Origin of the sequence: Streptomyces sp. H27-C3 (assembly GCF_030063415.1) — a bacterium.
Taxonomy (GTDB): domain Bacteria; phylum Actinomycetota; class Actinomycetes; order Streptomycetales; family Streptomycetaceae; genus Streptomyces.
Map to the genome: position 1 here is coordinate 1 of NZ_JASITA010000053.1, position 43,451 is coordinate 43,451.

Annotated in this window: 43 protein-coding genes and 8 pseudogenes; 23 read left to right on the forward strand and 28 right to left on the reverse strand. The window is 68.5% G+C overall.

The genetic code is table 11. The annotated features are described in order from the left end of the window. Positions 1-95 precede the first annotated feature (95 nt). The 3 genes from QMK30_RS34100 to QMK30_RS34110 form a co-directional block, all read right to left on the reverse strand. Positions 96-827, reverse strand: a complete 732-nt coding sequence (locus QMK30_RS34100; RefSeq protein WP_283522220.1) for a right-handed parallel beta-helix repeat-containing protein — start codon at positions 825-827, stop codon at positions 96-98. A 333-nt stretch (positions 828-1,160) separates the two neighbouring features. Beyond that, a complete protein-coding gene (locus QMK30_RS34105; protein ID WP_283522221.1) occupies positions 1,161-2,015 on the reverse strand; it encodes an NmrA family NAD(P)-binding protein in 855 nt (284 codons plus the stop codon). Then, positions 2,015-2,437 carry a nuclear transport factor 2 family protein gene (locus tag QMK30_RS34110; protein WP_283522222.1) on the reverse strand — a complete coding sequence of 141 codons (423 nt, stop codon included), beginning with the start codon at positions 2,435-2,437 and terminating at the stop codon, positions 2,015-2,017. Before QMK30_RS34110 ends, QMK30_RS34105 begins: the two co-directional genes overlap by 1 nt. A 91-nt stretch (positions 2,438-2,528) precedes the next feature. Here QMK30_RS34110 and QMK30_RS34115 point away from each other — a divergent pair, with 91 nt between their 5' ends. Continuing rightward, positions 2,529-3,122 (forward strand): TetR/AcrR family transcriptional regulator, encoded by a 594-nt coding sequence (locus tag QMK30_RS34115; RefSeq protein WP_283522223.1) that lies wholly within the window; start codon positions 2,529-2,531, stop codon positions 3,120-3,122. A 129-nt stretch (positions 3,123-3,251) separates the two neighbouring features. Next, positions 3,252-3,590, forward strand: a complete 339-nt coding sequence (locus tag QMK30_RS34120; protein WP_283522224.1) for a hypothetical protein — start codon at positions 3,252-3,254, stop codon at positions 3,588-3,590. A gap of 84 nt (positions 3,591-3,674) precedes the next feature. Here QMK30_RS34120 and QMK30_RS34125 read toward each other — a convergent pair whose 3' ends face one another. Next, positions 3,675-3,938: a hypothetical protein gene (locus tag QMK30_RS34125; protein WP_283522225.1), complete on the reverse strand. Its 264-nt coding sequence runs from the start codon at positions 3,936-3,938 to the stop codon at positions 3,675-3,677. Between the two features lie 383 nt (positions 3,939-4,321). On the opposite strand from QMK30_RS34125, the pseudogene QMK30_RS34130 reads away from it, so the two are divergent. Beyond that, positions 4,322-4,795, forward strand: a pseudogene (locus QMK30_RS34130) (P-loop NTPase family protein); the annotation flags it as partial. A gap of 217 nt (positions 4,796-5,012) precedes the next feature. Here QMK30_RS34130 and QMK30_RS34135 read toward each other — a convergent pair. Continuing rightward, positions 5,013-6,182 (reverse strand): amidase domain-containing protein, encoded by a 1,170-nt coding sequence (locus QMK30_RS34135; protein WP_283522226.1) that lies wholly within the window; start codon positions 6,180-6,182, stop codon positions 5,013-5,015. A gap of 480 nt (positions 6,183-6,662) precedes the next feature. Between QMK30_RS34135 and QMK30_RS34140 the strand changes: the two genes are divergently transcribed. Next, on the forward strand, positions 6,663-7,334 hold the full coding sequence (locus QMK30_RS34140) for a formylglycine-generating enzyme family protein (protein ID WP_283522227.1): 672 nt from the start codon (positions 6,663-6,665) through the stop codon (positions 7,332-7,334). A gap of 68 nt (positions 7,335-7,402) precedes the next feature. On the opposite strand, the gene QMK30_RS34145 is transcribed toward QMK30_RS34140, so the two are convergent. The 7 genes and pseudogenes from QMK30_RS34145 to QMK30_RS38595 form a co-directional block, all read right to left on the reverse strand. Further along, positions 7,403-7,738: an SgcJ/EcaC family oxidoreductase gene (locus QMK30_RS34145; protein ID WP_283522257.1), complete on the reverse strand. Its 336-nt coding sequence runs from the start codon at positions 7,736-7,738 to the stop codon at positions 7,403-7,405. Between the two features lie 200 nt (positions 7,739-7,938). After that, positions 7,939-8,430: pseudogene (locus QMK30_RS34150) on the reverse strand (amidase family protein); the annotation flags it as partial. Between the two features lie 174 nt (positions 8,431-8,604). Further along, positions 8,605-8,872, reverse strand: a pseudogene (locus tag QMK30_RS34155) (BRCT domain-containing protein); the annotation flags it as partial. A 148-nt stretch (positions 8,873-9,020) separates the two neighbouring features. Beyond that, positions 9,021-9,215: a hypothetical protein gene (locus QMK30_RS34160; RefSeq protein WP_283522260.1), complete on the reverse strand. Its 195-nt coding sequence runs from the start codon at positions 9,213-9,215 to the stop codon at positions 9,021-9,023. Between the two features lie 215 nt (positions 9,216-9,430). Further along, entirely contained in the window at positions 9,431-9,922 is a 492-nt protein-coding gene (locus tag QMK30_RS38585) for a M1 family aminopeptidase (RefSeq protein ID WP_349362143.1), read from the reverse strand. Next, positions 9,922-9,987: pseudogene (locus QMK30_RS38590) on the reverse strand (hypothetical protein); the annotation flags it as partial. The gene QMK30_RS38585 and the pseudogene QMK30_RS38590, both read right to left, overlap by 1 nt. Before the next feature lie 45 nt (positions 9,988-10,032). Next, complete coding sequence (locus tag QMK30_RS38595) at positions 10,033-10,596, reverse strand: alpha/beta fold hydrolase (RefSeq protein WP_349362141.1); 564 nt, start codon at positions 10,594-10,596, stop codon at positions 10,033-10,035. A gap of 45 nt (positions 10,597-10,641) precedes the next feature. Here QMK30_RS38595 and QMK30_RS34175 point away from each other — a divergent pair, with 45 nt between their 5' ends. Then, the gene (locus QMK30_RS34175) at positions 10,642-10,932 is read left to right on the forward strand and encodes a hypothetical protein (protein WP_283522228.1); all 291 of its coding nucleotides are present in this window, start codon (positions 10,642-10,644) and stop codon (positions 10,930-10,932) included. 228 nt (positions 10,933-11,160) lie between these two features. Here QMK30_RS34175 and cynR read toward each other — a convergent pair whose 3' ends face one another. Continuing rightward, the gene (cynR, locus tag QMK30_RS34180) at positions 11,161-12,066 is read right to left on the reverse strand and encodes a transcriptional regulator CynR (protein WP_283522229.1); all 906 of its coding nucleotides are present in this window, start codon (positions 12,064-12,066) and stop codon (positions 11,161-11,163) included. A 125-nt stretch (positions 12,067-12,191) separates the two neighbouring features. On the opposite strand from cynR, the gene QMK30_RS34185 reads away from it, so the two are divergent. From QMK30_RS34185 to QMK30_RS34205, 5 genes are all read left to right on the forward strand, one after another. Continuing rightward, positions 12,192-12,794 carry a carbonic anhydrase gene (locus tag QMK30_RS34185; protein ID WP_283522230.1) on the forward strand — a complete coding sequence of 201 codons (603 nt, stop codon included), beginning with the start codon at positions 12,192-12,194 and terminating at the stop codon, positions 12,792-12,794. A gap of 97 nt (positions 12,795-12,891) precedes the next feature. Next, on the forward strand, positions 12,892-13,362 hold the full coding sequence (gene cynS, locus QMK30_RS34190) for a cyanase (RefSeq protein WP_283522231.1): 471 nt from the start codon (positions 12,892-12,894) through the stop codon (positions 13,360-13,362). A gap of 395 nt (positions 13,363-13,757) precedes the next feature. Continuing rightward, positions 13,758-14,480, forward strand: a complete 723-nt coding sequence (locus QMK30_RS34195) for a hypothetical protein (RefSeq protein WP_283522232.1) — start codon at positions 13,758-13,760, stop codon at positions 14,478-14,480. Positions 14,481-16,648: 2,168 nt separating this feature from the next. Continuing rightward, positions 16,649-18,094, forward strand: a complete 1,446-nt coding sequence (locus tag QMK30_RS34200; protein ID WP_283522233.1) for a glyceraldehyde-3-phosphate dehydrogenase — start codon at positions 16,649-16,651, stop codon at positions 18,092-18,094. 230 nt (positions 18,095-18,324) lie between these two features. Beyond that, positions 18,325-18,612, forward strand: a complete 288-nt coding sequence (locus tag QMK30_RS34205; RefSeq protein WP_283522234.1) for a hypothetical protein — start codon at positions 18,325-18,327, stop codon at positions 18,610-18,612. A gap of 95 nt (positions 18,613-18,707) precedes the next feature. Here QMK30_RS34205 and QMK30_RS34210 read toward each other — a convergent pair whose 3' ends face one another. Continuing rightward, entirely contained in the window at positions 18,708-19,610 is a 903-nt protein-coding gene (locus QMK30_RS34210; protein WP_349362142.1) for an NAD(P)-dependent oxidoreductase, read from the reverse strand. 79 nt (positions 19,611-19,689) lie between these two features. Between QMK30_RS34210 and QMK30_RS34215 the strand changes: the two are divergent. Next, positions 19,690-19,857 (forward strand): annotated as a pseudogene (locus tag QMK30_RS34215) (MerR family transcriptional regulator); the annotation flags it as partial. Positions 19,858-20,038: 181 nt separating this feature from the next. After that, positions 20,039-20,485: pseudogene (locus tag QMK30_RS34220) on the forward strand (alpha/beta fold hydrolase); the annotation flags it as partial. 70 nt (positions 20,486-20,555) lie between these two features. Here the strand turns inward: QMK30_RS34220 and QMK30_RS34225 are convergent. From QMK30_RS34225 to QMK30_RS34235, 3 genes are all read right to left on the reverse strand, one after another. Continuing rightward, positions 20,556-21,221, reverse strand: a complete 666-nt coding sequence (locus QMK30_RS34225; protein WP_283522236.1) for a TOPRIM nucleotidyl transferase/hydrolase domain-containing protein — start codon at positions 21,219-21,221, stop codon at positions 20,556-20,558. 187 nt (positions 21,222-21,408) lie between these two features. Continuing rightward, a complete protein-coding gene (locus QMK30_RS34230) occupies positions 21,409-21,795 on the reverse strand; it encodes a type II toxin-antitoxin system death-on-curing family toxin (RefSeq protein WP_283522237.1) in 387 nt (128 codons plus the stop codon). Beyond that, entirely contained in the window at positions 21,792-21,929 is a 138-nt protein-coding gene (locus tag QMK30_RS34235; protein ID WP_283522238.1) for a hypothetical protein, read from the reverse strand. Before QMK30_RS34235 ends, QMK30_RS34230 begins: the two co-directional genes overlap by 4 nt. A gap of 37 nt (positions 21,930-21,966) precedes the next feature. Here QMK30_RS34235 and QMK30_RS34240 point away from each other — a divergent pair, with 37 nt between their 5' ends. Continuing rightward, complete coding sequence (locus QMK30_RS34240) at positions 21,967-22,752, forward strand: saccharopine dehydrogenase family protein (protein WP_283522239.1); 786 nt, start codon at positions 21,967-21,969, stop codon at positions 22,750-22,752. A 108-nt stretch (positions 22,753-22,860) separates the two neighbouring features. On the opposite strand, the gene QMK30_RS34245 is transcribed toward QMK30_RS34240, so the two are convergent. The 3 genes from QMK30_RS34245 to QMK30_RS34255 form a co-directional block, all read right to left on the reverse strand. After that, positions 22,861-23,322 carry a DUF3592 domain-containing protein gene (locus tag QMK30_RS34245; protein WP_283522240.1) on the reverse strand — a complete coding sequence of 154 codons (462 nt, stop codon included), beginning with the start codon at positions 23,320-23,322 and terminating at the stop codon, positions 22,861-22,863. Positions 23,323-23,444: 122 nt separating this feature from the next. Then, entirely contained in the window at positions 23,445-23,735 is a 291-nt protein-coding gene (locus QMK30_RS34250) for a hypothetical protein (RefSeq protein ID WP_283522241.1), read from the reverse strand. A gap of 111 nt (positions 23,736-23,846) precedes the next feature. Continuing rightward, on the reverse strand, positions 23,847-24,725 hold the full coding sequence (locus QMK30_RS34255) for an alpha/beta fold hydrolase (RefSeq protein WP_283522242.1): 879 nt from the start codon (positions 24,723-24,725) through the stop codon (positions 23,847-23,849). Positions 24,726-24,839: 114 nt separating this feature from the next. Here QMK30_RS34255 and QMK30_RS34260 point away from each other — a divergent pair, with 114 nt between their 5' ends. Both QMK30_RS34260 and QMK30_RS34265 read left to right on the forward strand, forming a co-directional pair. Then, the gene (locus QMK30_RS34260) at positions 24,840-26,810 is read left to right on the forward strand and encodes an AfsR/SARP family transcriptional regulator (RefSeq protein WP_283522243.1); all 1,971 of its coding nucleotides are present in this window, start codon (positions 24,840-24,842) and stop codon (positions 26,808-26,810) included. Positions 26,811-27,193: 383 nt separating this feature from the next. After that, entirely contained in the window at positions 27,194-27,505 is a 312-nt protein-coding gene (locus tag QMK30_RS34265) for a hypothetical protein (RefSeq protein WP_283522244.1), read from the forward strand. Positions 27,506-27,895: 390 nt separating this feature from the next. On the opposite strand, the gene QMK30_RS34270 is transcribed toward QMK30_RS34265, so the two are convergent. Then, entirely contained in the window at positions 27,896-29,230 is a 1,335-nt protein-coding gene (locus tag QMK30_RS34270; protein WP_283522245.1) for a PP2C family protein-serine/threonine phosphatase, read from the reverse strand. Between the two features lie 399 nt (positions 29,231-29,629). Here QMK30_RS34270 and QMK30_RS34275 point away from each other — a divergent pair, with 399 nt between their 5' ends. Both QMK30_RS34275 and QMK30_RS34280 read left to right on the forward strand, forming a co-directional pair. Further along, the gene (locus tag QMK30_RS34275) at positions 29,630-29,785 is read left to right on the forward strand and encodes a hypothetical protein (RefSeq protein ID WP_283522246.1); all 156 of its coding nucleotides are present in this window, start codon (positions 29,630-29,632) and stop codon (positions 29,783-29,785) included. Positions 29,786-30,145: 360 nt separating this feature from the next. After that, positions 30,146-31,096 (forward strand): YihY/virulence factor BrkB family protein, encoded by a 951-nt coding sequence (locus tag QMK30_RS34280; RefSeq protein ID WP_283522247.1) that lies wholly within the window; start codon positions 30,146-30,148, stop codon positions 31,094-31,096. 786 nt (positions 31,097-31,882) lie between these two features. Here the strand turns inward: QMK30_RS34280 and QMK30_RS34285 are convergent. Next, positions 31,883-32,743, reverse strand: coding sequence for a hypothetical protein (locus tag QMK30_RS34285; protein ID WP_283522248.1), 861 nt, complete (start codon positions 32,741-32,743; stop codon positions 31,883-31,885). 89 nt (positions 32,744-32,832) lie between these two features. Between QMK30_RS34285 and QMK30_RS34290 the strand changes: the two are divergent. Continuing rightward, positions 32,833-33,033: pseudogene (locus tag QMK30_RS34290) on the forward strand (hypothetical protein); the annotation flags it as partial. Positions 33,034-33,671: 638 nt separating this feature from the next. Here the strand turns inward: QMK30_RS34290 and QMK30_RS34295 are convergent. Next, positions 33,672-33,854 (reverse strand): DUF3459 domain-containing protein, encoded by a 183-nt coding sequence (locus QMK30_RS34295; RefSeq protein WP_502963277.1) that lies wholly within the window; start codon positions 33,852-33,854, stop codon positions 33,672-33,674. A 197-nt stretch (positions 33,855-34,051) separates the two neighbouring features. Between QMK30_RS34295 and QMK30_RS34300 the strand changes: the two genes are divergently transcribed. Beyond that, positions 34,052-34,699 (forward strand): TetR/AcrR family transcriptional regulator, encoded by a 648-nt coding sequence (locus QMK30_RS34300; protein ID WP_283522249.1) that lies wholly within the window; start codon positions 34,052-34,054, stop codon positions 34,697-34,699. Positions 34,700-35,062: 363 nt separating this feature from the next. On the opposite strand, the gene QMK30_RS34305 is transcribed toward QMK30_RS34300, so the two are convergent. Further along, positions 35,063-36,265 carry an erythromycin esterase family protein gene (locus QMK30_RS34305; RefSeq protein WP_283522250.1) on the reverse strand — a complete coding sequence of 401 codons (1,203 nt, stop codon included), beginning with the start codon at positions 36,263-36,265 and terminating at the stop codon, positions 35,063-35,065. 58 nt (positions 36,266-36,323) lie between these two features. Here QMK30_RS34305 and QMK30_RS34310 point away from each other — a divergent pair, with 58 nt between their 5' ends. Then, a complete protein-coding gene (locus QMK30_RS34310; protein ID WP_283522251.1) occupies positions 36,324-37,055 on the forward strand; it encodes a TioE family transcriptional regulator in 732 nt (243 codons plus the stop codon). Positions 37,056-37,329: 274 nt separating this feature from the next. Continuing rightward, a pseudogene (locus QMK30_RS34315) lies at positions 37,330-37,515 on the forward strand (aromatic-ring hydroxylase C-terminal domain-containing protein); the annotation flags it as partial. A gap of 227 nt (positions 37,516-37,742) precedes the next feature. Here QMK30_RS34315 and QMK30_RS34320 read toward each other — a convergent pair. From QMK30_RS34320 to QMK30_RS34330, 3 genes are all read right to left on the reverse strand, one after another. After that, on the reverse strand, positions 37,743-39,710 hold the full coding sequence (locus tag QMK30_RS34320) for an ATP-binding cassette domain-containing protein (RefSeq protein WP_283522259.1): 1,968 nt from the start codon (positions 39,708-39,710) through the stop codon (positions 37,743-37,745). A 23-nt stretch (positions 39,711-39,733) separates the two neighbouring features. Further along, positions 39,734-39,940 carry a hypothetical protein gene (locus tag QMK30_RS34325; RefSeq protein ID WP_283522252.1) on the reverse strand — a complete coding sequence of 69 codons (207 nt, stop codon included), beginning with the start codon at positions 39,938-39,940 and terminating at the stop codon, positions 39,734-39,736. A 593-nt stretch (positions 39,941-40,533) separates the two neighbouring features. Next, positions 40,534-40,776, reverse strand: coding sequence for a hypothetical protein (locus tag QMK30_RS34330; protein ID WP_283522253.1), 243 nt, complete (start codon positions 40,774-40,776; stop codon positions 40,534-40,536). A 108-nt stretch (positions 40,777-40,884) separates the two neighbouring features. On the opposite strand from QMK30_RS34330, the gene QMK30_RS34335 reads away from it, so the two are divergent. Further along, complete coding sequence (locus QMK30_RS34335) at positions 40,885-41,049, forward strand: hypothetical protein (protein ID WP_283522254.1); 165 nt, start codon at positions 40,885-40,887, stop codon at positions 41,047-41,049. A gap of 705 nt (positions 41,050-41,754) precedes the next feature. Beyond that, on the forward strand, positions 41,755-41,961 hold the full coding sequence (locus tag QMK30_RS34340) for a superinfection immunity protein (RefSeq protein WP_283522255.1): 207 nt from the start codon (positions 41,755-41,757) through the stop codon (positions 41,959-41,961). Positions 41,962-42,064: 103 nt separating this feature from the next. Here QMK30_RS34340 and QMK30_RS34345 read toward each other — a convergent pair whose 3' ends face one another. Beyond that, a complete protein-coding gene (locus QMK30_RS34345) occupies positions 42,065-42,559 on the reverse strand; it encodes a hypothetical protein (protein ID WP_283522256.1) in 495 nt (164 codons plus the stop codon). Positions 42,560-43,451 lie beyond the last annotated feature (892 nt).

Sequence of the window (43,451 nt, forward strand, 5' to 3'; positions counted from 1 at the left end):
ATACATCCGCACCGCACGCTCACGCAACTCCAGCGAGTACTTTCTGGGGGCAGCCATGGCCGATGTTCCTCTCATGAGAACCATCTGACCCTCTGTCACCATCTTCCGCATCTCGGGGGAACCTCAGTGACGCACGGGCCGATCCGGTTGTTCTCGACCAGGATGCGATCCGAACGGTCCACTCCAACCGAGTTGCCGTGGCAGCCCCAGTTGGAGTTCGCCGACCCGAGATAGACACCCTCGCCGTACTGCGGCTTGACCAGTCCGGTGTGCTCGACAACGGAGTTACGGATCACCCCGTCGGCGGAGGAGCGGCGGAAGTGCACCCCTTCCTCCTCCACGTGATGCACGTAGAGCCCGTCCAGGCGGACATGGTGCGAGTTGTCCAGGACCACGCCCTTTTTGGAATCCTTGACGGTGAATCCGTTCAGGTTCCAGTACGGCGCCGAGTACAGCCACAGTCCGTAGCCGGAATCCCAGCCGGCTGTGGGCTCCGGGCAGGTAGGCGCCTCGCCGGAGGGGCCGTCGTTGACGAGCACGGCGCTGCGTGGTCCGGTGAGAGTGATGGGTCCGGCCGCCGTGCCTGCCTTCCGGGTGGTGAAGGCTCCCCGGTATTCACCGGGTGCCATCTTGATGGTCTGTCCCGGTGCTGCCTCTGCCAGTGCGTCGGCGAGCTCGGCGGAGGTGGACACATCGACCACTGGAGCGACCTTCGCGGGTACGTGGGGGCCGGTTGCATGCGCGGGCATCCCCAATGTGCCTGCCGCGACCAGTCCGACGAACGCGGTGAGCGCCGCTTTCGCGGTCGCAGATAGTGCTCTGGACATTGGGTTCTCCTAGTGCTGTTGGGCGGTGAGCCCGACCACTGGAAGGCGAAGTGCCGGATTTCGGGAGGTGTTGCCCGCGTAGAGGCAATCCCAGCCCCCCGGGAGCCGCGGCAGTAGCCGTTGCCGCCCTTGCCCGGGGGTGAACGGGTTCTGAGCCCCGTTCGCTGTCCTCATATGTGTTCAGCATCCCGTGGGATGAGTGTCGTGCACCTTTCGGAATCTCTCTAGCCCCGGGACGCGCCAAGTTAGGAAAGTTTCCTTACCGTCATGGGTGTGAACAGAGTGTCCGTGGAGGGCGTTTCCCGCTGTGAGCGTCCGCAGGCTGTGAAGAGGTTACGGAGCGGGCGTGCGCAACTCCTGTTCCGCGAAAGCGCGGAAGCTGCGCGGTGCGCGGCCGGTGAGGCGCTGGACGGTGTCGGTGGTGCGGTCCTCGGCGCCACCGGCGATGGTGTGGTCCATGTCGGCGAGCATGGCGGCGAACTGGACGGGGATGTCGACGGTCAGACGTTGGCGCATCTGCTCGTGGGTCAGCCGGTGGTGTGTGATGGTCCGGCCGGTGACCTGGGTGAGAGTGGCGGCGATGTCGTCGTAGCTCAGTGCTTGCGGCCCGGTGAGGATCAGGTCGGTGTTCGGAGCCCGTTCGTCGGTCAGCGCGCGCACGGCGACAGCGGCGATGTCGTCGGCATCCACGAAGCCAACGCGGCCCTCGCCGGTTGCCGTCCGGATGGTCCCGTCCGCTCGTGCGGTCTGGGCGTGCGCGTGGTCGCCGGTGAAGTTCTGCATGAACCATGAGGGCCGCAGAACCGCCCACTGGGAGAACAGTCCGGGCAGGGCCTGATGAACCTGCCCTACCGCAGGGCCGCCGACGGGGATCGCCGAAGAGCTGAGTAGCACAGCGCGGTGTACTCCTGCGGTGCGGGCCTGCCGGAGGAAGGGCAGCATGACTGCTGCCGGGTCCGAAGAGCCGATCGGCGGGATGAGATAGACCTGCTCCACGCCTTCGAGGGCGCCTTCGGAGGATGTGGGGTCGTCCCAGTCGAACCGTACGGCGCGCGCGCCGTCCATGGGCGTGGCTCGCCGGCTGGCGGCCTTGACGCGCCGTCCCGCGGCGGTCAGTTGGGCGGCGACTCGGCTGCCGGTGGTGCCGGTGGCGCCGATGACCAGGGTGAACTTCTGCGAGTCGTTCATCAGTTGCTTCCTGCGAAGTCGGTGGCGGGGTTCTCCAGGGCGAGCGGGTTCCAGTAGTCGCGGTAGCCGGTGATGCGGCCGTTCTTGACGGTGACGACGGCGATGTAGGACATGTCGAAGGGGCCGCCGGTCTCCACCAGCCGGCCCACGCCGCGCATCTCCACCACGATGGTCTCCGGGGTGACCGTCTGGTGAATCTCGACGTGCGGGAAATCGTGAAGGTCGATGTGGCCGGGGTAGCCGCGCATGTACTCGGCGACGGCCGCCTTGCCCTCCAGTCGCTGCGGCCGGCCTTCCGGTGCGAAGGGGAACTCGAGGATGCCGTCCTCGTCCCACAGGTCGACCCAGGCGGCGAGGTTCTTGTCCAGCAGCAGTTGCAGGCCGTGTAGGTACAGGTCTGCCGGTGCGGTGTTCGTGGTCATGGCGTGCTCCGTCCCGTAGAATACGGACCCGGGGTCCGCTTCGTGGCGTGAACGATACGGACCATGGGTCCGTTTGGCGAGGAGGGGTCGTATGCCGGAACGCAAGCCGCGCGCGGACGCCACGCGCAATCGAGAGGCCGTCCTCGCGGCCGCCGACAAGCTCTTTACCAGTCGCGAGAGCCCGGGGGTGGTCACTATGGCCGACATCGCGGCGGCAGCCGGTGTCGGCAAGGCGACGCTCTTCCGCGGATTCGGTGACCGCACTGGCCTGATCCAAGCGCTGTACGAGATGCGGCTCGCACCCATCAGGATCGCCGCCGAAGAAGGGGCGCCACCTCTGGGGCCCGCCACCCCGCCGCTCCAGCGCGTACCCGCTCTCCTTGACGCGGTCCTGTGCTTCAAGCTGGACAACCGTCACCTCGCCCTGGCGCTGGAGGGAACCGGCAGCGACAGCCCTTATGAGGCAGAGCACTACGAGCGGTGGCACGGCACGCTCCAGGCCGCGTTGGAGGGGATCCCCGGACTCACTCACAGCGATTTCATTGCGCATGCTCTGCTCGCCGCGACGCGCGCCGATCTCGTCGAACATCTCGTCGGCGCGAAGGGGATGACCCGCGAGCAGATGCGGGCGCACTTGGCGGCCCTCACCACCAGAGTCCTGGAATCCGGTGCGACACGGGATTGAGCAAGATGCGGGGTTGAACAGGGCGCGGGAGCGAAACAACTCGGCTGGCTGGGCTCGGCCGGGCTGTTCCAGGTGCTGTCACCCGGTCGGGACGAGGGGCGGGATGATTGGCGTGTGGATCTCATAGGCATGAGCGAGCGTGAGTACTGGGCCAACCTCGCCAAACGGCAGGGCATGTATCTCGAGCGGATTTCGCTCACCGCCGTGCAAGCGTATGTGGATGGATACGACGCTCATGCCCGGCGCTACGGCGGTCCAGGGCTTGATGGCTGGCGTGAGTGGCTGGTGGCCCGCCGCGGCCGCGACTGCAGCCACGTCTGGTGGGGCCTGGTTCGCCACATTGCTCTCCCGCACGGCTGGGACCATCGCCAGCTGACGCCGGGGCAGGAAGAGCGAGTTGTCCAAGTGCTCTTCGCGCTGCTCGATGAATTCCTCGCGGAGCGAGAGGCGGCGAGGGGCGTATTTTGACCCTCCCGTCCGGTAGCCGACACACCCATCCACCGGGTCAGCGCTCGGCGTCGGCGCTCTCCTGGAATTCGGTCGCCGCGCCGGTCATCGCGGCCACTCCGGGGAGTCATTGGCGAGTCGCACGGTGAACCAGCAGCGTGAGCACAGGTCGAGCCAGCGCGGCCCGGCCGTGGAGGAATTGACGATCACGGCGCAGACGGCCGGTGCGCCGCAACCGAGGCACGAATGGTCCTCGTCGCGGACCCGGTCGGTCAGCTCGCTCCCGCTCGCATCGGTCGGCGCGGCGGCGAGCAGCTCAGGCTCAGCGGCGATCAGCAGGAGAAGCCCGGTTGCGGATACGGCGTCCATCTACGGCTCCTCCGGGGCGGCCCGGGCGGGACGGAACCCCGGGGGACTGTCCCGTACGGGGGCGATGCGCAGCGGCTCATCGGTCACGGTTCTCCAATTCGACGGTCGCTGATCAGAACCTGGCGATCGGGGTGGCGAGGCGCTCCGGGCGCAGGTGGGAATCGTCTTCGTCGGCGACGTACCGGCATATTCAGTCTTCGCACTCCTCCAGCTTGTCAAACTCTGCGAGTGAGCAGTCCTGGAAGTGGTCGGCCACGCTCTCCTGCCACGGGCGGCGCGCGAACGGCGTCCTCGCCTCGCCCGACGGGGGCCGCGCACCGGTGGTCCGGCATCGCGGAACGGGGTATGGATGAGAAGTAAAGAAAGACGCGAATGGCCGGTTCGTGCACGTCCGGAGTGCGAGAGAGCACAACCTGCGGAATGTCGCCGTCGACGTCCCGCGGGACGCGATGGTGGCATTCACCGGGGTTTCCGGTTCCGGCAAGTCTCCTCTCGATTTCGGCACGCTCTACGCCGAGGCCCAGCGCCGACACTTCGAGTCCGTCGCACCGTACGCCCGCCGGCTGCTTCAACAGGTTGGTGCACCGCATGTCCAGGAGATCACCGGGCTGCCACCGGCAGTGGCCCTGCAGCAGCGCCGCGGGGCGCCCGGCGTACGGTCGACGGTCGGTACCCTCACCAGGCTGTCCAACCTGCTGCGGATGCTCTACTCGCGCGCCGGGACCTACCCGCCAGGGGCCCCACGACTGGAGGCCGAGGCATTCTCGCCCAATACCGTGGCCGGCGCCTGCCCGCGGTGCCACGGACTGGGGCTCGTCCACGACATCGCCGAGGACCTGCTCGTCCCGGACACGTCTGAGCATCGGTGACGGCGCATCGCGGCCTGGCCTGAACTGTGTGCTTCGGCCTGGCGCCTTCTGTGTGCCCCGGCTGTCCAGCTGAGGCGCGCGGAAGGCGTTCGGCGCTGGGGTGTACGGTCCCGAGGCCCGAATCCGTCAAGCGGCGCACGGCACTTGACGGATCCGGGCGTCCGGCCGGTGGCCGGCCTCCCGCGGGTGCGAGACCCGCGACCTGTCAGGTGCGGTAGGCGTAGTAGTTCGCCGTCGGGTAGGACGCGACGAGACTCGCTATCGACTTCCGGTAGGTGTTGTTGGAGTGGTACGTCACGTACGGCGTACCTGACCGGTTCCGGTACGAGACCAGCATGGTGTGGTCCTTCGACCCGTTCCGGTCGAAGTCCACCTGGAGTACGTCGCCGACACCCATCTCCCACACGTTGGAGAGGTTGGTCGTGCGCTTGCTGGAGAGGGCGAACCAGGACCACTCGTTGACGCCCACCCAGGAGAGGGTGTTACCGAGGGTCGGGTCGCTCCACCACTTGCGGTAGTCGTCCCAGGAGCCGGGCGCGTGCTTCCAGCCGCCCGCCTTCAGAGCCTGGCTGACGAAGTTGGTGCAGTCACCGCCGGCGCCGGCACCGTCGTACGACGGATAAGCGGGGTTGTAGTTGCTCCAGTACTTTTCCGCGTACGTCGCCATGGCCGCGTAGTTGTAGCCGTTGGGGTTCGTGGTCGGCTTCGCCGCCGGCACTCGCGAGGGCCGCGTGGTGGTGGCTCTGGTGGCGGCCGGAAGATCGTCGGCGGCGGTCGCCTTGACCATCGGCGCCTTCAGCGGTGCGTTGACCGCCGACAGGCCGGTGTCCGTTGAGCGTATGCCGGTCAGCGCCCATGTGCCGCCCGCCGCCTGGGCGAAGGTGAGCTCGTGATGCGCCTGGAACCCGGTCGTGCCGGGCTCGTTGCCACGTATCTTCTTGTACGTGAGCGTGGTGGTCTCGGTCACCCGGACCGTGGCCTTGGCGTCGCGCACCTTGGTGTTGTTCACTGTCACCTTGGTGTCGGCGGCGCTGTACGCCTCGCCCAGGTCGCGGAGCCGCTCCTTACGGTCACGCAACGAGGACTGGGCGCCGCCCTCCGACCGGAACAAACCCGGGGACAGGTGTACTTGGCGTTCCGCGGGCGGTGTCGACCGCCGCGTCTGCCGGTTGTCCAGCAGGGCCGTCGTACGGTCCGTCAGCACAGCATCCGTAAGCCGCCCGAAGGACTCGCGGGTGGCACGGTCGACCGTGCCACTGGCGGTCGGAGCGGCAGGCTCGTGCCATGAGGCACCCGCTGTGGCGGGCAGTACGACAGCTGCGGCTGCGACCGCCAACACGCTGCCGACAGTGGCCCTGAACGTCGATCTCTTCACGAAGGCTCTCCCCTTGTCACCCCGGTCTGCGCACGGACCGGGGGACGGAATCTTCGCATGAACTGATGCGATGTGAAGGGCTGGTGTGGGTTGCGGAATTGCCACAAGATGCCGGTGGGCCGATTCGGCGCGTCCTGGGCCGGGTGCTGTCGCGCCGGTCACGCGCCGTTCCATCGCCTCAACTCCCCGCACCCAGCGGGTGCCTGTGGCGGTGAGCGAGTCCTTCGGCTTCGGCGGCCACAATGCCGCACCGGTCCTCGGCGCGATGTAGCGCCGAAGTGCACGGCCGACCGACCCGGAATCGTGGTACCTCGGTCCGTCCTCCGGCCCCCCGGCAACGGCCGGTGGACGGAGGGCGGAGCGCGGAGGTCGGAGGTCGGACTGAGAACGTACAACTGGCGCGCGTACGGCTGCTGGGGGAGTCGGCGGAAGCCCTGCCGTACGGGCGTCCATATCAGGTCCCGGTAGGGTCGCCTCATTATGGACACTATTACAGCGACGATGATCGCCATCCCACCGGGGCAGGTGACCCTGTCGGACCGGCGCACACAGCGCAGTTGGTCGGTCGACCTCGCCCCCTACCAGCTGGCGGCGTTTCCTGTCACCCAGAAGCTGTACGCACAGGTCACCGGAGCGCGGTCGGCTACGGCCCATGGGGACGAGCTGCCCGTCGAGAACATTTCCTGGTGGGACGCGGTCCGCTTCTGCAACGCGCTGTCCGAGCGCGACGGGCTCGCGCTCGCCTACCACCTCCCTGCTGACGGTGAGAAGATCGAGTGGGATGCCACCGCCGACGGGTACCGGCTGCCGACCGAAGCCGAGTGGGAACACGCCTGTCGTGCCGGTACGACAGGACCGCACTACGGGCCGCTCGATGAGATCGCCTGGTACCGCGGAAACTCGGACGGGCGCATCCACAAGGTGGGTGGCAAGCAGGCCAACCCGTGGGGCCTGTACGACATGCTCGGCAACGTCTGGGACTGGTGCTGGGACACCTACGACGTCGAGGTCTACGGCGCCTACCGGGTCCTGCGTGGTGGTGGCTGGTTCGACGAGCACTGGAGCTGCCGGGCCTCGGCGCGGCGCCGCAGCCACCCCACCTTCCAGGTCGACGACGTAGGCTTCCGCGTCGCGCGTTCCGTTGTGCGCTGAGAATGTCGGCTGCCGGCTGTCTCCTTGAAGACACCGTGACTTTTTCGCGTGGCGCCGACGGCGGGCGCTCACTGGATCGGTGTTGTCTGAGCCAGGGCAATACGCCAGTCGTCGCCCTGGCGGACCATGACATAGGTCATGGCACCGGCCAGGGGCAGCTCAGCTGGGCCCTCCGTCCCGAAGCGTTCGTCGTGGACGGTCTTGGTCAGGCTCACGATGGCGACGTCAGGTGTGGCGAACCGGATGTCATTTACCTCCAGCTCGGTCCGGATGTCCCTGAGGGGCGAGGAGAGAGCCTCGGCCATGGCTGAAGCGAACGTCTCACGATCGTAGAGGCGCCGCCCGGCAAAGTTGATGAGTACCAGGTCCGAGGTGTGCAGTCCCGGCAGCACGTCCGGGTCGATCTGCGCCTCCTGGGTCGCGCGACGAGTTCGCGGATCCGCTTCTTGTCGGCGTCGATGGTGGGGTAAGTCGAGTCAGCGGTTTTCATGAGGAAAACCTAGAACCTCAAGTGGAGTTGAAGTCAACCGGCTGTGCTGATCCGGCTCGGCGCCCACCTGCTGGAGCGCCTGACGGCAAGGCCCTCGCATACGGGCGCGGGGGCTCAGCCGGTCCGGTCCATGGGCCTCGGCTCAACCGGTGTGAATACTCCGAGCCGGTCCTCGATCGCCTGCGCCGCGTCCAGGCACAGGTCCTCCCGGAACGCGCGCCCGACAAACTGCACCCCGGTGGGGAGCCCGTCGACCACCCCGGTCGGCACGGCCACACCGGGCACACCAACGAAGCTGGTCACGGTGCACAGACGCATTGCCGACCCGACCCGGTCCCTGCCTGCCCTGTCACGCGACTCCAGCCCCGGCTCGACCGGTGGCTCGGTGAAGATCTGGCCGAGCAACAGCGGTTATTCTTCGAGGAATTCGGCCCACGAGCGGCGGATGTTCATCCAGGTGCCCGTCAGCTTTATGAACTCGTCCGCGCTTGCGGGCGGGGTCCGCTCCATCGCCTTCTCGATATAGCGGTCCCCGCCTCTGCCGAGCAGCTTGCGCACCGCCGGCCAGGTCGGGGCGAACTCGGTCACCGTGATCCGGCCGTACGCCGCAGGAGGCGCAGGACGTCCTGCATGCGCACCTGAGCAGCCTCTGAGAGTGACCGACCCGGCCTCCTCGCACCGCCTGAAACATTCCGGGCGGCCTCTGACTCGCCGTGCATCGTGAGGGGCGCCGGCCTGCGTGCGTCGCCGCGTACGGTGTGTGCCCGCGTCCCCTCCGGGTCAGCCGGTCTGGTCGAGGAGGCTCTTCACCAGGTCGGCGAACTCGTCCGGGGTCACGATTCGGGTGCCCACCCGCTCGGCCTTCTCTCTCTTCGATCCCGAGCCCTCGCCTGCGACGAGCAGCGAGGTGCGCTTCGAGACGCTGGAGGACGACTTGCCGCCGGCCCGCTCGATGAGTTCGTTTCATCTGGTTGCGTGAGAGCTTTTCCAGCGGTCCGGTCATGGCACCTGTGACCACAACGGTCATCCCACCGAGCGTACCCGCGTCCGCAGCGCCCCCGCCCTCGGTGACCCCGTCCTCTCGGGCGGAGGTCCTGGCCCCCCGGTGCTTCCCGGCCGCTGTGCAAGGATCGTGCGGGTGGCGACCTGGGCCGTGCGGACGGGGGAGTGACGCTGGGGCAACCGGGGTCAGAGAGTCATTCCGTGCCGCCCGTCCCGAGGGGCCGCCGCCCCTCGGGGTGCTCAGCGCTGTGTGCGCGCGAGGTCTCCACGCCCCCCGGACTGGCATCGCCCGCCCGCTCCGCGACGGTCCGGCCCTGGGGAAACAGTTGCTCATGGTCACGGCTGACGGGGCGTGGCCCGGTGCCCAGCTCGCGGCGCTTGGTGCTCATTGACGCAGTCTGCCGCACTCGTGCGCGCGGCGCTCCGGTGGGGCGTTGGACGTACCGTCGCAGGTACGTGGGTACGTGCACCTGCCTGGCAGGGTTCCGGGCGGATCCGTGCCGTGTCTCTCTTGCGCGCCAAGTGGAGGGCGTTCAGAAAAGCAAGTTGGCCCCGGATCGATCCGGAGCCAACCGCAGGCTGCGTTCGGTGAGCCGGGTGGAGGTCAGAGGGTCGCGCTGACCTTTTCCTTCGGGGTGTTCACCTGGTCGCGTCGTGCGGCGGCGGGCTTCGGCGGAGTGACGGTCCAGTCCGGGCGGCCGGGCATCCGCGGCGTCTTCGTGCCGTACAGCCACTTGTTGAGGAATCCGGACAGGTCCTGGCCGGAGATCTCGGCGGCCACTGCGATGTAGTCCTGGGTGGAGGCACTGGAAGTGCGGTGCCGGTCAAGGAAAGCATGCTCGATCCGGCGGAAGACATCTTGGCCGACCAGGTTCCAGAGGGCGTAGAGGACCAGCGTGCCACCGGTGTATCGCTGGCCGTGGAAGGGGTCCGCCGTCGGGGATGCGACCGGGCCGGCGTCGATCCGCCACTGGTGGCCGCGGGAGTAGACGTCCTTCATCCGGGCTTCCATAGTGACCAGGCCGAGGTGATCGGTCCAGCCGCGCTCGTAGCGGTAGAGCAGGCCGTGTAGTCCGCGTGGCCCTCGTTGAGCCACAGGTCGGCCCAGCTGGCCGGTGAGGCGAGGTTGCCGAACCAGGTGTGGACCAGCTCGTGCATCATGTGTGAGCCGACCAAGTGTTCTTTCTGGAGCAGGTAGTTCGGTTTCTAGATGGTGAGCGTCTGCGTTTCCAGGCCCGTGAAGTCGAGGCGTCCGGGGCGTCGGTATTGGCGGGCAGGATGCCGTATGCCTCGAAGGGGTAACGGCCCAGGTGCTTTTCCAGTCAGGTGAGTTGATGGGGCGTCAGGGTGAGGGCGGGCTCCAGCGCGGCGGCTCTCGCGGTCGGTACGACGTCGCGCAGCCGCACCGCTCGGTCCCGGCCGCTCGACGATCTGGTAGTCGCCGACGGTGACTTGGATGACCTCGGTGGCGATCGGGTCGACCGAGCGGTACGTGACCGTGGTGGTGCCGTCGGTGATCGCTTCCAGGGCGGCGAACGCCGCCGGGAACCACAGCTCGTTCTTGCGCGGCAGCGCGAGCTCACGTCGTGTCTCCCCGGTGATCGCAATGCCGACAGCTCGGGTGCTCGGGCTGATCAGGGCGAGCTTGCTGACCTGTTCCGGGTAGCGGCCTGCGTACTGCGTGACGATGTTCGTGCCGGCGCAGTGGCCGAGCAGGTTCATCCGGCGGAGTCCGAGGTGTGCGCGCAGCGCCTCGATGTCGTCGACCAAGCGGTCGCAGCGCCGAGGTAGCGGGAGTCGGTGGGACCTCCCGGGATGCAGACGACAGAGGCCTTCCACGGCGCTGCCCGTTGCACCCCCTGCGTCCACGCCATCGCCCGTGGAAAGAAGCGCTTCACGCCGCAGAACGTCGACGAGCTGCGACGCCTCCTCGAAGAGGACCTGCGCCTGCATCGGGTTGAGTTGCCCGGCAGCTACCGGAAGGCCTACGACGAGATCAGCCGCGGCCTCGACGTCCCCTCGAACGTGACTGCCACCGCATCGGCATCTGTACGTCGCGCCCTCGCATGCCAGATCCAGCGCGACCGGCTCAGGGGCGACGCGTAAGCCCCGAGGGCACGGGTACGCCGGACAGTAGGTCGGCGGACCGCGAGCAAACGCCCGGACCGACGTCCACGTGCTTGCCGGAGTCGACGGACCGCAGGCAATCGCCGGGACCGACGTTCACGTGCTTTCCATCACCGGTACATCGAATCGGTGCTGCGTGGCTCGGACACGGGAAATCCTGCCAAGTTCCCCCGGTGGGGGCAGGTGTTGCCGCGCGGTCGGTGCTGCTCAGGCGAGGGTGTAGCCACGGGCGCGGATGAGGGTGTCGGTGAGTCGGGTGAAGGCGTGGGCGGCTGCGCTCTGGTACGCGTTCTCGCGACGGAGCAGGGCCACCGTGCGGGAGGGCATGGCCGGGGTCAGCGCGAGCGGGGTCAGGAGTGGATGGTCGTGGGTGACGGCGTCGGGCAGGACCGTGGCGAGATCGGTGCGCTGGACGAGCTCGGTGAGCGCCTGGAGCGAGTTGGCCTCCACCGCGATGTGCGGCCGTACCCGGTGGGCTGCGAGGTAGGCGTCGATGTGGGAGCGGGTGGCGAAGTCGGTGCTCAGCAGCGCCAGGGGACGTGTCGCCAGGTCGGACACGGGCAGTGGTTCACGCTTCCCCGCCTGCAGGGTGTGGGCGGCGACAACGAGGCCGAGGTGTTCGGTGAACAGCGGTGTCGCGGTGATGCCGGGCAGATGGGTTCCGTGGAAGGCGATCGCGAGGTCCAGGTCGTCGGCCAGCAGCCCTGCTTCGATGCGCTCCTGCGGCATCACCTGCACGTTCACCGCGATGCCCGGGTGGGCGGTGCGGAGGTCGGCCAGGAGCGGGCCCAGCAGGTACGCGGTGAAGGTGGGCGTCAGCGCGAGGCGCAGGCAGCCACGAGAGAGGTCGGCGACATCCTGGACGGCCCGCTGCGCCGCCGCCAGGTCACCCAGCGCGCGCCGGGCGTGGTGGACGTAGGTCTCGCCGGCGTCGGTGAGCCGTACGGTACGGCCGCTGCGGTCGAGCAGCTGCGCGCCCACCGTTCGCTCCAACTGCTTGATCTGGTGGGACAGGGTGGGTTGGGAGATCCGCAGGTCCTCGGCGGCGCGGGTGAAGCTGCCGTGCTCGGCGACGCCGAGGAGGTAGCGAAGGTGACGCAGTTCCAGAGCCATGACCACAACTATAGATGTGGTCGATAGTAGGCATGCCTAGCATGTCTTGGACTCTATAGGTACTGGTCATGCATGGTGGAAAACGTCAGCCCCACGGGGTGGATCCCAGCACATGGGGAGCGACCATGCACGACCTCTCCGAGGGCGTCGCGCGTTTCCAGCACGATGTCTTCCCCGCCAAGGCGGAGCTCTTCGCAGACCTGGCCGCCACACACCGGCCCACGACGCTTTTCATCAGCTGTTCCGATGCCCGGGTGGTGCCGGAACTGATCACCCAGAGCGAGCCGGGTGACCTGTTCGTCATCCGTACCGCAGGCAACCTCGTCCCCGCCTACACCCCCGGCCCGGACGGGGTGGCGGCGAGCATCGAGTACGCCGTCGCTGTCCTGGGCGTCACCGACATCGTGGTGTGCGGGCACTCCGCCTGCGGCGCGATGACCGCCCTGGCTGAACACCACGACCTCAGCGCCGCTCCGGCGATCGCCGACTGGCTCCGCCACGCCGACGCCGCCCTCGCTCGAACCACCGACCTTGCCGGTGGCCAGGACGTGCCCGCTCTGGTGCGGGAGAACGTGACGGCCCAACTGGCCAACCTGGCCACCCACCCCTCCGTGGCCCGTGCGCGCGCCACGAACGCGGTGACTCTGCACGGCTGGGTCTACGACATCCCCACCGGCACTGTCGAACAAATCGGTACCGCCGGCGGCCCGGTCGCGCTCGCGGCCTGACCGGTCCTCACCGTTTCCCGCCGTTTCCCGCCGTTCCCACCCGGCCGTTCCCCGCTCGGAGGACGGCACCCGCTTCCCGAAAAGGACGTTCTTCCTCATGGTGCACGCTCAGTTCAACTCCACCGTCCGTGAGCAGCTTGCCGTCGCCGCCGTCGAGGCCAAGGTGCGCAAGGATCTGTCCTGGCAGCAGATCGCCGATGTCACCGGCCTGTCCGTCGCCTTTGTCACCGCAGCCGTGCTCGGCCAGCATCCCCTGCCCGAGAACGCGGCGAAGGCCGTCGCCGAGCTCCTGAGCCTGGACGAGGACGCCTCGATGTGGCTGCAGACCATCCCCACCCGCGGCTCCATCAGCGGTGGCATTCCTACCGACCCGACGATCTACCGCTTCTACGAGATGCTCCAGGTCTACGGCACGACCCTCAAGGCTCTGGTCCACGAGCAGTTCGGCGACGGCATCATCTCCGCCATCAACTTCACACTCGATGTCACGAAGGTCGCCGACCCCGACGGTGGCGAGCGTGCCGTGATCATCCTGGACGGCAAGTACCTCCCCACCAAGCCCTTCTGACCCCGCTACCCACCTGATGAAACCCGGGTCGGCCGAACCGTCACGGCGTGGCCGTCCCACCCGTTTCCGGTGGTTGTGTCTCTGGAGTCCTTCTATGCTGCCTGCGTACAGGATGCGCAGCGTGGGGAGTGCGACGTGAGTGGCAACGGGGGCGGCGGAGCGTGGGGCCCGTATCCGGGACCGAGTGGGCCGCCGGGTAACGGCTGGCCTCCGCACCCCGGACCGTACGGCCCACCGCCTCCGCACCCCGGACCGCCTCCGCAGTGGCAAGGACCTCCCCAACCCTATCCGTACGGGCCGCAGGGGTGGCTGCCGCAGGGTGGGTGGCCCCCGGCTCCTCCTCCGCCCCCTCGGCCTCCGACGCGCCTCCGACGCGCGTGCGGCGGATCTGGCGGGTGAGCAACCCGATCGGGCTCGGCAGGCGCGCTTTCACCCCGTCGCGTGCGGGGCGGGTGGAGGACCTGGCGGTCCGCCGGATTCAGTTGATCCGTACGTTCGTCGGTTTCGCTGCGGTCATCTGGCTCGCGGTGTCCTACCAGTTGGTCTCCTCCGCCGACGGGCTGCTGGACGACCGCATGAACGAGGTGTGGAACAGCGTTCTGGTGATGGCGGTGACATTTCCGTTCGTCGTGGGGGTTTTCGTCGCCCTGTCGCGGCCGCTGAACCGACGTCTGTTCCTGCGGCGCGCCCTCAAGCCGGTGGGCGGGATGCTGACACTGTTCGGTTCGGTCTTCATGGTGGTGCTTCTGGCGATCGAGGACCTGAGAGAGGTGCGCGCCGATCTGCTTCCGCGGAACGAGTACGTCCAGCTCCTCGGACTCCTGTTTCTGCTCGTGTGGTGGCTGCCCTTCGTCCTCTACGGCGTCGTGATGTCCAGCGTGACCGTGTTCCGAACGGCGGACATTCACGAGCTGGTACCGCCGCTGCTGGCCACGGCGCTGGTGTGGGAGCTCGCGCTCATCGACCTGTTCGCCGGCTCCTACGAAGGAGTCCCGTTCGGCACCCGGCTGTTGTTCACCCTGGGCGCCCCGATCTCCGTCACCGCGGTCACCATGTGGGAAATCCGCCGCCTGCGCACCCGCCACGGCATCACCCTGCGCGGCGCCCTGCTGCGCTGATCCGGCTCGACTCCTCCCCTTTTGGAGAGGGGGGAGTCAAGCCTGGAATCGTGCCACTGCGGCTCTGACCTCGATGTCATAGGCGCCGTTGGCCTCCGCGCCGTGGAATTGGGGAACCTGGTGCATACTCCTCTGCCCCAGGGAAGTCCCCAGGCCTGAGTCTCCCCGGCTCGGCGTCCTCTCTTCCCGCCCCTCGGGGCCTGGGGAGGTTGCGTCGTCTCCGGGGGCCGACCGGTCCGCTTGCGCGGAGAGCCAGGACGGAACGGTCGCCGCGCAGTCGTTGGTCAGCATTGAGGAGGCGACGATGAGCCCGCTCACGGCGCTCACTCCCAACGTCCCGGTGAAGCGGCTCGATTTGATGAGAAGGCGCGGCCGACCACGGCCTTTTGCCCATGCGTGAGTGCGTTCGGCGGCAAGAGGTCTTTCGGCGACAGACCGCCGGGTCGCAGACACATCGTCCGGCGACCGTGCTGTGCCTGGTCTGCCCGCGGTCACGTCCGTTCCGACCGGGTGACTGACCGGCCCCTGCCAGGGGCCGGGGTGTGCGCCGGTGTTGTGGTCCTTGTCCCTGGATGATGGCGGGCATATGTCCTGCTCCGCCGCCACTTCGTTCGCAGGCTGCATCGTTGGTGGGTCCGCGCTACGTGCCCACAGCGGTTCCACCGCAACAGCTGTCCTTGCCGTATGCGGGGCCCACTCGGTTGAGGGAGGGCAGGCACCCGCCAATCCGGCTGTGCTCCCCTGCGGCGCGAGCGGCGGCCGGGACGCGAAGGCGCTCAGAAGGTCCATGGTCGCGTCCAGATCCGATGTGCGCGGGGAGCGCCCGAACCACGACGCACTACCTGCGTCTTCCTGTTCCTTTACCGCTTCCGGTAGACCCGGGACACCCTCGCGGAGCTCCGTGCGGGCAGCATCCAGGGAATCCAATACCTGCTGGAACGACTCCGTGATCGAAGAATCCGCTGTGGGCACCCAACGCGGAGCTTGCTGAGGTGCAGCACCGTCGACAGTCACCATCAATCCTCCTCAACCGACATTTCCGGAATATCCAGTAGTGGGCAGGCGGTGATCGTCCATCCATGGACGGACGATCATCAGAGCGGCAGAGTCCGGATTCCCGATCGGCCCCGCCCGAGCCGTTCGGATCCGGATGAGCTGCTGATCCATACGCACGGCAGGCGAAGTTGTCTCAAGTGGTTCTTGAGACCCGCAGCACAATTCGGCTCTCTCCGGCCCGCATCAGGTGCTGACCCTGACCGGCCTCCCCTCCCAGCCCCTGGGCACCGACATGGCCGGGGCAGTCCAACGCGCCCTCGCCGAACAGCCCCGCCGTTCGACGAGGATGAGGACCGTGCCAGGGAGGAGCGGGTGTACGAGCAGGCGCGTGCGGTGGCATCTACCCCTCCGTATGACGGGCCGGGTCTTCCAGGACCCCGCTGGTGTGGAACGTCCCCACGGCGGCGCCCTACCCGATGCCTCCGCTGAGGCGGCGTGCCTGACGTTCCCACAACTGGGGGTCGCGTCGGTGTGCCGCTCGTAGGCCTGGCGCCGGCCGTCCGGGATCAGGCGCAGACGTTCGTCGGGGAGAGGTCTGCTGTTGGCTGCGGCCCACGCAAGGATTTCCTCGAAGTCGTGGGCCGGAGAGCCCATGATCGCGTACTCGGGAAGGGTGTCTCCGGCCAGTAGCGGTGGCGCTCCTCGCGCGGCCCGAACACCCTGGAGGCGGATGCCCCAGCGGTACATGGGGTCGAGGAAGAGGACGCCGCCGTACTGGAACTGGATCTCCGCGCCGCGGACGGTGCCGGCCGCCCGGTCGGAGGGCCGTGCCCGGTCATGCCGATGATCGTGTACGCCTTCGGCCCGCGACTCCAGCCCTTTTCCGGAGCCCTCGGGCCTGGGCCCGGCCGGTGACCCGAGTCGAGAACCGCGAACGCGTACGAAGGCGACGGCCCGGCGTTCACTCCCGGGGTGACCGTGCGGGACCAGGGCCACCGCCCGGCCCACCAGCTGGGCGTCGGCCCCGCGAGGTTGTGCCGGATTGGGTAGCTCCACCGAGCTCCCCTCCGGCGCCGAAGCCGATCGCGGATCCCGTTCGGGCAGGACCGTTTCAATGATCAAAGCTACGTGGGGTTAGCATATGAGCGCCCCCTAGCTCGAAAGATAAGCCTGTGACTGTCAATGACGACTCGTTCACCAACTGGAAAAACCGCGAGGAGATCGCGGAGTCGATGATTCCGATCATCGGCAAGTTGCACCGGGAGCGGGATGTCACCGTTCTGCTCCACAGCCGCTCCTTGGTGAACAAGTCAGTGGTCAGCATCCTCAAGACCCACCGCTTCGCCCGGCAGATCACCGGGGTGGAACTCTCGGTCACCGAGACACTGCCGTTTGTGCAGGCACTCACCGCGCTCGATCTCGGCCCTTCCCAGATCGACATCGGCTTGCTCGCCGCGACGTACCGGACCGATGACCGCGGTCTCTCCGTGCAGGAGTTCACCGCCGGAGCCGTCGCCGGTGCGACGGGTGACAGCAAAATCGAGCAGCGCGAGTCGCGCGACGTCGTCCTCTACGGCTTCGGCCGCATCGGCCGCCTCCTCGCCCGTCTGCTCATCGAGAAGGCCGGCTCCGGCAACGGCCTGCGCCTGCGCGCCATCGTCGTCCGCAAGGGGGCCGGCCAGGACATCGTCAAGCGTGCCTCGCTGCTGCGCCGTGACTCCATCCATGGTCAGTTCCAGGGCACGATCACCGTCGACGAGGCGAACAGCAAGATCATCGCCAACGGCAACGAGATCAAGGTGATCTACTCCGACGACCCGACGGCGGTGGACTACACGGCGTACGGCATCAAGGACGCCATCCTCATCGACAACACCGGCAGGTGGCGCGACCGCGAGGGCCTGTCGAAGCACCTGCGCCCCGGCATCGCCAAGGTCGTTCTGACCGCACCGGGCAAGGGCGATGTCCCGAACATCGTCCATGGTGTCAACCACGACACCATCAAGCCGGACGAGCAGATCCTGTCCTGCGCGTCCTGCACCACCAATGCGATCGTCCCGCCGCTGAAGGCGATGGCGGACGAGTACGGCGTCCTGCGTGGCCATGTGGAGACCATCCACTCCTTCACCAACGACCAGAACCTGCTGGACAACTATCACGAGTCCGACCGCCGCGGCCGCTCGGCGCCCCTCAACATGGTTATCACCGAGACCGGTGCGGCCTCCGCCGTCGCCAAGGCGCTGCCGGACCTCAAGGCCAGGATCACCGGCAGTTCGATCCGCGTCCCGGTCCCGAACGTCTCGATCGCGATCCTCAACCTGCGGCTCGCACGCGAGACCACTCGTGAGGAGGTCCTCGACTACCTCCGCCATGTGTCGCTGGCCTCGCCGCTCAAGCGCCAGATCGACTTCATCAGCGCCCCCGACGCGGTCTCGAGCGACTTCATCGGCTCGCGCCACGCCTCGATCATCGACGCCGGCGCCACCAAGGTCGAGGGCGACGACGCGATCCTCTACCTCTGGTACGACAACGAGTTCGGCTACTCCAGCCAGGTCATCCGCGTTGTTCAGCACGTATCCGGGGTCGAGTACCCGACCTACCCGGCACCGGTGATCTGAGCCACGGCACCACCGCTCCCGTCCGCCGTCCTGCCCGCCCCGGGCAGGACGGCGGTCCGCATGAACAGAGGGCGTACGGGGTGTTCTCGGCGCGCGGGACTGTTTACACCACGCACGCCCGGGTGCGTCGGGCGAAGCCGCGCCGATCCGGTGTCAGCCGATCTTGGCGCCGTACACGTGCTCGGTCGGCGACCGTGCTGACGGGAAGTTCGGACCACTACGACGTGCGGGTGCGTCTCGATCGCCTCACCACATCCACCACCGGCGTGGACATCGAAGTCACCGGCCGCGGCCGGGATCCGGTCGACCTCGAAGGAGCTTCGGTGGAGGCGGTGATGGAGCGGATGGGCCACGCGATGCCGTCGCTGACTGCCGAGGCGCTCGGCGACGGGCGATTCCGGGCTCGCGGACAGTTTTTCCTGATGCCCGGCGAGTGGGAAGTCGGTGTGCGGCTGCGCACGGCGGGCCGCGCCGCGGAGCTCGCGACCGTATCAGTCGTGGTTCCTTCCGGCGCCTAGCGGTGGTCTGTCGAAGGTGGTTCGGGGCGGCAGTAGCCCTGACGACCGGACACCACAGAGCCACACGATCGGACGACCACGACCCGGACGTCGACTCACGCATCGCCCCCTGAGGGCTTGCGGAACTGCTCGATCATCGCTGCGTAACTGTTGCCGCCGTGACCGGCAGCAACAGCCCGGTCCGTCAGAGCCTTGAAGAACGTGGGGAGTTCGGCATTGACACCGAGGAACTCGCTTTCGTGGATGAGGTGTTCCATCGCGCCCAGATGGGTGTCGATGGTGGAATCGAGGGCCGGATACGCGCCGTCGTCGATCTGCTGCGCGTCGCCGGCCAGCCAGTCGGCCACGGTGCCGATCCCCTTCTGTGCGAGCGGGGCGAACGTCGCGGCGTCCACTCCCGCCGCGCCGAGCAAGGCGGCGCCCTGCAGGAAGCCGTTGAGAACGCTCCACATCAGGCCCAGCACGGCAACGTCGTGCAGTGACGACAGGCCGTGGTCGTCACCGAGGTACGTCGTGTCTGCCCCGAGGCTTCTCAGGGCCGACTCGTGCAGGTCGAAGGCCGACCGCGGCCCGCTGTAGAGGATGACGGCGTCCGCAGTGCCGATGGCCGGGGGGATGGCCAAGATCGCACCGTCGAGGTAGGTGCTGCCCTGCTGTGCCGCCCACTCGGCCGTCTCACGGGCCTGCGCCGAGGTGCCCGAGGTCAGGTTCACCACCACCCGGCCGTCGAGGGTGGCGCCCAGTGGATGGAGGAGCTTGTGCACGGCGTCGTAGTCCGTGACACAGACGACCACGAGTGGGCTGGCCGTGACGGCTTCGTCGGGTGAGCCGGCGAATCTCGCGCCCTGCGCGACCAGCTGTTCGGCCTTCGCTGCCGTGCGGTTCCACACGGTCGTGGGGTGCCCGGCGCGCAGGAACGCTCCGGCCAGAGCCTGGCCCATCAGGCCCAGGCCGATGACTGTCACGGGTGTGTGGTAGGCATCGTGATTCTGCATTATGCGTCCCCTCCAGGTGAGTCGGTGGTCATGGCAGAATCATCAACGTTCACACCGGTATGAAGGTCAAGGAGGAATGAGCCTGCTGATGGGGGAGTTGAGCCGGAGGACCGGAGTCCGCACGTATCAGCTGCGGTACTACGAGGCCCAGGGTCTGCTGGAGCCCGGCCGCGATGCCAGCGGCTACCGCGAGTATGCCGACGAGGCCGTCCTGACCGTGACTCAGATCAGGCATGTGCTGCCCGAAGGGCGTCAAAGGCCGTCTCTTGTACACAGCATTCTCTGGGTCGGTCCGGGCCGGCAGACAGCCCTGTTTGGCATGTCCGCCACATGCTTCCCCGCAGGCTCCCCGAAGAGGCGTTCGCCAGATGTAACTCTGGTGAAGATCGGTCATCCAACACCGCCAGCAGCAGAGCGCCTTGGTGTGGTTGCGCAACGGCTTGGCCGATCGGCTGCTCGCCGAGGGCATGGACGGCTATGTGGGCGACGTGATCGACAAGATGCTCGCCGCGTACAACGTCACAGCGATGCCGGAGGTGGCCGCGCGCGTCCTGGGGATGATGCGCGCCACCGACCCGCGTGCCACCGACCCGCGTGCCACCGACCCGCGCGGCGCCGCGGCCGCGCGGCGCGGACGGGCCGAACGTCCCGACTACCGGGACATCCTGGCTGCCGTCGAGGTACCGGTTCTCATCGTCGTCGGTACGGACGACATCTACGCCCCTGTCGCCGAAGCCGAGGCCATCCACGGCCTCATCCCGCACGCTGCCGTCGCCGTCATCGACCGGGCGGGGCACCTGCCGGGCGCCGAACGGCCCGAATGTTTCAACACCGCACTGTTGGACTTCCTCACCACGCAGGTCACTGCCCGGACCTGATCCGCGCCCGGTCCCGCCAGTAGGGGGCAGGCATCAAGGTGTCGGACTACGGGCGGCGCAAGGTGTCGGATCAGACGTGGGCGAGCAGGTGGTCCAAAGGACGCGGCAGGTGCGCGAGATCCAAGTCGTTGACGAGCGCGCGGGCGTAGTGGGCCTTCCGGCCGCTGATGGTTCCCATGAAACGCTGAAGTTGCTGCTCGACGGTTCTCTCCCGTTGCGCGGGTTGCCTCTGGAAGGTTCTAAAGGTCCGCAGGTCGCCTTGGTCGTCGAGCACATCTTGAACGCGGGCGGTACCCAGGGCTCGGATCAACTCGTCCTCAAGGTCCGCCTCGCACACATAGAAGCCGAGCAACTCCATATCGGCGCGGGTGAGATGAGAGCCGAGGCCGGCCCGCTCCAGGGCGCGCCGGAAGTGGTGCTCCTCCCCGACGTCGCACAGGCCCGCCAGTCCCACGTCGAGTCCTTCGGGGCCGACCAGGTTCAGGAATCTTCCGATGCTTGTGGCACCCCCGAGCGGTACGACCGCGATGCCCTCGGTGGCAAGGCTTCGTTGCTGGCGCTCAGCCAGCGCTTCGAGCGCCGCCTGGTCACTGACCCCTTCGACGAGTATGACCGTACGCAAGCCGGCGTCGGCGGCCAGTTCACGCGCGGCCGCGGCCGCGCTGGTCGCTGAGACACCCCGGCCGTCGGCCGCCCACTCGATAACCGCCGTCCGGAAGCGCCTCGTCTTTTCCATCGGCCCAGTGTCACACCTCACCCATTCGCCCAGCCGGAAACGGGGACGCAGCGCAGGCCGGCGATGCCCGGCATGGCGGGGCAAATCCTCACGTGATGTACGCGATTGAGGCGAACTCGCGGCTGGATGCCCGAAGGTTCACCAGGGTATGCAACTCGGCGCCCATCGCGGCGTCCTTGCGAATGCGTCAGTCGACAGCCCAGTCGCGGAGCCGGCGGGCGATGCGGGCGACGCCGAGAGCGCCGGACGCGGCATCGCGCACGAGCGCGACGGCGGCCTTGGGCGGATAGTCGACCTGCCGCCCGTTCAGGGCGAGGTAGGCCTCGGTCGAGTGCCAGGCGAAAGCCTCGTTCGAGTGCTCGAGGCAGGGCAGTTTCGCCAGCGTCTGCAGCAGGGCGGCAGCCTTGAGGTGGAGGGAGCCGTAGATGTCACGTCCCATCGCGCCCGCGTCGACCCGCGCCACGGCGGCGTACAGCGGTCCGAGGTCATCGACCTGGGGGTCGCCGTCCAGGAGCTCGGCGGCGTGCAGCAGGAAGGTGACATCGAGGCGGTGCGGCGGTTCGGGCCGGGTCACGCGGCCCGGCCCTGCTCCTGCTGCTCGATCTCGGCCCGCGCCTGCTGCTCGGCAGCCCGCTCTTCCGCGGCCGGACCGCTGCTGCCGGACTCGGCGGCGAACGTGGCTCCGCTGTCAGGCGCGGCGGCGGTCATCAACTGCGCAGGCCCCTTCACCGAGACCGCACCGCCCGTGGTCGATGCGGCGCTGCGCGCCGGCATTGCCTACCTGGACGTGGCCGCGGAGCAGGCCGTCGCCCTGGAGACGTTCCAGCGGCATGGCCGGCAAGCTCGCGAAGCCGGCGTGGTGGTCGCCCCGTCGATGGCGTTCTACGGCGGGCTGGGCAACCTGCTCGCCGGCGCGGTGATGGGCGACTGGCCGGCTGCGGACGACATCACGATCACGATCGCGATCGCACTCGACAGCTGGCAGCCGACAGAAGGCACCCGCAAGACCGTGCGGCGCAACGCGGGCCGGCATCTGGTCTTCACCGGCAACAGGCTCACCCCGCCAACCGGCCCGCCGCGGACCGAGACCTGGCAGTTCCCGCCCCCGCTGGGCGCCCAGGAGGTCACCGAACTGTCCACGGCCGACCAGGTCACCATCTCCCGCCACCTGCGGGTACCGGAGATCCGCGTCTACATCAACCAGACGCCCCTGCGCGATCTGAGCGATCCCGCGACGCCCCCGCCCACGGCGGTCGACGCCGACGGGCGCTCGACGCAGACCTTCCTCGTCGAGGTGGTCGCGCGCCGGGCCGGTGCGCAGCGCCGCGCGACAGCGTCCGGCCGGGACATCTACGCGGTCACCGCACCCATCGTCGTGGAAGCGGCGGTACGCATCCTCGGCGGCCGGGTCCGCAGAGCCGGGGTCGCCGCCGCCGGCGAGCTTTTCGACGCCTCGGACTTCCTGCGGGCGCTCGATCCTGCCCGCCTGGCCTTCACCGCACCCGACCACGGGCAGGCCGGCGGGAACTGAGGGCTGTCCGGCCGGTATCAACAGCGCTCGTGATCAATACGGCTGGGGCTCGGCCGTCCCGTACCGGCCGGGCTTCGGGCCGGCCTGGCGGTCGTCGGCCGAGGTGCCTCAGAAAAGGGCCATCGCGAAGCCCACCACGGCGAACAGGAGCCCCATGCAGACGAAGATGACCTGCAACCCGCCCATCAGGCAGGAGGCGGCTCCCATCCCGGGTGGTGGCGCCCCGGCCGGAACGGCCCGCTCGGGGCTGTGCGGCAGGTACCGCACCGGCACGATGTCGCCCCTCACGTATGGCTGGTGCGAGGTGACCTGGGCCCGCACATCCCGCCCGTCGAAGGTGTAGAACCCGAGTATCAGGCGCCGCTGGCTGTGACCCGGTCCGTTCGAGGAGTTCTGGTGCACCATGAACGTCTCCAGGCACCGGGCCTCGGCCATGAGCCCCTCCCGCAGAGTCCGACTGTAGGCAGCGGCCTTTCGTACCGTCCAGACGAACATACCGATCCCGACGGCCGCAAACAGCAGCCCGATCATTCCGAAGAACATCCCGAAGGCCTCGCCCAGAGAAAACATCCCGCACCCCCCCCCGCTGATGGACCGGCGCTTCGTGCTCGCGGATCCGGTGACGCCTCTGAAGAGGGGTAACAGTACAGCTGCGGTTCCCGTTCTTCGCGGGCCAGAGGTGACTGGGCGAGTCAGCCGCTGAGTCCCCAGAGGAGGGCGATGGTGCCGGCGAGTCCGGCCGCGCCGAGGGTGGTTCCGGCGATGGCGGTCCACAGGCGGCCGGTACCGAGGCGGGCATGGTGGATCCCTGCTGGGCCGAGGGTGACTGCGAGGCCTCCGGCGATGATGGCCCACGGGAGCATGCCGAACGCGAGCGCGGGCGTCAATGCGCACATGGCGGAGAGGGATCCGAGGACAAGCGCAGTAGGACCGAGGGCGACGGCGGGTGTGTCGGTCCGGTTGGGCACGGTCGGCTCAGGCATGACCTGTTCTCCTTATATTTGAACGAGTTCAAATTTAGCGCCGATCGTACCAACGGGTCCGGGAGGTCGGCTGGTTGGGGCGGGAGGAGGAGGCCCACTGGCCGCGATCGCTCAGCGGTGGAGAAGAGCCCGGAGTGTCTCGGCGATGTCGGCGGGAGCCTCCTCGGCCATGAAATGGCCGGAGGTGACGGTGTTGTGGCACAGGCCGGGGGCCCAGGATGCCCACAGCGCGGCGGCGTCGAAGCCGAGGGCCGCGCCCCAGTCCTGCGTGAGCACGGTGACCGGCATGGCCAGCTGGTTGCCGGCCGCCCGGTCCGCGTGGTCGTGCTCGATGTCGATGCCGGCCGTGGCGCGGTAGTCGGCGACGATCGAGGGCACCGCCTCGCGGCAGGCCTTCAGGTACGCGGCGCGGATGTCCGCGGGGATCGCCTGCGAGTCGTTGGCCCAGATGTCGAGGAAGTGGCCGAAGAAGGCATCCGGGCAGGCCGCGATCATCTGCTCGGGCAGCCCCGGCGGCTGGGCCATCAGGTATAGGTGGAAACCGACGGCCGCGCTCTCCCCATGCAGCACGTCCCACATGTCGAGGGTGGGAAGAACATCGAGGATGGCGAGGTGCGTGATGCGGTCGGGGTGATCAAGGCCGGCGCGGAAGGCCACCAGGGCGCCGCGGTCGTGCCCGGCCAGGGCGAAACGTTCGTGGCCCAGGGCTCCGGCAAGCGCGACGACGTCCGCGGCCATGGTGCGCTTGGAATATGCGGTGCCATCGGTATCGACGGGCTTGTCACTGTCTCCGTAACCACGGAGATCTGGGCAGATCACGGTGTGGTCGGCCGCGAGATCGGCGGCGACGTGCCGCCACATCAGATGGGTCTGCGGGAAGCCGTGCAGCAGCACGATCGGAGTGCCCGAGCCGACGACGGCCGCGTTCAGGGCCACACCGTCCGCGACGGTGATCCGCTGGTAGTCGAAGTTGGCGGCGATAGGCGCCATGATCAGCCTCTTTTCCCTTGATGAGCAGGTACCTCAACCCTGACGGCACCGGATGAGCATCGAGTGAGCGAGCGATAGTTTGAAGCCGTAACAGAGGAGAGAGCAGGTCATGGTGTGAGCGTCACGTTCGGGATTCTCGGGCCGGTGGTCGCGTGGGACCGCGACGGCGGCCTCATCGGCCTGAAAGGACCCCGGCACCGCGCGGTACTGGCTCGGTTGATCGTCGCCCGAGGCCGCGTCGTACCGGTGACACGCCTGGTCGAGGATCTGTGGGTGGAACCGCCCGCGGGTGGGGTCGGTGCGGTACGCACCTTCGTGTCCGCGTTGCGGCGGGCCGTCGAGCCGCAGCGCCCGCCCCGTACTCCGGCCCATCTCCTGGTCACCGAAGGCCCGGGATACGCGTTGCGCGCCGACCACGGCGCCGTCGACGGGTGGCGCTTCGAGCAGGCGCTCGCTGATGCCGCCACGCTCTCGCCCCAGGAGGCGCTACCTCGACTGGCCGATGCGCTGGAGTGCTGGCGCGGCCCCGCCTTCGCCGATTTCTCCGAGGAGAGGTGGGCGCGTACCGAAATTTCCCGCCTCGGCGAGCTGAGGCTGCACGCCGTGGAACGCCAGGGCGCGGCGCGGTTGGCCCTGGGGGATGCCGCGCAGGCGGTGGCGGACCTGGACGCGCATGTGGCCGAGCACCCGTGGCGGGAGGAGGGGTGGCGGCTGCTGGCCCTGGCGCTGTATCGCGCCGGCCGTCAGGGCGACGCCCTCGCGGTACTGCGCCGGGCGCGACGACTCCTGATCGACCAGCTCGGGGTGGAACCCGGCACGGTACTGCGCCGCCTGGAAGCAGACATCCTCGCGCAGGAAAACCACCTCGAACCGGCCCTCGAGCCGAGCGATGCGGCCGAACACGTCTGGGCGGACGCCGCGGCCGACTACGACCGGACCGTGGCCCACGGCGCCCGGGCACGACTTGAGTCGACCGTAGGTCTACTGCGCGATCTCGCTGTGACCGGCGGTGGCGGCCTCGAGGTCGCCCGCCGTCACCGCTCGGCCGCCATCACGGCAGCCGAAGGGCTGGGTGACGTGGAACTGACCGCCCGCGTGATCGGTGCGTACGACGTCCCGGCGATCTGGACCCGCGTCGACGACCCGCAGCACGCGTTGAGCGTCGTCGCCGCGGCGGAGCGCACGCTGAAAGCCCTTCAGCCGGGCGAGCACGAGGCCGCGCGTGCCCGCCTGCTGGCCACGATCGCTCTGGAATCACGGGGGACGCGATCGGCCCGTGGGCTGCAGGCCGCCCAGCAGGCGGAGCAGATCGCGCGCCGTCTGGACGACCCGGCGCTGCTGACGTTCGCCCTCAACGGCGTGTTCATGCAGACGTTCCACCGGGCGGGTCTGTCCCCACGCCGGGACAGGACAGGTGCGGAACTGATCGCTCTGTCCGAGCGGCACGGCCTGATCACGTACCAGATCCTCGGACACCTCATCCGTATCCAGTCGCGCAGTGCCCTCATGGACTTCTCGGGAGCCGAAGGGCACGCGGCGGCGGTGGACCGCCTGGCCGAACGCAACGAGCTGCCGCTGGCCAGCGTGTTCACACAGTGGTTCCGGGCTTCGCGTCTGGCCGCGACGGGTCCGGCAGCAGCGGCGGAGGCGGCCTATCAGGCCGCTGCGACCCAGCTCGACGGCGTCGGCATGCCCGGTCTCGAACGTGGTCTGCTGCCGCTGGCTCTGCTGTGCCTGCGCGTACAGAACGGCCGGCCCGCCCAGACGGACGAGCGGACCGACTGGGGACCTCATGAACCGTGGGCCATGCCTTTGGTCCTCCTCGCGCGAGGCACCCGCGTCGAGGCCGTGACAAGACTGCGGGGGCTGCCCGACCCTCCCCCCGGCCTGTTGTTCGAAGCTCTGTGGTGCCTGGTGGCGCGGGCGGCGATCGCCGTGTCCGACCGGGCCACGATGGTTCGAGCCGTAAGCGCGCTCTCGCCTGCGGCGGAGGAACTGGGCGGCGCGGCCAGTGGCCTGCTGACCGTCGGTCCTGTCTCGCGACATCTCAACGAGCTCGCCACCGCACTGCGGAACACTCAATGACGCCGTACTGGTGGAGGACTCCGCCGGTGTGGGCGGTGACGAGCCGGTCGGCACGGATTGTCGGGTGTCGTGCGGATTCTTGGCTGTGGTGGGGGCAGGATGGAGGAATGGGTTGTGGTCCTGGGTGTGGTGTGGCGGGTGGGCGCACGGAGCTCGGTGTCAAGGGTGACTTGACTGAGGGCATCGGGCATCGGCGATGCCCGGCGTGGGAAGTTTTTCGCGCCGCGTGTCTGCGGAATTGGCCTGGGACCGCGCCGAAGACCGGCACCCGCTATGGGCCGGGGTATGGCGCATCGCGTCGGCGGGGGTCCTCTGCTGCTCGACACGACAGGTACGTAGCGCCTTGTGGGGCGCCGGCCGTGATATGAGAAATGGGAGTCTGTATGACCACCTTTGTTATCTCCGTCCCGGGCACGTTTGTGCACGAGGTGACGGCTGCTGAACGGGCCGCTGTCGTTGCGTACTTGCGTCCGGCTGATCCGCAGCACACAGCGTTGGGTCAGTTGGAGGACCTGGACATCCTCACGGTCCATGACAACGGCACGTTCACCCTTCGCCTGGAGATGGAAGCCGATGACAGCCACAGTGCCGAGAGGCACGCGAAGCGGGTGGCCGCTGCTGCGCTGCGCCAAGCCGGAATCGACGAGGACCAGGCCCCGCTCGGCCCGACAGCGGTGACCGGTATCGATACTTAGACCCACGACTTAAGACCCATGCCGGGACGTCAAGGGCGGATTGCTCTTACGTCCGTAGCCTGCGCCGGAACTCGCGTACCGCACAAGGCGGTACGCGAGACGGGAATCCGAGTGGCGGTGGTCACCCCGCATGTATCTCCGCCGTGATGATCTTGGCGTTGAGGTTCCACCGATCGGCCGAAGTGCCGCCGGATGCGGCCCAGTTGCCAGTTGTCGTAGTGCCGGTACTCGCAGTCTGCTGGTCTGGGTGGCCGGTTTCCTGGTGATGCCGGCCTTCCAGGCGTTGCCGTGGCATCGTGTCCACTCCCGATGACAGTGGCGGATACGCGGCCGTGGCGCGCAGGTGGCCCGACGCGAACTGGGCTACCTACGACGCGTTCCTCGCCGAGGTCAGGGCTGGGGGGTGACGCGCAGCAGCATCAGGGCGGTGTCGTCCACCGCGTAGCCCCCGGCGTGCTCGGAGGCTTCGCGCCACAACCGGTCCAGAGTCTCGGTCGCATCGCAGCCGACGGTGGCGGCCAGCGCGCGTGCGAGGCGTTCTTCGCCGAACAGTGGCCCCCTGTCCGCGCTACGGGCTTCAGTGATGCCGTCGGTGTACAGCAGCAGCGCGTCCCCGGGGTACAGCTGGAAGGCCGTCTCCTCATGGTGGTCCTGGTCGGCGGGGAGCAGCGGGCTCAGCAGTATCCCGGCGGCGTGCAGTTGCTCCACGGTGCCGTCGGCGCGGCGTATCAGGGCCGGGGGATGGCCGGCGCTGGCGTACCGTCCGACGATCCCGCAGCCGGCCGGCCGGAAGGTGGCCAGGGCGGCGGTCAGGAACCGGTCGCTGACTCTCTGGTCGGCCATGGCCTGGTGCAGACGGTGCAGGACGGTGCTGGGGCGGGCGTGCTGGGTGGCCTCGGCGCGCACGGTGTAGCGGGCCAGGGCGGTGACCTTGGCCGCGTCGATGCCCTTGCCGCAAACATCCCCCATCAGCGCCGCCCAGGTCTTGCCGCTGGTGCGGAACAGGTCGTAGAAATCTCCGACCACTTCGGCGCCCGCGGCGCCCGTCGCGTCCGCCGGCAGGTGCACCGCGGCAACATCCAGGCCGGGAGTGTCGGGGAGGCGGGGCGGCAGGAGGCTGTCCTGCAAGGTTCGGGCCAGGGCCGCAGAGGCCTCCGCCGAGGCGCGGGCCTGACGCAAAGCCTGGCGCAGGGCGATCTCGGAGGACACCGACCTGGCCAGCGTCCTCAATGCTTGTGTCTGTTCCGGCGTGAAGGGGCGGGCGTCCTTGTCCACCACACAGAACCCGCCCAGCACGTATCCGTCCGGGGAGACCACGGGGTAACCGGCCCACGCTCCGATACCCAGGGCGTCGACATCGGCAAGGTGGCTGATCCTCGGGTCGGTGGCGGCGTCCTCCGCGATCAGCGGTGCCCCGGTGCCGATGAGGATGTGGCAGGGGCTGTCACGGATGTCGTTCTCCCGGCCTGCTGCCGGATCCATACCGATCGAGCTCTTCCAAAACGACCGTCGCCCGTCCGCGACGGTGAAGAACGCCTTCTGCGCGCCCGTGATCACCAGCGCCAGCTGGGCGAGATCGTCGAAGGTGCCCTCTGGCGAAGAGTCCAGCAGGCCACTGGCCGCCACCGCCGCCAGCCGTGCCGGATCGAACACCGCATCCGGTAGCTCACCTGTGGGAGGAACGATCTCCTTCGCCATCATCGTGCCGCCACCTGTCTTCCTCACCCGCCGCTCGCTCCGGGACCCCCGGGGTGTCAAGTGACCTGACAGGAGGATAGTGCCGCCTCCTCGGTGACAGGGCAGTGCCCTGGGCGCATCCGCGTGAACCCAGATGCTATGCCCCGGCGCTCCGGAAGCCCCAGCACCGCAGTGGCGCCGACGGTCGGCCAGGAGGCCGTCGCAAAGATTTCGTCCATGCTGCGCGACAAATGATCTGTGCGTGCATTGGTGGCCAAGAGCGGGGCACACGGTGATCGAGCGACAGGGATCCAGTGGCCGTCGAACCGGCGGCTGCCGCGGATCTCACTTGGCCCGGGCCACGACGGCGCGGGCAGGGCGAAGGCCGGTGACTCTCACGAGGCACGGACTGGACACCCTGAAGAGACCAGAAGATGGGAAACACACATGATTATCCTTGGCGTCATTCTGCTCATCATCGGCGTGCTGGCCGGTATCTCCCTCCTGACGACGGTCGGCGGCATTCTCGTCGTGGTCGGTGCGGTTCTGTGGATCCTCGGCGCGATGGGTCGCCAGGTCGGCGGGCGCAAGCATTTCTTCTAGTCCCGCGACCCCTGCGGGCTCAACGTGGCACGGATGGGCCGCTGCCGAGAAGACTGAGGCGGTCGGAGCAGGTCTGGTAAAGGAAGCTGTCACCGGATTGGTGCACCCCCTTTACGTGGTTCGGGGTCTCGTGGAGAAGCTCTCCACCGGGCCCCGCTGCCATGCCCGTCTTCGTACGGGCGTTGTGCGTGCGTGTCGGGTGTCACCTGCACCAACCCGATCGCCCCTGCCGCGCCACGTGCTCCTGCCCGTCCGCGTCCGTGCGGCCGGGCAGGGGAGGGATGATAGGCACCGGGAAGGTCCACGAATGATCGAGGAATCCCCGCCCTGATCCACCACCCACGTTCCCGGAGTACGAGCTTGCCCACCCAGACCGCCGCATCCGTGGAGCTGGTCCCCTGCGCGCGCGGGCGTGCCAGGGGGCCGCGTCGTTGGATCTCCGCCCTGCGCCGTACGCCTGTCTCGATCTGGAACGACGACGTCTCCGACTGGGCAGCAGCCCTGACGTACTACGCCATCCTCTCGCTGCTCCCGGCGCTCCTTGTCACCGTGTCCGTGATCGGCCTGGCCAACCCCGGGGCCACGACCGCGCTGATCGCCGACATCACCGCCTTCGCCCCCGCGGAGTCCGGGGAGGCGCTGCGTCGCCCGCTGGAGGCGGCGACCAAGGAGAGCGCCGCCGTATGGCTGCTCGTCGGGAGTGGGACCGTGAGCGCGGTGTGGTCCGCCTGCAGCTATCTGGCGGTCTTTCGCCGGGCACTGCACGCCATGCACCATGTCCAGGACGTTCGTCCCGCCTTGCGCAAGGCCCACATCATCGTGGCCTCGGCGATTGGGCTGCTCGTCCTCCTCATGACCAGTGCCTTCGCTCTGGTCATGACAGGGCCGGTGGCCCGCTGGCTCGGCCGGCGTGTCGGCCTGGCCCATGCCAGTGAGACGCTGTGGTCGGTCCTCAAGTGGCCGGTTCTGCTCTGTCTCGTCGCCTGTCTGATCCTTGTGCTCTTCCGTACCGGCCCGCGATCAGCGCGTGGCATTCGTGCGGGGCTGCCCGGCGGAATCCTGGCCGCGTTCCTGTGGCTGGTCGCCTCGGCGGGCTTCGCCCTGTACGCGACCCAGATCGCCAGTTACAGCCGCCTCTACGGTTCGCTCGCGGGGCTGGTCGTCTTCCTGATCTGGGTCTGGTTCGCCAATCTCGCCCTGCTGGCAGGGGCGCAGTTCAATGTGGAACTGCACGGCAGTGACCGAGCCTCCTCCGATGCGCTTCCGGCTGAGGCCGCCCTGCCGGAGAGCGACGCACCCTCCGTCGGCTGACCGGCGCACAGGCGGCCGACCGAAGGACGCGCCGAATCCGCGCGAGCAGCTGCCCGCGCACAACGCCTCGGCGGTGACCTGGAAGGCCCGGATGCCGAGTTGAGCACCCTCCTTGATCAGCGCGGTGCTGATCCTCGCTGTTGCGTCCACGTTGTCCACCGGCCACAGGGCGGCGGCGAGCGCGGCTAGTTCCGCGGGGCGGTGGAAGTGCGGCGCGCCGCGGAAGGACCAGACACGTTCAAGGCCGACCGGCGACGAGCCCCGTGCCGCGAGCGCCTGACGGGCCGATCCGCTTGGTGTGTCCTGCACGCCCATGGCCAGTACGTCCGGTGCGGACAGGGAACGGTCGAACCCGTGCACCGCCACCCGGTAGGCCATCACCTGTTCCCGGCTCACTTCGATCCGGTGCGTACCGCTCACGATCACACCCTTCCTCCGCGCGTGTCCGAACCGTACTTCCACCGTGCCGTGGGACCGGGGAGTTGAGCCGGCGGACCTTCTGTGAAGTCAGTCGTGCCGTACGAGGACGTGCCCGAATCCGGCCCACAGCCGCGCGCTGTAATGCTGTCGCCGGTCGTCGTGTCGCCGCAGTGGGCAGGCACCGCTGAGTCGGTTGGCCCGGCCGCGGCGCGCGGACCACTCGACGGGCTTGAGGCCCCATCAGAACCGGGGTGTGGCACGGTGAACGGCGGGACGAGCGGCGCGGCGGCACGTCCGCGAGCTCGTCGGTTCGCGAGCCCGACCGGCCCGCCGGTCGGGCTCGGTGCCGCAGTGCAACGCCGGGGTTCAGTCCTCTGCTGAGGGCCGCCTCCGGCGTGTGACGTCGATGGCGAGGGCGGTGTGTGCGGCGGAGAGGAATTCCGTCCGGGCCTGCCAGAACGCGTGTCGACGCTCGCCGAGTTTGGACATGAGCCGCACCCCGTAGGGACTTCCCCCGGCCGAGCGCAGGCTGCTCAGCAAGGCTGCGGCGTGGGCGGGCCTGATGCCGGGGCAGTCGCCCAGAGCGTGGGCGAACGCCTCACGCGCGGCGCGGAGTTCCGGCGTCGCGTCGGTGCCGACCGGGCGCTCGTGCAGCAGCCTGTCGAGCCGGGCGAGCGCGGCCCGGGCGTTCGTCCCGGGTGTGGCGGTGCCGGCAGGGGAGCCGCCCTCACCTGCGCGGAGTTCCTCCAGGTAGCCCAGTCCTCCGAGGTAGTCGGCACATCTGGCCATGGTCCGCTGCCAGTCGGAGAACCGGTCCGCACTCGCCTCCGCGGTTGCGGAGGCTTCCGCGGGGCCCTCGAGTTCGACCACAGCGAGCGCATCGCGGATCTCGCCGACCCAGCTGAGGAGCGAGGCGGAGCACTCGACGGCGCTCCGCGCCGAGCTCCCGTCGAACTCATCGGCTGCGTGGGCGGCCTTCCCCAGTGCGGAGAGGAAGGCGGCGTACGCGTCCCGGCGCAGCGACAGGCGCCACTGTTCGTGGACGGCCCGGGACGTATCCACGGCGGCCCGGTACGTGGCCTCCGCTTGTGCGAGCCCGGCGCGATGGGTGGCCTCCGCCGACCGCAGCGCGGCCTTCACCTGCCAGCGCACCGCGAACACGGTGGCCGGTATCGCGACGAGAGCGACGACAGGCGCCGCGACAGCGCCGATCCCTGCAAGGTCCATGGGCCGTCATTGTGCCGTAGACCACGGGCGCTCAAGGCAGTTGCGCAAGATCAATGCGGCTACGGGGCGCGGCACGTGTGGCCCTGGCGGCGCTCGGGCGCCGCCAGGCCCGCGCCGCCGCTCTGCTGACCCTGGCCCTGCCCGGTGGCGTGTACGTCTACCAGGGCGATGAGCTGGGCCTCGCGGAGGTGCAGGACCTGCCCGACCACGTCATTCAGGACCCGACCCTCGCACGGTCCGGGGGAGTGGACCGGGGCTGGGACGGCTGTCGGGTGCCGCTGCAATGGAGCGCCGGGCACACCGTCTTTGTCGACGACTTCGACACCCGCGTGGCCCAGGCAGCCGATCGGGGTCTGCCGTCCACGAAGTGGGAGACCTACTCGAACGGCGTACGCAAAGCCACATACGTTGATCCCGACGGCAACGAGATCGGGTTCGGCGGCGCCCCGCTCTGACCGGAAGCCAGGCGCCGGGGCGCCGGGGCGATCCCGCGCGGGTCGACCGGGGCGCGCTGTGGGCGGCGGGTGAACCGTCGACGCCGCGGGCCCGAACCTCGGCAGCCATGAGACGCCCTCTGCCCATCAGGCGCGCACCATGTCACCTGCTCACCCTCACCCACGCGGTGAATCGATTCACACACGGACCTAGCGAGCGGAACCTGAGCCGTCATAGAGGTGCCGGTGGGAGCGGAGGCCGAAGTGCACGTCCCTGCGCCCACCCGTTCGGCCGCCACAGCTCCCCGCGGAGCACGCTACCTGCGGTCGGAGGGCGGCCATGTCGTCTACCAAGTGCCGCACGGGAAGTGGGACTTCACCTCACGTCCGGGTCGCTGACCGGCTGAACAGTCTCCGCCCGTATGAGCAGGCGGGAAGCCTCCTCGCCCTGCGCACCAGGGCGGGGAAGCTCCGGCATGCGCACTCTCACATACTCAGCCACACGGCGGCACCAATGGGCAGCCTGCGCTCGCCCCAGCCCCGGCGGGCGGAAGCGCCACGCTGGAGAGCAGGATCTCCGCCGCCTCGGACAGGTCCACCGGCGCGTCTCCCAGATTGACCAGGCAGCGGAAGCCACCCGCGCGGTCGAAGCAGACCGTCCCCGGACCGGCGTCCACCCACGTCAGCTCCTCCCCCAGGCCTGCCACCTGCCGCCGGCGCACGGCCAGGGCCCTCCGGTGGAGGTGCAGGAAAGAAGCGGGGTCGGCGCGGTGACGTCACCAAGGAGCTTCGGCCGGCGAGGTGTCAACAGACACCGTGATAGCCTCTAACTAAAGCGTGATGATGTAGTCGTGAAGGTGTGGAGGTGGCAGGTATGGCCGAAACGGGCACGAAAACCCCGCGCGAGCGCTATCGCGTCCAGGTGCGCGCAGAGGTCAAGGAACGCGCGTGGGAGCAGATCGCCACAGCGGGAGCCTCCGCGCTCTCCCTCAACGCGATCGCCAAGCAGATGGGCATGAGCGGCCCCGCGCTCTACCGCTACTACGCCAGCCGCGACGAGCTCATCACCGAGCTGATCAGGGACGCGTACCAAAGCCTCGCCGATACCTTCAGTGCAGCCTCCGAAGCCGGTGCCGACATCGCCACGCTGGCGCACGCCGTGCGCGGATGGGCCCTGGACGACCCCCACCGATACCTGCTCGTCTATGGCACTCCAGTTCCCGGCTACCACGCGCCCGACGATGTCACCGTCATCTCGTCCCAGATCATGACGACCCTGCTCGACGCCTGCGCCACGTCGGCCCCGGACAGCCCCGCGACGCCGTTCGCCGCGCACCTCGAAGACCATCGACAGTGGACGGACGACCACCAGGCCACGCCCGCGGTACTCCACCGTGCCCTGACCGTCTGGACTCGGCTGCACGGCGTCCTGTCCCTGGAACTCGCGGGCCACTTCACCGGAATGGGATTCGACCCCGCGCTGCTCTTCGCAGCCGAACTGGACGACCTGCTGGCGCACTGACCACGCGGCACCCGTTCCCGCGCGGGCTCGGCGAGTCCCTGTGGGGAGGTCGCCGGGCTTCAGTCTCCTGGCCTTGGCTGCCGGTCGGGCAGGCGTTTGGTGTGGCGGAGTGTAGGCGGTGAATGTGACAGGAGGTGTTCGATCGGGAGTTCGGGGCCCCCTCCAGCGTCTTCTCACGCAACTCCCGCACGACCGTCCCCCTCCAGGGTCTCGCCCGGCAGCTCCCATGTACTGCTGCGGCCGCTGCGGTGCCGCCGGAGTGGCGCTCCTTGCGGACCGTGGGTGATCGCCACGAAGCCGTACTCGACGAGCAGGTCCCCCACAACTTTGAGGTAAGCAGCTTCTTCGAACCGGGCCGCCGAACTAGTCCTCCGGAACGTCCTTGATGAACACGATCCCGTCGTTTGCGGCCAGGTGCGCCGGGTCCAGTGGGAAGTAGCCGTAGTAGGGGGACACGCGGGGGGCGGGCGGCGTGTCGCTGAGGGCGCTGGCCAGCCGGGGGGCGTCGACGACGTAGGGGTCCTCCGGGAGCGCGTACAGAAGTCCTTCGACCGTGTCCGGTGGCGGGGTGCCCACTCCCTGGTGCCGCATCGTGCCGAGAGCTGTGGCCAGGAAGGCATACCCCACGCCCAGTTGGGCGCTCACGAGCGCGCCGGCGCTCCACCACTCCAGCGGAAGGTCGCCCATCCGCATCGTGCTCTTGTTCCGCTGGAGATGGCCGTTGTGGGCGTGGACCAGTGCCGGGACCCGTTCGGCGATGGCGAGAAGGTTGTCGGCCATCATCTGGTCCCGCAGGCCCACCAGTCGCGTCATGCGGCTCGGTGAGCTGTCGGCCATCCAGAAGTGGTAACGCAGCAGGCCGGTGGCGGTGCGTCCGTACAGGCGCACCCGGTCCAGATCGTCTCGCGAGGTCGTCGTGATCAGGTGCGGTGTCTGCGCGTCGAGCAGCGCCACCAGATCATCGGCGACCAGTCGCAGTTCCTTGGCATCGGCCGACTGCCCCACGGACTGGGCCGGGTCCATCATCGCGGCGGGATTGGTCCACAGGTCGTCGGCGCCGAGCAGGCGGTCGAGCGTTTCCGCGGTGCAGGGGAGCAGGCCCGTGTCGACCAGGGCCGCGAGGTAGTCGTGGAGTGCGGTGAGGGCCTGCCGGGGGCTCGCGGCGCCGGTGATCTCCAGCGGGCCGTCGAAACCGGCGAAGCGGAGCAGCTCGGACGCGGCCCGGCCGCTGTTGTACGCACGCATCCAGCGCACGAGTTCGCGATTGGCCGCGGACGCGCCGAACCCGTGGCTGAACCCGCGGTCCATGACCTCGTCGAGAGTGCCCGTGCCCGAAGTGACGTAGCCGTCCACGACCAGACCCATCATGCAGTCGCTCTCGACCACGATCGTCCGATAGCCCTCCTGCTCCACGAGCTGCCGGAAGAGCTCGTTGCGCAGATTGAGGGGAGTGTCCTGGCCGTGAGTGGGCTCGCCCAGGGCGAGCAGCCGTGGCCGGGCCGGAAGCAGCCTCATGACGGCGGCGGCCTCGACGGAATGGGCGATTTCCTTGATGTCAGTAGCCATGCCTTAAACGGTATCGTTGAACCTTCGGTTGAAACTTTCTCGCGATATCGGCAGGCACATGGTGCGAAACCTTCAAAGCGGTGAGCGGCTCAGGCCGATTGACCTGGCGCGTGAGCACGGTCTGTCCACGCAGGCCATCAGGAACTACGAGGCGGTCGGCATCCTTCCGGCCGCCGGGCGCACACCCCACGGCTACCGCACCTATACCCCGCTGCACGCACGGGCCCTGCGCACGTTCCTCGCGCTGATGCCCGGCCACGGCCACCAGGCGGCGGCATCGATCATGCGAGCGGTCAACCGGGGCGCGGTCGATGAGGCGTTGCGCCTCATCGATGAGAGTCACGCCCAGCTCCTTGAGGACCGGCAGACCCTTCGGGCCGTGGAGCGCGCCCTCCCTGACCTGGAGCCCACTGCGGCGTCCGAGCCCGACCATGTGTCCGGGCCCGGCGGCACGTTCATCGGGCCGCTGGCAGGGAAGCTCGGGATCCGGCCTGCCACGCTGCGTAAGTGGGAGCGCGCCGGGCTGGTACGCCCGCGCCGCGACTCGCAGACCGGGTACCGGGTCTACGACGGGGCCGACGTGCGGGACGCCAGACTGGCCCACCAGCTCAGGCGGGGTGGCTACCTGTTGGAGCAGATCGCCCCGCTGATCGCCCAGGTGCGGGCGGCCGGTGGGCTGGAGCCGCTGGAGGCCGCCCTGCACGACTGGCGCGGGCGGCTGTCCGCCCGCGGGCGCGCGATGCTGGCTGGGGCCGCCGAGTTGGAAGCGTACCTGCGCGAGCGTGAATGAGACCTCGGCCGCCGACCGACGCGAAACTTGACGCGATCGAGTGTCCGCGGCCTCCCAGGACACAGGCCGCGCGGAGGTCTTGGACCGCGCCCGGCGGCGCCGAAGGCCCACAGCAGGTATGCGCGGAGGGCTTGTCCGCCGCGGCAGACGAGAAACAACGAAGGCGAGGAGGTCGCTGTCACCCACTCCTTGCCAATTACTTCTTACAGCGCACTGGGGAGCTTGCGGCAAGGCCCCCAGGGTGTGCCGCAGAATCGTCCGCCGAGACCAGAACGACCGGACCGGCCGGCTTTCGGTGGCGCGCTGGGCTGACCGGGTCGACCATGTCGTCGACGTCAGCGCGGAGTTGGACGCGCCCGCGGCGCTGCTGCGGCCGGACGGCCATGTGGCGTGGGGCGGTGAGGATCAGCAGGATCTGCTCAGCCAATTGCCGAAGTGGTTCGGCGCTGCCGCCGGCTGAGCGCGCAGTGTGGCCCGAAAGGTGGGCCGTTGCGGCGAGATGCGCGACATCGTGGCGACGAGTCAGGCCGAGCGGGACGAGATGAGCCGCCCTTGATCGCCCCGGGGTGCTGGTGATTGAGAGCGGCCCGGGCTGTGAGCCGCGGTGGCGGTGAAGGTGGACAACACGGTGGACTCCCGCCGGGCCGACTCATCGGGTTGAGTCATGAGGCCGAGTCATGGGCCGAGTCATGAACGTTCCGGGACAGGCGGGGCGCTGGGGTGCGGTACTGCGGCGCGGAAGTCCGCCCCGTACTGGGCGGCTTGTGTGTGGAACATGGCCGCGTAGCGTCCGCCGGCGGCGATCAGTTCGTCGTGGCTGCCGTGCTCGGTGAGGCGGCCCTGGTTGAGGACGTAGATGGTGTCGGCATGGCGGACGCCGGACATGCGATGGGTGACCAGGACGACCGCCCGGTGCGCGTCGGCGAGCTGGCGGATCCTGTCGAAGGCGGCGATTTCGGCCTCCGGGTCCAGGGCTGAGGTGGGTTCGTCGACGATCAGCACGCTGTCTGCGGGGCAGGTTGCGGTACGCCAGTGCGTACGGGCCAGTCCGATTTTCTGCCACTCTCCACCGGACAGCTCCGAGGCCCCGCGGAACATCCTGGCCAGCAGGGTCCGCAGCCCGCGGGGCAGCGTCGCGATGACGGGAGACGCTCCGGCGTACTCGACCGACGGCTGCAGCTCCTCGTTCTCGGCTGCCCGGTCGGGTCGGCCAATGCGGATATTGAGGGCGGCGGTCACCGGCCAGCGCTGGAAGTCCTGGGTCAGCAGGGCGACGCGGCTGAAGACCTGGGACCGGTCCAGGCCGGACAGCTCGGCTTCGCCCCAGTGCACTGTGCCGCTGTGCGGCAGCAACAGGCCGGCGAGGACCTTCATCAGGGTGCTCTTGCCCGAACCGTTCTCGCCCACCACCGCTGTCACCGAGCCCATCGGGAGAGTGATCGAGATGCCGTCCAGGGCCGGAGCGTCACGGTCCGCGTAGCGGTAGGTGACCTTGTCGAGGACGACCCGGTCGATTCGCGCCGGGAGCTGCTCCCCGCCCTCGGGGATGGCTCGCCTCGCCGCCTCGACCAGAAACCGGTCATGGTCCTGGACGTACAGGGACTCCTCATGCAGCTGGTTGATGTTCATGACCAGTGCACCCAGGCTCGCCGAACCGGACCGCACGGCGATCACCGCAGTGCCGGCGACAGCCAGACTCATATGCCCGGCCAGGACCAGCCAGACCATCACGGCATAAGTACCGACCATCGCCAGACCGGACAGGGCGGCGGCCACCAGCTCGGTGACAGCCTTGCGGTTGGCGAGCCGTGTCTGCTCGGCCTCGGCGCTTGCGGCCATGTCCCGGTACTTCTCCAGCAGGAATGGGCCGACGGAGTGGATCCGCACTTCCTGGGCCGCGCTGCGCTCGGTGAGGAGATTCCCGATCAAGCGGCTGGCGCGCAGATGCTCGACCCAGGTCATCACGGACACGTAGCGCTCCTGAGCCACCCGCATCGCTCCCCAGCCCCGTGGCGCTGCGATCAACAGCAGCATCGGCAACAGGGTGGGGTGCAGAACAGTGAGGACGCCTGCGGTCGCGATGAGAGAGATCGTGCCGTTCAGGGCGGCGACGCAGGCGCTGATCATGCGGCGGGCGGAGGCTGCGCCCTGCTGCGCGACGTCGATCAGGCGCCGGAAGTCCGGGTCCTCAATGGCCTCCAGCTCCACCGCGGTGGCCGCCGCCAGGTATTCGGTGGTCGCGACGCGCTCCACCAGCGGCTCCAGGCGCCCTGCTCGGGACGTGGACCAGCCGGCGAGAGCTGCGTTCACCACAGCGACGACGGCACCGGCGATCAGAGCGGGTAAGGCGGCGTGGAGCCGCTCGACGGGCGTGCCACCGCCGAGGAGAGCATGCATCACGGCGTTGACCGCGAGCAGGCCGACGGCCGCCGCGATGCCCTGTCCGATCTCGCTGATCCCGACGGCCAGCAGCGCCGACCGGTCGGCCCCCCAGGCCCGGCGCAGCGTTCCGCCGACCAGTCGCGGCATGGCGCGGATGGCGGAGACCATCGTCAAGTCGAGCCGGGCGCGCTCATGTTCGGCCCAGCCCATGTCATAGCGCAGAGGGCCGCCGAACAGTTCGTCCTCCGCTGCGGAGACAGTCGGCTCGCCCATCGTCACCCGCCGGAAATATCTCTTCACGCGACGCCTCCACGGACCGGATTCGGCCAGATCAGCGGCAGGTGCGAGAAGCCCTCGGCGAGCACACGCAAGATGACCGCTGTCCAGCGCGCGGCCTCGGCCGTCGCCAGCAGTACCACCGTGGCACACGCACCGGCGACCAACTGGTAGACCAGCAGCACAGGAACGGATCGACGGTCGGTATCCCACAGCGTCTTGGCCATGCGACGCAGGACGGATCGGCGCCCCTTGTGGAGTCTATGGAAGGAGACTTCACCGGGCGGGCTCATGGGGCATTCCGCCGTGGCCGCGAACGCGGCGGGCGGTGGTGGCGGAGTCAAGACATGCGTGTCCGTGACGTCGGCTGGGGTCAACTGCACTCCCATTGCATGGTCGTTGCGTTCTGTTGGGTCTCTCCGTGGTCAACGGCTAAGGCGGCGATATCGAACACACGTGTTTGAGACAGAGCGAAATTCGTGGAGGAGCGCGCGGCGCACAAAGTGTGGGGTGCATCCACCCTTGGGGTGTACGGGGCGGCTCCGGCACGATCATGGCCGAAACGCCGCGGCCGATGCCCCTGTGGCAGATGGGATTTTGCCGAGATTCTTGGTGAGAGCCCCGCCCCTGAGGCCGGGGGCTGAATGCATCTCAGAGGCGCTTCGAGAGGCGCTTTGACCGATGGGTTGACCGGGACCTCCCCGCTGGTTGATGAAGCGGTCTTGTGCGGCGCCGCGGATGCACCCCATCTCCTCCGGCCGACGCTTTCAGCGGACCTCGGGGAGTCGAGTGCACCGGCCTGCTCGTCGGCGCGTCAATCTCACACTTCGATGCGGCCGGCCGTCGGAACGGCCTCGTTCTGCTTCTCCGTATCCGGGTCGGTGTCAGTCCTACCCACATTCCTCAGCAGGATCTTGGCAGTGACGGCCAGGGCGAGCAGCACCGGTACGGCACCGAGTGCGATGAGCGCGAGCCCCTCGGCGAAGGAGTCCCGTGCGGTGGCGAAAAGTATGCGCAGGGCCCGGACGGGTCCCCCGAGCCGGACCGTCAGAGCACGACGCACGAGGGAGCGAGGTAAGGCCGAGTCTCTCCTTCGGTCTGCGGCGGATCCGAAGACTGGCCCGGGCGATGAAGTGTGTGGTGTCTGGCAGGCCGGTCTATGCTCCACCGCATGAAATTGCTGCTGACCAGGGAGAGTGTCGCTATGGGCGACGACGTGAACGCGCCCCACGAGCAGCAGAAAGAGTTCCCCGACGACCTCACCATCAGTGAGGTGATCGCTACGGTCGTTGCGGACGGCTACCTCCCACGGATCGCCGGCTGCTGCGCCACCTGAGTTCTCACGACGAGCGGGAGCATCTCGCTGGCCGTCGTGGCCCAACAATGCGAGAAGCCCCGCCTGCTGGCCATCGACCAAGGATTTCTGGGTTCGCTCGCAGACCCAGATCGCAGCGAGGTGCGCTGACATTTCCGCTACTTCACACAGGAAGACCCCGACGCCGTCTATCGCAGACTGTCGGAGACCCAGACGCCACCGGCGCCCGAACGGCCCGAGTAACTGTGTTGCGGTGGGCGGGAGTTCGCCTCATGGGCACTGTCTCAGGTCAAGCCACCCGCTGCACTTGAGTACGCGTACTCGACCCCGCATGTGTTGGCGGCCTCGCCCCGGCAGGGTCAACGCCACAGGCTGGGCGCCTGGCCTCACCTCTCTAAGGGTTGTCCCGTAATCCCTGGTGGATCAGCGCACGGCGTCAGATGCGGTGCATCGCAAGGCGGAGGGACGTTCGCATACTGGACGTATTCGGGCGTTCCGACAACGCGGCGAGGTGCCGTAGCTGTCGTCGTGCGTCTGCCAGGGATTGCGGGACAGCCCTTAGCCGGCAGGTTGCAAGCCGACCGGTGGCGGTGGCCATTGCAGTGGAGCCTGCCCCGGTTCAGAAGCCGTGGTGTGGACAGCCATCCAGGGGCGCGGCTACACCTATGTCACCGCACCCCGTAAAGTGCCGGTGACAAGCTGTAGATCATTGGAGTGCATCGGAATATGGACAGCCTTTTCACCGTGTTGCTCGCAGTGGTTTTTGCGGTGATCTACCTGCTGCCCTCGTACATGGCGTTCGCGCGCGGTGCGAAAGACCGGTGGCTGATCCTCATCATCAACGTTGCCTTCGGCGCATCGCTCATCGGGTGGGGCATTGCCCTCTACATGGCCACGCGCACGCCGAAGCGGGCCCAGCCGCCCGCCCAGTAGTGCAACGGTTCAGCGTTTGTTGGAGCGCGAGCCAAGGCAGTTGCCCCGCCGAATTCGGCGGCGGCGTCGAGCGCGGCGGACGGCCGCCCGCGCGCATTGTGGTCTAGGCCCCGCCATGAGCCGGTGCGTGTCGCGCAATGAGCGCAGTGGATGGGGCTCCCAAAGCGTCCAGACGGGCTCGGAGTTCGGTCTCCTGCTTCGGCGTGATGGTAATCCAGAGGGACGTTCCGGAGTCGCTGGCACTGAAAACCGACTGGCCTTCTTGGGAGCATTCGGCGTCGATCGTGTAGGGAGCCAAGTCCACCAGCACCTCGAACTGTGCGTCGTCCCGGACATCGATGTCGATGCCCATACCAGGATCGTCACGCCGGGAGCGTGTGCCCTGCTTCAACGCTTCCCTGGCCAGGGAGAGCGCACGCTCGTGCGACTGGAGCACGGCGGTCGGCCACTCATCGTCACTGTAGGCGTCCAAGTGAGCTGTGGTGATGCCTGGACGCAGCACATGAAGCGCCTCGCGGTGAAGGATCACGGCATCCGCCGACGTCAGCCCGTCGCGGAGCACGAACTCGCCTATGGGTCCCGCTTCTTGGCTGATCACGAGGGGCACCTTCTCACGAACGGGTGCCATCGGACCGCGGTAGGTCCACCCGGCGAGCCCGCCCGTCGCTCCGGTTTGTGCATGAGTTCGGAGCGACAGCAGCCTCGGGTCGCCGGTCGGCCGCCTGGAGGTGTGAGTGCGAAGCCTCCAGTCGCGGCAGATGCGGGCCGATGGCGAGCCCGTGGGGCGACGTCCTGGGGTGCAGGGCATGTCCGCGCTGGGCCGGCGTTGGCCAGCCTCGCAGGTGATACCAGCGCTATGAGGCCGGCAGAGCAGAGCAAAGAGAACCGGCGTACCGATCAGGAACCTGACCGCCATGCGTGCCCCTGCCACACTCAGGGCGCCCGGTCACACCGCAGGCCCTGCCGACGCGGGATGCGAAGGCCCGCAGACGGGGGTGGCCACACGCTGCGGGGCTGCTCTCCCTGTGGTGGCTGAGGCCTCCAGGAGCCGGATCACGGCGGCGGAGCAGGCCGCAAGATGCAGCAGACGCCCCTCGCGTTGCCACCCCTCCAACAGTCGCAGGAGTGGCTTCGTATGTGACAACCGAGATCTGGCTCCACCTGGACGCCGAGGATCGGGTGCTCAGCGGCCCGAGCGGGCCAGGAGCCTGTTTTTGATCCGCTGCGAGGTGCCGACTGTGAAGAGACGGCCAGAAGGGTGGGCGCGGCGACGATGGCCGAGTCTTGGAGAGGTGGGAGATGGCCCGTGGCGGAGAGCTCGGCCTGTACCAACCACGGCATGAAAAGGCCTATGAGCTCTGAACCTCGATCCACCGCGTAGTGGTCGGGCTGTGGATGGAGAAATCAGAAGAGGTGCCCGCTGGCCTGGGATGATGGGAGTTCTTACGCTTCCATCAGACCCGAGCAAGAGGGCACCTGGTAAGTGAAAT

Coding starts and splice junctions, on each gene's coding strand:
- QMK30_RS34100 (WP_283522220.1), bottom strand. CDS start 827: ATGTCCAGAGCACTATCTGCGACCGCGAAAGCGGCGCTCACCGCGTTC.
- QMK30_RS34105 (WP_283522221.1), bottom strand. CDS start 2,015: ATGAACGACTCGCAGAAGTTCACCCTGGTCATCGGCGCCACCGGCACC.
- QMK30_RS34110 (WP_283522222.1), bottom strand. CDS start 2,437: ATGACCACGAACACCGCACCGGCAGACCTGTACCTACACGGCCTGCAA.
- QMK30_RS34115 (WP_283522223.1), top strand. CDS start 2,529: ATGCCGGAACGCAAGCCGCGCGCGGACGCCACGCGCAATCGAGAGGCC.
- QMK30_RS34120 (WP_283522224.1), top strand. CDS start 3,252: ATGAGCGAGCGTGAGTACTGGGCCAACCTCGCCAAACGGCAGGGCATG.
- QMK30_RS34125 (WP_283522225.1), bottom strand. CDS start 3,938: ATGGACGCCGTATCCGCAACCGGGCTTCTCCTGCTGATCGCCGCTGAG.
- QMK30_RS34140 (WP_283522227.1), top strand. CDS start 6,663: ATGGACACTATTACAGCGACGATGATCGCCATCCCACCGGGGCAGGTG.
- QMK30_RS34160 (WP_283522260.1), bottom strand. CDS start 9,215: ATGAGCACCAAGCGCCGCGAGCTGGGCACCGGGCCACGCCCCGTCAGC.
- QMK30_RS34175 (WP_283522228.1), top strand. CDS start 10,642: ATGCAGACGACAGAGGCCTTCCACGGCGCTGCCCGTTGCACCCCCTGC.
- cynR (WP_283522229.1), bottom strand. CDS start 12,066: ATGGCTCTGGAACTGCGTCACCTTCGCTACCTCCTCGGCGTCGCCGAG.
- QMK30_RS34185 (WP_283522230.1), top strand. CDS start 12,192: ATGCACGACCTCTCCGAGGGCGTCGCGCGTTTCCAGCACGATGTCTTC.
- cynS (WP_283522231.1), top strand. CDS start 12,892: ATGGTGCACGCTCAGTTCAACTCCACCGTCCGTGAGCAGCTTGCCGTC.
- QMK30_RS34225 (WP_283522236.1), bottom strand. CDS start 21,221: ATGGAAAAGACGAGGCGCTTCCGGACGGCGGTTATCGAGTGGGCGGCC.
- QMK30_RS34235 (WP_283522238.1), bottom strand. CDS start 21,929: ATGACCGCCGCCGCGCCTGACAGCGGAGCCACGTTCGCCGCCGAGTCC.
- QMK30_RS34245 (WP_283522240.1), bottom strand. CDS start 23,322: ATGTTTTCTCTGGGCGAGGCCTTCGGGATGTTCTTCGGAATGATCGGG.
- QMK30_RS34250 (WP_283522241.1), bottom strand. CDS start 23,735: ATGCCTGAGCCGACCGTGCCCAACCGGACCGACACACCCGCCGTCGCC.
- QMK30_RS34255 (WP_283522242.1), bottom strand. CDS start 24,725: ATGGCGCCTATCGCCGCCAACTTCGACTACCAGCGGATCACCGTCGCG.
- QMK30_RS34265 (WP_283522244.1), top strand. CDS start 27,194: ATGACCACCTTTGTTATCTCCGTCCCGGGCACGTTTGTGCACGAGGTG.
- QMK30_RS34275 (WP_283522246.1), top strand. CDS start 29,630: ATGATTATCCTTGGCGTCATTCTGCTCATCATCGGCGTGCTGGCCGGT.
- QMK30_RS34285 (WP_283522248.1), bottom strand. CDS start 32,743: ATGGACCTTGCAGGGATCGGCGCTGTCGCGGCGCCTGTCGTCGCTCTC.
- QMK30_RS34300 (WP_283522249.1), top strand. CDS start 34,052: ATGGCCGAAACGGGCACGAAAACCCCGCGCGAGCGCTATCGCGTCCAG.
- QMK30_RS34305 (WP_283522250.1), bottom strand. CDS start 36,265: ATGGCTACTGACATCAAGGAAATCGCCCATTCCGTCGAGGCCGCCGCC.
- QMK30_RS34310 (WP_283522251.1), top strand. CDS start 36,324: ATGGTGCGAAACCTTCAAAGCGGTGAGCGGCTCAGGCCGATTGACCTG.
- QMK30_RS34320 (WP_283522259.1), bottom strand. CDS start 39,710: ATGGGCGAGCCGACTGTCTCCGCAGCGGAGGACGAACTGTTCGGCGGC.
- QMK30_RS34325 (WP_283522252.1), bottom strand. CDS start 39,940: ATGGCCAAGACGCTGTGGGATACCGACCGTCGATCCGTTCCTGTGCTG.
- QMK30_RS34335 (WP_283522254.1), top strand. CDS start 40,885: ATGAAATTGCTGCTGACCAGGGAGAGTGTCGCTATGGGCGACGACGTG.
- QMK30_RS34340 (WP_283522255.1), top strand. CDS start 41,755: ATGGACAGCCTTTTCACCGTGTTGCTCGCAGTGGTTTTTGCGGTGATC.